Annotated in this window: 50 protein-coding genes and 1 other RNA gene (1 of these 51 running past the window's edge); 28 read left to right on the top strand and 23 right to left on the bottom strand. The window is 72.1% G+C overall.

Features of this window, described 5'->3' with window-relative positions:
- From rnpB to BLW32_RS19135, 8 genes are all read left to right on the top strand, one after another.
- Positions 1-157, top strand: an RNA gene (gene rnpB, locus BLW32_RS19170) — RNase P RNA component class A; it begins 256 nt to the left of the window's first position.
- Between the two features lie 38 nt (positions 158-195).
- Positions 196-933 carry a DUF2127 domain-containing protein gene (locus BLW32_RS19165; protein ID WP_068739259.1) on the top strand — a complete coding sequence of 246 codons (738 nt, stop codon included), beginning with the start codon at positions 196-198 and terminating at the stop codon, positions 931-933.
- 9 nt (positions 934-942) lie between these two features.
- Entirely contained in the window at positions 943-1,416 is a 474-nt protein-coding gene (locus BLW32_RS19160; RefSeq protein WP_197467063.1) for a DUF6194 family protein, read from the top strand.
- Between the two features lie 34 nt (positions 1,417-1,450).
- Positions 1,451-2,437 carry an ATP-binding cassette domain-containing protein gene (locus BLW32_RS19155; protein ID WP_068739257.1) on the top strand — a complete coding sequence of 329 codons (987 nt, stop codon included), beginning with the start codon at positions 1,451-1,453 and terminating at the stop codon, positions 2,435-2,437.
- Entirely contained in the window at positions 2,434-3,276 is an 843-nt protein-coding gene (locus tag BLW32_RS19150; protein WP_068521169.1) for an ABC transporter permease, read from the top strand. Before BLW32_RS19155 ends, BLW32_RS19150 begins: the two co-directional genes overlap by 4 nt.
- A gap of 10 nt (positions 3,277-3,286) precedes the next feature.
- Positions 3,287-4,069 carry an acyl-[acyl-carrier-protein] thioesterase gene (locus tag BLW32_RS19145; protein WP_231857277.1) on the top strand — a complete coding sequence of 261 codons (783 nt, stop codon included), beginning with the start codon at positions 3,287-3,289 and terminating at the stop codon, positions 4,067-4,069.
- 17 nt (positions 4,070-4,086) lie between these two features.
- Positions 4,087-5,493 (top strand): RNB domain-containing ribonuclease, encoded by a 1,407-nt coding sequence (locus tag BLW32_RS19140; protein WP_068739703.1) that lies wholly within the window; start codon positions 4,087-4,089, stop codon positions 5,491-5,493.
- A 4-nt stretch (positions 5,494-5,497) separates the two neighbouring features.
- Positions 5,498-6,229 carry a cutinase family protein gene (locus BLW32_RS19135; RefSeq protein ID WP_068521168.1) on the top strand — a complete coding sequence of 244 codons (732 nt, stop codon included), beginning with the start codon at positions 5,498-5,500 and terminating at the stop codon, positions 6,227-6,229.
- A gap of 21 nt (positions 6,230-6,250) precedes the next feature.
- Here the strand turns inward: BLW32_RS19135 and BLW32_RS19130 are convergent, their stop codons facing one another.
- From BLW32_RS19130 to BLW32_RS19115, 4 genes are read right to left on the bottom strand one after another with little or no spacing between them, the layout of a single operon-like run.
- A complete protein-coding gene (locus BLW32_RS19130) occupies positions 6,251-7,747 on the bottom strand; it encodes a CYTH and CHAD domain-containing protein (protein WP_068739255.1) in 1,497 nt (498 codons plus the stop codon).
- Positions 7,748-7,749: 2 nt separating this feature from the next.
- Positions 7,750-8,742 (bottom strand): prolyl aminopeptidase, encoded by a 993-nt coding sequence (gene pip / locus BLW32_RS19125; RefSeq protein ID WP_068521164.1) that lies wholly within the window; start codon positions 8,740-8,742, stop codon positions 7,750-7,752.
- Positions 8,742-9,602, bottom strand: a complete 861-nt coding sequence (panB, locus tag BLW32_RS19120; protein ID WP_068521162.1) for a 3-methyl-2-oxobutanoate hydroxymethyltransferase — start codon at positions 9,600-9,602, stop codon at positions 8,742-8,744. The genes pip and panB overlap by 1 nt, the downstream gene beginning before the upstream one ends.
- 52 nt (positions 9,603-9,654) lie before the next feature.
- Positions 9,655-11,403 (bottom strand): NAD+ synthase, encoded by a 1,749-nt coding sequence (locus BLW32_RS19115; RefSeq protein ID WP_068739253.1) that lies wholly within the window; start codon positions 11,401-11,403, stop codon positions 9,655-9,657.
- 54 nt (positions 11,404-11,457) lie between these two features.
- Here BLW32_RS19115 and BLW32_RS19110 point away from each other — a divergent pair, with 54 nt between their 5' ends.
- Positions 11,458-13,065 (top strand): alpha/beta hydrolase, encoded by a 1,608-nt coding sequence (locus BLW32_RS19110; RefSeq protein WP_074850716.1) that lies wholly within the window; start codon positions 11,458-11,460, stop codon positions 13,063-13,065.
- 1 nt (position 13,066) lies between these two features.
- On the opposite strand, the gene BLW32_RS19105 is transcribed toward BLW32_RS19110, so the two are convergent.
- The gene (locus tag BLW32_RS19105; protein WP_068739251.1) at positions 13,067-13,639 is read right to left on the bottom strand and encodes an FKBP-type peptidyl-prolyl cis-trans isomerase; all 573 of its coding nucleotides are present in this window, start codon (positions 13,637-13,639) and stop codon (positions 13,067-13,069) included.
- Between the two features lie 129 nt (positions 13,640-13,768).
- On the opposite strand from BLW32_RS19105, the gene glnA (BLW32_RS19100) reads away from it, so the two are divergent.
- The 3 genes from glnA (BLW32_RS19100) to BLW32_RS19090 are packed head-to-tail and all read left to right on the top strand — an operon-like array spanning position 13,769 to position 19,115.
- A complete protein-coding gene (gene glnA / locus BLW32_RS19100) occupies positions 13,769-15,109 on the top strand; it encodes a type I glutamate--ammonia ligase (protein ID WP_068521156.1) in 1,341 nt (446 codons plus the stop codon).
- Between the two features lie 13 nt (positions 15,110-15,122).
- Entirely contained in the window at positions 15,123-18,152 is a 3,030-nt protein-coding gene (locus BLW32_RS19095) for a bifunctional [glutamine synthetase] adenylyltransferase/[glutamine synthetase]-adenylyl-L-tyrosine phosphorylase (RefSeq protein WP_068521154.1), read from the top strand.
- 24 nt (positions 18,153-18,176) lie between these two features.
- Positions 18,177-19,115, top strand: a complete 939-nt coding sequence (locus BLW32_RS19090; RefSeq protein ID WP_068739249.1) for an endonuclease/exonuclease/phosphatase family protein — start codon at positions 18,177-18,179, stop codon at positions 19,113-19,115.
- Positions 19,116-19,137: 22 nt separating this feature from the next.
- Here BLW32_RS19090 and BLW32_RS19085 read toward each other — a convergent pair whose 3' ends face one another.
- A complete protein-coding gene (locus BLW32_RS19085) occupies positions 19,138-19,614 on the bottom strand; it encodes a nitroreductase family deazaflavin-dependent oxidoreductase (protein WP_068739248.1) in 477 nt (158 codons plus the stop codon).
- Positions 19,615-19,718: 104 nt separating this feature from the next.
- On the bottom strand, positions 19,719-20,267 hold the full coding sequence (locus tag BLW32_RS19080; protein WP_068521147.1) for an FKBP-type peptidyl-prolyl cis-trans isomerase: 549 nt from the start codon (positions 20,265-20,267) through the stop codon (positions 19,719-19,721).
- 91 nt (positions 20,268-20,358) lie between these two features.
- Here BLW32_RS19080 and BLW32_RS19075 point away from each other — a divergent pair, with 91 nt between their 5' ends.
- A complete protein-coding gene (locus BLW32_RS19075) occupies positions 20,359-21,672 on the top strand; it encodes a polysaccharide pyruvyl transferase family protein (RefSeq protein WP_231857276.1) in 1,314 nt (437 codons plus the stop codon).
- Here BLW32_RS19075 and BLW32_RS27795 read toward each other — a convergent pair.
- Positions 21,669-21,860, bottom strand: coding sequence for a hypothetical protein (locus BLW32_RS27795; RefSeq protein ID WP_170181070.1), 192 nt, complete (start codon positions 21,858-21,860; stop codon positions 21,669-21,671). The two genes, BLW32_RS19075 and BLW32_RS27795, sit on opposite strands and share 4 nt — an antisense overlap.
- 36 nt (positions 21,861-21,896) lie before the next feature.
- On the opposite strand from BLW32_RS27795, the gene BLW32_RS27790 reads away from it, so the two are divergent.
- On the top strand, positions 21,897-22,481 hold the full coding sequence (locus BLW32_RS27790; RefSeq protein ID WP_068739244.1) for a P-loop nucleotide/nucleoside kinase family protein: 585 nt from the start codon (positions 21,897-21,899) through the stop codon (positions 22,479-22,481).
- A gap of 57 nt (positions 22,482-22,538) precedes the next feature.
- Here BLW32_RS27790 and glnA (BLW32_RS19060) read toward each other — a convergent pair whose 3' ends face one another.
- Entirely contained in the window at positions 22,539-23,972 is a 1,434-nt protein-coding gene (glnA, locus tag BLW32_RS19060; protein ID WP_068521110.1) for a type I glutamate--ammonia ligase, read from the bottom strand.
- 188 nt (positions 23,973-24,160) lie between these two features.
- Between glnA (BLW32_RS19060) and BLW32_RS19055 the strand changes: the two genes are divergently transcribed.
- Positions 24,161-24,643, top strand: a complete 483-nt coding sequence (locus tag BLW32_RS19055; protein ID WP_068521106.1) for an RDD family protein — start codon at positions 24,161-24,163, stop codon at positions 24,641-24,643.
- A 103-nt stretch (positions 24,644-24,746) separates the two neighbouring features.
- Here BLW32_RS19055 and BLW32_RS19050 read toward each other — a convergent pair whose 3' ends face one another.
- Both BLW32_RS19050 and lipA read right to left on the bottom strand, forming a co-directional pair.
- Positions 24,747-25,511: a DUF4191 domain-containing protein gene (locus BLW32_RS19050; RefSeq protein WP_068521104.1), complete on the bottom strand. Its 765-nt coding sequence runs from the start codon at positions 25,509-25,511 to the stop codon at positions 24,747-24,749.
- A gap of 18 nt (positions 25,512-25,529) precedes the next feature.
- Positions 25,530-26,558 carry a lipoyl synthase gene (lipA, locus tag BLW32_RS19045; RefSeq protein ID WP_068739242.1) on the bottom strand — a complete coding sequence of 343 codons (1,029 nt, stop codon included), beginning with the start codon at positions 26,556-26,558 and terminating at the stop codon, positions 25,530-25,532.
- Positions 26,559-26,655: 97 nt separating this feature from the next.
- On the opposite strand from lipA, the gene BLW32_RS19040 reads away from it, so the two are divergent.
- Positions 26,656-27,900: an MFS transporter gene (locus tag BLW32_RS19040; protein ID WP_082791185.1), complete on the top strand. Its 1,245-nt coding sequence runs from the start codon at positions 26,656-26,658 to the stop codon at positions 27,898-27,900.
- Here the strand turns inward: BLW32_RS19040 and BLW32_RS19035 are convergent.
- Complete coding sequence (locus BLW32_RS19035; protein ID WP_231857275.1) at positions 27,857-30,907, bottom strand: MMPL family transporter; 3,051 nt, start codon at positions 30,905-30,907, stop codon at positions 27,857-27,859. The two genes, BLW32_RS19040 and BLW32_RS19035, sit on opposite strands and share 44 nt — an antisense overlap.
- A gap of 138 nt (positions 30,908-31,045) precedes the next feature.
- Between BLW32_RS19035 and BLW32_RS19030 the strand changes: the two genes are divergently transcribed.
- Together BLW32_RS19030 and BLW32_RS19025 are read left to right on the top strand one after the other, a co-directional pair.
- Complete coding sequence (locus tag BLW32_RS19030; protein ID WP_068521100.1) at positions 31,046-31,429, top strand: winged helix-turn-helix transcriptional regulator; 384 nt, start codon at positions 31,046-31,048, stop codon at positions 31,427-31,429.
- Positions 31,430-31,504: 75 nt separating this feature from the next.
- Positions 31,505-33,394, top strand: a complete 1,890-nt coding sequence (locus BLW32_RS19025) for a DUF222 domain-containing protein (protein WP_082791159.1) — start codon at positions 31,505-31,507, stop codon at positions 33,392-33,394.
- Between the two features lie 13 nt (positions 33,395-33,407).
- Here BLW32_RS19025 and lipB read toward each other — a convergent pair whose 3' ends face one another.
- The 4 genes from lipB to BLW32_RS19005 form a co-directional block, all read right to left on the bottom strand.
- Entirely contained in the window at positions 33,408-34,118 is a 711-nt protein-coding gene (gene lipB, locus BLW32_RS19020; RefSeq protein ID WP_068739236.1) for a lipoyl(octanoyl) transferase LipB, read from the bottom strand.
- 10 nt (positions 34,119-34,128) lie between these two features.
- A complete protein-coding gene (locus BLW32_RS19015; protein WP_068739234.1) occupies positions 34,129-35,037 on the bottom strand; it encodes a TIGR01777 family oxidoreductase in 909 nt (302 codons plus the stop codon).
- Between the two features lie 21 nt (positions 35,038-35,058).
- Positions 35,059-36,825 carry a 2-oxoglutarate dehydrogenase, E2 component, dihydrolipoamide succinyltransferase gene (sucB, locus tag BLW32_RS19010; protein WP_068739232.1) on the bottom strand — a complete coding sequence of 589 codons (1,767 nt, stop codon included), beginning with the start codon at positions 36,823-36,825 and terminating at the stop codon, positions 35,059-35,061.
- 155 nt (positions 36,826-36,980) lie between these two features.
- Positions 36,981-38,510: a leucyl aminopeptidase gene (locus BLW32_RS19005; RefSeq protein ID WP_068739230.1), complete on the bottom strand. Its 1,530-nt coding sequence runs from the start codon at positions 38,508-38,510 to the stop codon at positions 36,981-36,983.
- Positions 38,511-38,554: 44 nt separating this feature from the next.
- On the opposite strand from BLW32_RS19005, the gene BLW32_RS19000 reads away from it, so the two are divergent.
- The 6 genes from BLW32_RS19000 to BLW32_RS18975 all read left to right on the top strand — a co-directional run bounded on the left by BLW32_RS19000 (position 38,555) and on the right by BLW32_RS18975 (position 45,903).
- Positions 38,555-39,649, top strand: coding sequence for an AraC family transcriptional regulator (locus BLW32_RS19000; RefSeq protein WP_074850714.1), 1,095 nt, complete (start codon positions 38,555-38,557; stop codon positions 39,647-39,649).
- A gap of 30 nt (positions 39,650-39,679) precedes the next feature.
- Positions 39,680-40,996 (top strand): alanine racemase, encoded by a 1,317-nt coding sequence (locus tag BLW32_RS18995; RefSeq protein ID WP_082791183.1) that lies wholly within the window; start codon positions 39,680-39,682, stop codon positions 40,994-40,996.
- Complete coding sequence (locus BLW32_RS18990; protein ID WP_082791158.1) at positions 40,993-42,330, top strand: D-arabinono-1,4-lactone oxidase; 1,338 nt, start codon at positions 40,993-40,995, stop codon at positions 42,328-42,330. Before BLW32_RS18995 ends, BLW32_RS18990 begins: the two co-directional genes overlap by 4 nt.
- 20 nt (positions 42,331-42,350) lie before the next feature.
- Positions 42,351-43,601, top strand: coding sequence for a uracil-xanthine permease family protein (locus BLW32_RS18985; RefSeq protein ID WP_068521085.1), 1,251 nt, complete (start codon positions 42,351-42,353; stop codon positions 43,599-43,601).
- A gap of 10 nt (positions 43,602-43,611) precedes the next feature.
- A complete protein-coding gene (gene gcvT, locus BLW32_RS18980; protein WP_068739692.1) occupies positions 43,612-44,712 on the top strand; it encodes a glycine cleavage system aminomethyltransferase GcvT in 1,101 nt (366 codons plus the stop codon).
- 87 nt (positions 44,713-44,799) lie between these two features.
- The gene (locus BLW32_RS18975) at positions 44,800-45,903 is read left to right on the top strand and encodes a branched-chain amino acid aminotransferase (RefSeq protein ID WP_068739227.1); all 1,104 of its coding nucleotides are present in this window, start codon (positions 44,800-44,802) and stop codon (positions 45,901-45,903) included.
- Between the two features lie 144 nt (positions 45,904-46,047).
- Here BLW32_RS18975 and BLW32_RS18970 read toward each other — a convergent pair whose 3' ends face one another.
- The 5 genes from BLW32_RS18970 to BLW32_RS18950 form a co-directional block, all read right to left on the bottom strand.
- Positions 46,048-47,262, bottom strand: a complete 1,215-nt coding sequence (locus BLW32_RS18970; protein WP_068739225.1) for an oxygenase MpaB family protein — start codon at positions 47,260-47,262, stop codon at positions 46,048-46,050.
- A gap of 62 nt (positions 47,263-47,324) precedes the next feature.
- Positions 47,325-47,759, bottom strand: coding sequence for a DUF7832 domain-containing protein (locus tag BLW32_RS18965; RefSeq protein ID WP_068521076.1), 435 nt, complete (start codon positions 47,757-47,759; stop codon positions 47,325-47,327).
- Positions 47,760-47,834: 75 nt separating this feature from the next.
- Positions 47,835-48,590: an adenosylcobinamide-GDP ribazoletransferase gene (locus BLW32_RS18960; protein ID WP_114515767.1), complete on the bottom strand. Its 756-nt coding sequence runs from the start codon at positions 48,588-48,590 to the stop codon at positions 47,835-47,837.
- A 1-nt stretch (position 48,591) separates the two neighbouring features.
- On the bottom strand, positions 48,592-50,271 hold the full coding sequence (gene cobT, locus BLW32_RS18955; RefSeq protein WP_068739223.1) for a nicotinate-nucleotide--dimethylbenzimidazole phosphoribosyltransferase: 1,680 nt from the start codon (positions 50,269-50,271) through the stop codon (positions 48,592-48,594).
- A 3-nt stretch (positions 50,272-50,274) separates the two neighbouring features.
- On the bottom strand, positions 50,275-50,961 hold the full coding sequence (locus BLW32_RS18950) for a DUF3043 domain-containing protein (protein WP_068521072.1): 687 nt from the start codon (positions 50,959-50,961) through the stop codon (positions 50,275-50,277).
- 121 nt (positions 50,962-51,082) lie between these two features.
- Here BLW32_RS18950 and BLW32_RS18945 point away from each other — a divergent pair, with 121 nt between their 5' ends.
- From BLW32_RS18945 to trhA, 3 genes are all read left to right on the top strand, one after another.
- Positions 51,083-51,430, top strand: coding sequence for a HesB/IscA family protein (locus tag BLW32_RS18945; RefSeq protein WP_068521070.1), 348 nt, complete (start codon positions 51,083-51,085; stop codon positions 51,428-51,430).
- Positions 51,431-51,519: 89 nt separating this feature from the next.
- A complete protein-coding gene (locus BLW32_RS18940) occupies positions 51,520-52,506 on the top strand; it encodes a carbohydrate kinase family protein (RefSeq protein ID WP_068739221.1) in 987 nt (328 codons plus the stop codon).
- 46 nt (positions 52,507-52,552) lie between these two features.
- Entirely contained in the window at positions 52,553-53,209 is a 657-nt protein-coding gene (trhA, locus tag BLW32_RS18935; RefSeq protein WP_068739218.1) for a PAQR family membrane homeostasis protein TrhA, read from the top strand.
- Between the two features lie 3 nt (positions 53,210-53,212).
- On the opposite strand, the gene BLW32_RS18930 is transcribed toward trhA, so the two are convergent.
- Positions 53,213-53,812 carry a TetR/AcrR family transcriptional regulator gene (locus BLW32_RS18930; protein WP_068739688.1) on the bottom strand — a complete coding sequence of 200 codons (600 nt, stop codon included), beginning with the start codon at positions 53,810-53,812 and terminating at the stop codon, positions 53,213-53,215.
- An 88-nt stretch (positions 53,813-53,900) separates the two neighbouring features.
- On the opposite strand from BLW32_RS18930, the gene BLW32_RS18925 reads away from it, so the two are divergent.
- The gene (locus tag BLW32_RS18925; protein WP_068739216.1) at positions 53,901-54,314 is read left to right on the top strand and encodes a DUF4345 domain-containing protein; all 414 of its coding nucleotides are present in this window, start codon (positions 53,901-53,903) and stop codon (positions 54,312-54,314) included.
- Positions 54,315-54,331: 17 nt separating this feature from the next.
- On the opposite strand, the gene asnB is transcribed toward BLW32_RS18925, so the two are convergent.
- Complete coding sequence (asnB, locus tag BLW32_RS18920; RefSeq protein WP_068739212.1) at positions 54,332-56,296, bottom strand: asparagine synthase (glutamine-hydrolyzing); 1,965 nt, start codon at positions 56,294-56,296, stop codon at positions 54,332-54,334.
- Positions 56,297-56,496: the final 200 nt, after the last annotated feature.

The raw sequence follows: 56,496 nt of genomic DNA, 5'->3' as shown, positions 1-56,496 counted from the left end.
GCACGGTGGCGCTGCGCGCGTGTACGAGGGCTGCTCGCCCGAGCGCGCGGGTGGACCGCTTGAGGCACCCGGCAACGGTGTGTCCAGATGGATGGTCGCCACCCCGCCGCAGCGATGCGGCGGGGGACAGGATCCGGCTTACACGTCAGCTCGTCCGCCCCGACGTCGTGCCGCGCTGGGGCCTAACCTGGTCGGATGGACCTCTCCGTGCTGTCCTGCGGTCTCCGCGGCCACGTCACCTACGCCCCCGACGAGCCGGACCTCCGCGCCCGGGTCCGGACGGACACGCCCGAGGGCGAGGCCTGGCGCTGCCTGCGCTGCGACGACTTCGTGGTCGGCGCGCCGCACGATTCCGGCCCGGCGGCGCACGCACCGTCGGTCCCGCGCGGGCGGGCACTGCGCGACGAACTGATCATGCGTTTCCTCGCGGTCGAAAGGCTGCTGCGCGGGATCGTCTTCGCGGCCGCCGGCGTCGTCGTGTGGCAGTTCCGCGGCGATCACGAGCATCTGCGCGAGGTGTTCCAGTCGAAGCTGCCGCTGCTCAGCCAGCTGGGCTTCAATGTGGGCGACTCGAAGATCGTGCACACCGTGGACACGGCGCTCGGTCTGTCGGGCACGACACTCGCGTGGATCGCCGCCGGCCTCGTCGCGTACGCGGTGATCGAGGTCGTCGAGGCGGTGGGGCTGTGGCTGGGAAAGCGCTGGGGCGAGTACTTCGCGGTGGTAGCCACGTCCGCGTTCCTTCCGCTGGAGATCTACGAGATCACCGAGAAGGTGACCGCACTGCGCGCCGGTGCCCTGGTGATCAACGTCGCCGCCGTCGCGTGGCTCGTGTGGAGCAAGCGGCTGTTCGGCGTCAACGGCGGCGCGGCGGCCTATCGCGCCGAGCGCGAGTCGGAGAGCGTCCTGACGGTGCAGCGCGCCGGCGAGTAGCGTGCAGACGTGACCGACTCGAGCGCCCGCGACGCAGTCATCGCCCTCCTGCACACCCTGCCCGACTCCACCGTCGACACCATCGCGCCGGGCGCGATCGCCGCCGACGGGAAGACGCCCGTCCCCGAGATCGCCTGGGGCGACACCTTCGTCTACTCCACGCCGGACGGCGAGCCCGGCGTCATGCCGTACCTCACGGTCGTCACCAAGAACTACCCCGACGACGATCAGTCCGACCTGGACCGGCCCGGCGCCTTCCGGCTCAACGCCAACGTCGGGCGCGAGGCGTTCACCGAGCTGATCGGTTACCCGCCCGCGGAGCACGCCGCCCGCGCGGGCGAGTGGGACTACGCCGCCGACGGTGCCGTGATCCCGCACCCGCTGTACGCCAAGCTGGGGTGGGTCTCGGTGGTGAATCCGGCCACGGGCCCGGAGGTCGTCGCGCTCCTCGAACGGGCGCGCGCCCACGTACAAAAGCGATAGAAACTTGTCGGTCGTCCCCACTACCGTGTGATCCATGACACGCGGTGACAGCGGTGACTGGGCGATCGAAGCCATCGGCCTGGTGAAACGGTTCGGTGATTTCACGGCGGTGGACGGGGTGAGTTTCCAGGTCCCTCGGGGCTCCGTACTCGGCCTGCTTGGTCCCAACGGCGCGGGCAAGACGACCACGGTGCGCATGATGACCACGCTGTCGCCGCCCACCGAGGGCACGGCCCGCATCGCGGGGTACGACGTGCGGGAGAACCCCATCGAGGTGCGCCGCAACATGGGCCTCACCGGCCAGGCCGCCACGGTGGACGAGATCCTCACCGGCCGCGAGAACCTCGCGATGATCGGCGGCCTGTACGGCATCCCGCGCGCCGCCCTCAAGCGCCGCAGCGCGGATCTGCTCGAGCAGTTCTCGCTCACCGCGGCGGCCGACAAGCAGGTCAAGGCGTACTCGGGCGGCATGCGTCGCCGGCTCGATCTGGCCGTCAGCCTGCTCACCGCGCCGCCCGTGCTGTTCCTCGACGAGCCCACAACGGGCCTCGATCCGCGCGCCCGCTCGGAGCTGTGGGACGTCCTGCGCACGCTGGTGGCGCACGGCACCACGCTACTGCTCACCACGCAGTACCTCGAGGAGGCAGATCAACTGGCCGACGAGATCATCGTCATCGACAAGGGGCGGATCATCGCGCAGGGCACCCCGCTGCAGCTCAAGGAGCGCGCCGGCGCCGCCAGCCTGGTGCTGACGGTGTCCGACGCGGCGGATCTGCCCCGCGCCCGCGACATCCTGGCGCAACTCGGCAGCGAGGTCTTCGTCGACGAGGGCGCACGCCAGGTGAGCAGCCCGGCCAACGGGCTGGACGATCTGAACCGGGCCGGCGCGTTGTTGGGGGAGAGCGGTATCAAGGTCGACGACCTCGGCCTCTCCCGCCCCAGCCTCGACGACGTCTTCCTCTCCCTGACCGGGCACCGCACCGAAGCCGACGCCAGCACCGCCGAGGAGGCCTCCGCATGACCGCCACCACCACCGAGGCCGCCGGCGTGGGCGGCGTCGAGACGCATCAGACCAGCCTGTGGCAGCAGTCCTGGATCATGGTTCGCCGCAGCATGATCCACACCAAGCGCATGCCCGAGATGCTCTCGGACGTGACGATCCAGCCGATCATGTTCACGGTGCTGTTCGCGTTCGTCTTCGGCTCCGCGATCCCCACCGAGGGCGTCTCCTACCGCGAGTACCTGCTGCCCGGCATCCTGGGGCAGACGATGGTCTTCACCTGCTTCGTCGTGGCCGGCGGTCTCACCACCGACCTCGAGAAGGGCGTCATCGACCGCTTCCGGTCGTTGCCGATCAGCCGGGCCTCCGTGCTCATCGGCCGGAGTATCGCGAGCCTGTTGCACTCGTCGATCGGCATCGTCGTCATGTGCCTGACGGGCCTCGCGATCGGCTGGCGCATCCGGACGAACCCGGTGGACGCGGTGCTGGGCTTCGTCGTGCTACTCGTGTTCGGCTTCGCCATGATCTGGTTCGGCATCCTCGTCGGCTGCATGATGCAGTCCATCGAGGCCGTGAACGGCTTCATGTTCGCCACCATGTTCCCGATCACCTTCCTCTCCAACGCCTTCGTCCCCACCGCGGGAATGGCGCCGTGGTTGCGGGCGATCGCGGAGTGGAACCCGGTCTCGTCGCTGGTCCAGGCCATGCGCGAGCTGTGGGGCAACGACCTGCCGCTGCGCGACGGGGCGCCCTGGTCGCTGCAGCATCCCGTGCTCGCGACCGTGATCTGGTCGATCCTGCTCACGGCCGTGTTCGCCCCGCTGGCCGTGCGGGCGTTCAACAAGCGCACCGTCGACTAGGCTCGGGCGGGTGATCGGAGATCCCCTGCCCCCGCGCATCACCGAGCCCGAGCGTCGCCGCGAGCTGCTGGACAGCGGCGCCATCTACACGGCGCAGCGGTCCGTGCGGGGTGACGCCGTCAGCCCCGACCGCCGCCTCAAATTCGACGGGGTGGCCCGCTACCTCCAGGACACGGGGCAGGACCACCTGCGCCACGTCGACTACGAGGACATCCACCCGTACTGGGTGGTGCGGCGCACCGTCATCGAGATCCTCGAGGGCGGCGAGCAGCCCGACATCCTCACCGTCGAGCGCTGGGGCTCCAAGATGGGCTCGCGCTGGTGCAACGTGCGCATCGGCATCGACGGGCAGAAGGGCACCCGGGTCGAGACCGAGGCCTTCTGGATCAACTTCAACATCGACACGCTCACCCCGTCGGCGCTGAGCGAGACCTTCCTCAGCACCTTCGGCGCCGCCGCCGAGCCCGGCGTCCTCCGGTGGAAGCAGTGGCTCGATCCGAAGCCGCACCCGGACGCGGTCGAGGTGCCCTTCCTGCTGCGCGCCGCCGACCTCGACATCATCCAGCACGTCAACAACGCCGTGTACTGGACCGCGCTGGAGGAGGTGCTCTCCACGTACCCGGACCTGCGGGAGCGGCTGCCCCTGCGCGGCATCGTCGAGCACAACTCGGCGCTGCAGCTCGAGGACGCGCCGCGGCTGCTCGCGCACCGCGAGGGCGACGTCGTGTACGCCTGGCTGGTGGCGGGGGACCGCACCGCTGCGGCCATGAGCGTCGAGGCGCTGGCGGAGTAGGCGTGACCGGGATCCCGATGCGCGGCCCCGTCCCGTCGAGCGCCGTCGACTTCGGGGCCGTCCGCACCGAGTTCGAGCTCGTCGAGGACTTCCCGGCGGACGTACTGGCCGAGGCGCGGGCGAGCGCCGACCGGTGCGCGGAGGGCCGCGAGGACCGTCGCGACATCGAATTCGTGACGATCGATCCGCCGGGCGCCAAGGACCTGGACCAGGCGGTGCACATCGCCGCCGAGGGCGGCGGCTACCTCGTGCGGTACGCGATCGCCGACGTCGGCGCGCTCGTGGCCCCCGGGGGAGCGCTCGAGGCGGAGACCCGCCGTCGCGGTCAGACGATGTACCTGCCGGACGGCTCCGTGCCGCTGCACCCGCGGCCGCTCTCCGAGGGCGCCGGATCGCTGCTGCCGGAGCAGGACCGGGCGGCCGCGCTGTGGGAGATCCACCTGGACGCCGCCGGCGAGGTCACCTCCGCCTCCGTGCGTCGCGCCCTGGTCCGCTCCCGGGCCCAGCTCGACTACGCGGGAGTCCAGGCCGACTTCGACGCCGGCCGCGTGCACCCGAGCATCGCGCTCCTGCCCGAGGTCGGGGCGCTGCGGGCGGCGTGGGGCCGCGCACACGGCGCCATCGACCTGCGACTCCCGGCACAGGAGGCCGTCGAGGGGCCCGACGGCTGGACCGTCCGGATCGAACCGCGCACCGACTTCGACGCCCACAATGCGCAGATCTCCCTGCTCACGGGCGTGTGCGCGGCCGACATCATGCTGCGGGCGGGAGTCGGGCTGCTGCGCACGCTCCCCGCCGCCCCGGAGGACGCCGTCGCCGACCTGCGGCGCACCGCTGCCGCGCTCGGGCAGGACTGGCCTGCCGGGGTCACCGTCGGCGATTTCCTCGCCGGTCTCGACGTCACGACCCCGCCCGGGCTGGCCGTGATGACCGACGCCGCCCGGCTGCTGCGCGGCTCGGGCTACGCCCCCTTCGGCACGGCCGCCGCTCCGGAGCCACCCGCCGACCGCGGCCACGCCGGCGTCGGCGCGCCGTACGCCCACGTCACGGCGCCGCTGCGCCGCCTCGCCGACCGGTACGCCACCGAGGTGTGCCTCGCCGCGTGCGCGGGCTCGCCGATCCCGGACTGGGCCCGCGGCGCGCTCGACGACGTCGCCGAGACCATGATCCGCACCAACACCCTGGCGAACAAGGTCGACCGGGCCTGCATCGACCTCACCGAGGCCGTGATCCTCGCGGGTCGCGTGGGCGAGGAGTTCGCCGCCGTGACGATGCGCGCCGACCAGGTGCTCCTCGACGAGCCCGCCGTGATCGCGCCCTGCACCGGCGGGCCGCCCGAGGGCAGCCGCGTGACGGTGCGCCTCGAGACGGCGGACGTTGCGTCCCGAAAGGTGTCCTTCGCGTACGAGAAGGCGCTAGCGTGAGGCCATGAGCCGTCGCCTCGTCCTCATTCCCGCTCTCGCCGCCCTGCTCGCACCCCTCGTCCCCGCCCTCGCAGCGCCCGCCACCGCGGCCCCGGAGTGCGCCGACTACACCTTCATCGGGGCCGCCGGTTCCGGTGAGGGGCACTCCGCCGGAGGCCTCGGATCCACCGTGAACTCCGCCGCGCAGGCCTTCGCCGGGCGCGCCCGCGCCGCGGGCAAGACGGTCGCGATCCGCCCGATCTACTACCCGGCGGCCGCCGTGCCCACCCGGGTGGACCAGTTCGGCGGCTTCCTCGCCAGCATGAACACGGGCGCCGCGAACACCCAGGGCGACGTCGAGATCGTCCTCAAGGCCTGCCCGTCGACGAAGATCGTGCTCGCCGGCTACTCGCAGGGCGCGTCCGCCGTGCACCGCGCGCTGCAGCGCCTGGGGGACCGGAAGCAGCTGACCGCGGCGGCCCTCATCGCGGACCCGGACCGCACCCCGAACGACACCACCCGGTACCTCGGCTCGGCACCGCGCTCCCAGGGCATGGCGCAGGCGTCGGCGATGATCAGCGGCGCGAACCCGGCACCGCTGGCCCCGCGCATCGGCGGCCGCACCCTGAGCATCTGCACCTCGGGCGACCCGGTGTGCCACTGGACCGGCGACCTCGCGAAGACGGTCCCGAACTCGCACGACTCGTACTCGGGCGCCGACATCGGCGGCCGGCTCGCGGGCATCGCCGGGCTCTGACGGGCGGCGAGGCGGCCCGGGTCAGCGCAGGCCGCGCAGCATCCCCGGCAGGCTCGCGCGCGCCTGCGCGGCGCGCAGCTCCTCGACGGCGTCGAGCCGGCCCAGGCGGAAGGCGATCGCGGGGTCGGTCGTCTCGGCGGCCAGATCGGCCACCGCGTCGCGCGCGATCGTCGCGTCCTGGAACTCGCCGAGCCGCGTCTGCACCTTCGACAGCGACTTGACCTCGGAGCGCAGGTCGCCGCGCACCACGGGGTCGACCACGGCGGAGGCGTAGCGCAGGCGCTTCGCGTGCTTGCGGATGGCGTGCACGTCGTGGTCGGTGCACGCGGGGTCGGCGAGCAGCACCATCGACTGCCGGGCGAAGGAGCGGATCCGCTTGTCCAGCAGCGGCGCCAGGCTCTTCAGGGCGGGCCTGTCCGCCCGCTCGCGCAGCGGCGGGTCGGCGATGAAGGCGTCGATCGCGTCCAGCAGCACGAAGTACCGGTCCGAGGTCAGCGCGAGGTCCACGCGCGTCCAGCCGCGCGCCTCGGCGGCGTGCTGCCGCTGCGCGAGGGCCGCGCCGGCCCCACCCAGCTCGCCGTCCGCGTCGAAGGCCGCGAACCGCTGCGCCAGCACCTCGGCGTCGCGCACGGCGCCGAGGACGGACGCGAGGAGCTTGAGCTCCGAGCTCAGCGCGGCCCGGGCCGGCCCCTCGAAGAATCCGGAGAACTCGGTGAGCACGCTCCGCAGCTGGCGGGTCGCGATGCGCATCTGGTGCACGGAGTCGTCAGCGCGGGCTCGCACGCGCGGGTCCTCGCGGAGGAGCTTGTCGCGATACGCGGCGAGGGCCGCGGTCAGCAGTTGCCCGGCCGTCGCGTGCCCGATCTTCTTCGGCAGGTCGACGGCGCCGCGCGCGACCTCGGCGTCGATCGCGCGCGCCAACTTCGACGCCGCGTCCGGCTCGGCGCCGCCCGCCGCGCGCAGTGCCTTGTCCACGGCGACCGCGGTCTTGCGGCCCAGCGGGGTGTCCGGCACCTCGAACTCCCACTCGCGCCACTGCTTCTCGGGCCCGTCGGGCAGCAGTGACACCGAGTGCACGTGGTCGTCGACGAATTCGCCGAGGAGCTCCCCGTCGACCGCGTGGCAGTACGTCGTGTGCCGCTCGTTCTCGACGATCGCGATGGGGGCGAGGGCGCGCCCGCGCACGACGGCGCGGACGCGCTCCACCAGCTCCTCGGGCACCTCGGCCGACGCGCCCTCGGGTGCGTCCGCCTCGTCGCCCAGCGGCACCGTCACCTCGCGGCGGTCGGCACCGTCGGGCAGCTTGAGGTGCCACCCGTCGTCCTTGCCGCCCGTACGGCGGCGCAGCGTGATCCGGTTCGCGGCGAGGTCCAGGGCATCGGTGTCGTAGTACACCGCCACCAGGTGGAAGACCTCGTCGGTCGAGACGTGGTCGACGCCGGGCACGGCGGCCAGCGAGGGCGCCGCCGTCTCCGGCCCGACCTCGTACTTCGTCTCGATCTCACGCTGCTCGGCCATGCTCAGTCCTTCGCGAAGCGGTCGGTGGCCTCGATGAGGGCCGATCGGATGCCCGGCTCGAACGCCGAGTGTCCGGCGTCCGGCACGATCACCAGGTCGGCGGTGGGCCAGGCGCGGTGCAGGTCCCAGGCGCTGCGGGCGGGGCAGACCACGTCGTAGCGCCCCTGCACGATCACGCCGGGGATGCCGGCGATGCGGTCGATGTCCCGCAGCAGCTGCGCCTCGTCGAGGAAGCCGCCGTTGACGAAGTAGTGGTTCTCGATCTGCGCGAACGGGATCGCGAACCGCGGGTCGTCCGCGTCGGCCGAGCTCTCGGCGGTGTTGATGAGGTGGCTGGTGCTGCGCTCCCACTTCGACCAGGCCTTCGCCGCGGTGAGCGCCACCTCCTGATCGTCCGCGTGCAGGAGCCGGTGGTAGGCCGCGATCTTGTCGGCCGACGGTGCCCGGTCCGCCTCGTCGAGCGGGGCCAGGTAGTCCTCCCAGTTGTCCGGGTAGACGTGGGAGGCGCCCTCGTTGTAGTACCAGTCCAGCTCGCTGCGGCGCAGCAGGAAGATGCCGCGCAGCACCAGCTCCGTCACCCGCGCCGGGTGGGTCTGCGCGTAGGCCAGGCCCAGCGTGGAGCCCCACGACCCGCCGAAGACCTGCCACCGGTCGATGCCGAGGTGCTCCCGGATCCGCTCGATGTCGGCGATGAGGTGCGCGGTGGTGTTCACCGCGAGCCGGTCCGCCAGCGAATCGCCCTCGCCCGAGGGGGGATCGGCGATGTGCGGCTTGGACTGACCGCATCCGCGCTGGTCGAACACGACGATCCGGTAGGCCGCCGGGTCGAAGAACCGCCGGCAATCCGGGGAGGTGCCGCCGCCGGGTCCGCCGTGGATGAACACCACCGGCTTGCCGTCGGGGTTGCCGCTCTGTTCGACGTACAGCAGCTGCCCGTCGCCCACGTCCAGCAGTTCGGTGCTGTAGGCCTCGATCTCGGGGTAGAACTCGCGCATCAGAATCCGTGCTCCGGTCCGGGGAACTCGCCCGAGGCGACCTCCGCCACGTACTCCTGGGCGCCGCGCAGCAGCTCGTCGCCGATGTTCGCGTACTTCTTGACGAAGCGCGCCGTGCGGCCGCGGTTGAGGCCGGAGAAGTCCTGCCACACCAGTACCTGGCCGTCGCACTGGTTGCCGGCGCCGATCCCGATCGTCGGGATGGCGATCTCCTTGGTGACCTGTGCGGCCACGTCCGAGGGCACCATCTCCAGCACGACCGAGAAGGCGCCCGCGGCGTCGACGGCCTTCGCGTCGAGGCGGATCTTGTCGGCCGCCTCGTCGCCGCGGCCCTGGACGCGGTTGCCGCCCAGCGAGTTCACCGACTGCGGGGTGAAGCCGATGTGCGCCATCACCGGGATGCCGCGGCGCTGCAGGAACTCGATGGTGGGCGCCATGTGGACGCCGCCCTCGAGCTTGACCGCCTCGGCGCCGGCCTTCATCAATTTCGCGGCGCTGCGGTAGGCCTGCTCGGGGGACTCCTCGTAGCTCGCGAAGGGCATGTCCGCCACCACGAGTGCGTACTTCGTGCCGCGGCGCACCGCCGCCACCATCGCCGCCATCACGTCCAGCTCCATCGGCAGCGTGGAGTCGAACCCGTACACGGTGTTCGCTGCGCTGTCGCCGATGAGCAGGGCGGTGACGCCGGCCTCGTCGAAGATCGACGCGGTCATGTAGTCGTAGCTCGTGAGCATGGCCCACTTCTCGCCGCGCTCCTTGAGGTCGGCCAGGTGGTGGATCCGTACCTTCTTGCGCGGGGGTTTCGCGGCGGTCTCGCCGTCCGCGGCGGATCCGCTTCCGTACAACGGGGTCTCGCTCATCTCGTCACTCCATCTCAACAGTCCCAGCCGGAATCTCCGGTCCGGGCAGTCTTCAGGCCGGGTCGTGCCAGCGGTTCGTGATCGGCATCCGGCGGTCGCGGCCGAAGGCCTTGGGCGTGATCTTCGGGCCCAGCGGGTATTGGCGGCGCTTGTACTCGGCGCGGTCGACGAGGCGCGCGACCTTGCGGATCAGGTCGGGGTCGTAGCCCGCGCCGTTGTTCCCCTCCGCCGCGATCTCGGCGACGCCCTGGTCCTGCTCGACGTAGCGGCGCAGGATGTCGTCGAGGATCTCGTAGTCGGGCAGCGAATCGCTGTCCTTCTGGCCGGGGCGCAGTTCCGCCGACGGCTCCTTCGTGATCGAGTTCTCGGGGATCGGCGGCGTCTCGCCGCGCTCGACGGCGACCTTGTTGCGCCACCGCGCCAGCTCCCAGACGAGCGACTTCTCGACGTCGCGGATGGGGGCGTAGGCGCCCACCGCGTCGCCGTAGATCGTCGAATAGCCCACGGCCAGTTCGCTCTTGTTGCCCGTGGCGAGCACGAGGTGGCCGTCGAGGTTCGACAGCGACATCAGCGTCATGCCGCGGCAGCGGGCCTGGATGTTCTCCTCCGCCAGGCCGGACAGGTGCAGCTGGCCGACGAAGGCCTCCACCATGTGCTCGATCGGCTCGAACCGGAAGTAGATCCCCATGCGCTGCGCCTGATCCGCGGCGTCGTCCTTGGAGTGGTCCGAGCTGTACTTGGACGGCATGCCCACGCCGTACACGTTGTCGGCGCCCACCGCGTCGGCGGCGATCACCGCGACCAGGGCCGAGTCGATGCCGCCGGACATGCCCAGCCCGACGGTGCGCCCGCCGACCTTGTGGACGTAGTCCCGCGTCCCGGTGACCAGGGCCGCCCAGATCTGTGCGAGCTCGTCGAGATCCGTCCAACCGGTGACGATCGGCACCAGGTCGGTCGGCCGCGCGGGGAGGGCGACCTCCTCGACCTGCCACCCATCGACGGCGCGGGCCCGTTCGCGGCCCAGCGGCGCGATGTCGGCGAACTGTGTGAACTCGATGAACTGCGGCCCCGGCGTCAGCGCCCCGGCGTCGGGCCGGAAGACGAACGAGTCCCCGTCGAAGACGAGCTCGTCCTGCCCACCGACCAGGTTGACGTAGATCATCGGCGCGCCGCCCTCGGCGACGCGGGCGGCGACGACCTCGCGGCGCTGCGCGGGCTTGCCCGCCTCGAAGGGGCTGGCGTTGAGGCACAGGACCGCGTCGACGCCGAGCTCGCCCAGCCCGGCCACGGGACCGTCGGGCCACCAGACGTCCTCGCAGATCGCGAGGCCGAGGCGGACCCCGTCGACGTCGAGCACCACGAGCCGGTCGCCCGGGGTGAACCAGCGCTTCTCGTCGAAGACGCCGTAGTTGGGCAGGAAGTGCTTGTCGTACCGGGCGACGAGCTCGCCGCCGTGCAGCACGCCCGCGGCGTTGCGGGCGCCGCCGGTGGGGTTGGTGCTGGTCTCCGGGGCGTCCGGGTCGCGGTCCAGGAAACCGACCACCACGACGAGGTCGCCGCAGCCCGCCGCGTCGAGGGAACGGGCGAGCTCGTGCACGGCCTCGCGGGAGTCGACGGCGAAGGACCGGCGCAACAGCAGGTCCTCCACCGGGTAGCCCGTGAGGGCCATCTCGCCGAACACGGCGACCTGCGCGCCGCGCTGCGCGGCGTCCCGGGCTGCGGCGGTGATCCGAGCGACATTCGCGTCCAGGTCACCCACGACGGGGTTGATCTGGCACGCCGCGACACGAAGGGGCGTCATGGCTCAACCCTAGCGTCCCCGGAAGAGGGAGCGCCGCGTGGCAGGATCGGAAGGATGAAGGCAGGCAAGCCCCTCCTGACCGCGCTCGCGGTCCTCTCCGCGGCGGCGCTCGCAGGATGTTCGGTCCAGATCGGCGGGACCGCGGAACCGGCGGGCGGATCCGCCGCTCCCAGCACGGCCACCTCCACCGCGACGTCGGCGGCGGGCGTCCCCGCGCCGCTCCAGAAGTACTACGGGCAGCAGCTCGCCTGGGGCTCGTGCGCCGCGGTCGCCAAGGCCGACGACATCACCGAGTACGACAAGACGAAGCTCGAGTGCGCGCAGCTCACGGTGCCGATCGACTACGACGATCCGTCGGCGGGGGAGACGAAGCTCGCCGTCGCGCGGGTCAAGGCCACGGGGCAACGCCGGGGCTCACTCCTCATGAACCCCGGCGGCCCGGGCGGCTCCGGCGTGCAGCAGGTCGCGGGCAAGTCCATGGAGGCCGACAAGTTCGAGATCGCCCGCAGCTTCGACCTGGTGGGCTGGGACCCGCGCGGCGTGGGCGCGAGCTCGCCCGCCGTGAAGTGCTTCAGCGACAAGCAGCGCGACGAGAACCGCCTGTCCACCCTGGCCTACGACAACTCGCCCGCGGGGATCGCGAAGCAGGAGGCGTTCAACAAGTCCCAGGCCGACCTCTGCGCGCAGAAGATGGGCAAGACGTTCCTCGCGAACGTCGGGACCGCCGACACCGTCCGCGACCTGGACGTGCTGCGCGCCGTGCTCGGCGACGCGAAGCTCACCTACCTCGGCTACAGCTACGGCACGCTCATCGGCGCCGTCTACGCGGAGACCTTCCCGGACCGCGTCCGGGCCATGGTGCTCGACGGTGCCGTCGACCCCGCGCTGGACTCGATCACCTCGAGCGTGCAGCAGATGGCCGGCTTCCAGACCGTCTTCGACGACTGGGCCAAGGACTGCGCGAAGTATCCGACCTGCCCGGTCGGCACGGACCCGTCGAAGGCGACGGAACGGTACCAGCAGCTGACCAGGCCGCTCATCGACAAGACGGTCCGCGGCTCGGGCGGCCGGCAGCTGAGCTACAGCGACGCCACCACGGCCACGATCCAGGCCATGTACGCGCAACAGCTGTGGGAACCCCTGCGGCGCGGCCTCACCGGACTCCAGCGGGGCGACGGTTCCCTGCTGCAGCGCATCGCCGACCTGTACCTCAACCGCGACGAGCTGGGCCGTTACTCGCCGATGATGGACGCCAACACCGCCATCAACTGCGTCGACGGCCCCGCCGTGACCGACCCCGCCGACCTGTCCCGCCTCGACACCGAGATCCGCAAGGCCGCGCCCTTCCTCGACGACGGTCGCGGTACCGGACGCTCGGCGAAGGGGACGTGCGCCTTCTGGGCCGCGGCGCCCACGCTCAAACCGCACGAGGCGAGCGCCGTCGGCGCCCCGAAGCTGGTCGTCGTCTCCACCACGCACGATCCGGCGACGCCGTACGAGAACGGGGTGAATCTCGCGCGACAGCTCGATGCCTCCCTGATCAGCTTCGAGGGCAGCCAGCACACCGTGTCCCTGGAGGGCAACGCCTGCGTCGACGACGCGGTGACGGCCTACCTGCGCGACCTCAAGACCCCGGCCGAGGGCCTGCGCTGCACGGCGTGACCTAGTTCGCCGCCAGGACGCGGATCGCGAAGATCAGGGTGTCGCCCGGGTCGACGCCCGCCCGCGGCTCGCCCTTGGGGTACCCGTCGGCCGCGGTGACGGCCGTGACCACCGTCGCGCCGGACCGCTGCCCGACGAGCGCGGTCCGGAAGCCCGTCACCACGTCGGGCAGGGCGATCTCGGCCGAGGTCGAGCGGGCGAAGGCGTCGTCGAAGACCGCGCCCGTCCGGCCGTTCACGCTCTGGTAGCAGACGGTGACCACGGACTTCTCGGTCAGCAGCGCGCCCGAACCCGCCTCGGCGACGACCGTCTGGGACCGGTCCACCCGGTAGGGCGCGTCGACGGTGATGCGCGGCGCCGCGTGTGCGGTCGGCGGCACGACGAGGGCACGGCCCGCGACGCCGTTCAGCGTGATCGCCTTCGCGTCCGCGGCAGGCGCCGCGGCGGGGCAGGCGTCGATGGTGCCGCTCGCGCTGGACGTGGCGGGCGCCTCCGTCGATGCGCCGCACCCGGCGAGGGGGACGGCGCAGGCCGCGGCGGCGGCGACGGTGAGGCGCGCGAACGGTGCATCCACGCCCGGCACGCTACTCGGTATCGCCTTCGCAGGTGCGAATCGGCCGGAACCCGGGGGAGGCGTTCACCGGCCCACGACCTTCGCGGGTTGTAACACGCCGTTAACACCTCCTCGCTTAGGGTCGATCCCATGGACCGGCAGCAGGAGTTCGTGCTTCGCACCATCGAGGAACGGGACATCCGCTTCGTGCGGCTGTGGTTCACCGACGTCCTCGGCTTCCTCAAGTCCGTGGCGATCGCCCCCGCGGAGCTGGAGGGCGCGTTCACCGAGGGGATCGGCTTCGACGGCAGCTCGATCGAGGGCTTCTCCCGCGTCTCGGAGGCGGACACCGTCGCCAAGCCCGACCCGTCGACCTTCCAGGTGCTGCCCTGGACCAGCGGCGACGGGGAGATGCACTCCGTCCGCATGTTCTGCGACATCGCGATGCCCGACGGGACGCCGTCCTGGGGCGACAGCCGGCACGTGCTGCGGCGCCAGCTCAACCGCGCCGCCGATCTCGGCTTCTCCTGCTACGTGCACCCGGAGATCGAGTTCTACCTCCTGAAGAAGGAGTCCGGGCCGCACGGCATGCCGATCCCCGCCGACAACGGCGGCTACTTCGACCAGGCCGTGCACGAGTCGGCGCCGAACTTCCGGCGCAAGGCGATCGAGGCCCTCGAGGCGATGGGGATCTCCGTCGAGTTCAGCCACCACGAGGCGGGCCCCGGCCAGCAGGAGATCGACCTGCGGTACGCGGACGCGCTCTCCATGGCGGATAACGTGATGACCTTCCGCTACCTGGTCAAGGAAGTCGCGATGACCGAGGGCGTGAAGGCCTCCTTCATGCCGAAGCCCTTCTCGGCCCACCCGGGCTCGGGCATGCACACCCACATGAGCCTGTTCGAGGGCGACTCCAACGCCTTCCACGACCCCGACGACGAGTTGCAGCTCTCGTCCACCGGCAAGGCCTTCATCGCGGGCATCCTGCACCACGCGCCCGAGATCTCCGCCGTCACCAATCAGTGGGTGAACTCCTACAAGCGCCTGGTGACCGGCGACGAGGCGCCCACGGCCGCCACGTGGGGCGCCGCGAACCGCTCCGCCATGGTCCGCGTGCCGCTGTACACCCCGAACAAGGCGAGCAGCCGCCGCATCGAGGTGCGCTCGCCCGATTCGGCGTGCAACCCGTACCTGGCGTTCGCGGTCCTCTGCGCCGCCGGGCTCGAGGGCATCAAGGGCGGCTACGAGCTGCCCGAGGCCGCCGAGGACGACGTGCGGCAGATGACCGCCCGCGAGCGCCGTTCCATGGGCTTCAAGGACCTGCCCGCCAGCCTCGACGACGCCCTCGTGCTCATGGAGAAGAGCGAATTGGTCGCGGAGACGCTGGGGGAGCACGTCTTCGAGTACTTCCTACGCAACAAGTGGTCCGAGTGGAACGACTACCGCGCGGTGGTCACCCCGTTCGAGCTCGACCGCTTCCTCTCGCTGTAGGACGGGGCCGACGGTGCCGCCCACGAACCGCGAGGTCCGCCGCCCGAGCGCGGGCCGGTTGGGCCTCCTGGACTCCAACGCCGAACAGAACCTCGAATCCCTGGGATGGGCGAACGCCGAGTGCGCTGACGTCCTCTGGGCGCTCTCCCGCGCCGCCGACCCGGACTGGACGCTGCGCGCCCTCGTGCGCCTGCGGGAATCCGCGGGCGACGACTGGCCGGAGATCGCCGAACTGATCCGTGGCGACAAGACCTTCCGCGGCCGGCTCTTCGGTCTCCTCGGCGCCTCCGATGCGCTCGGCGACCACCTCATCAGCCATCCCGCCTCGTGGCGGCTGCTGCGGGACACCGCGCCGCTGCGCTCGCGTGACGACCTGATCACCGCGATGCTCGCCACGGTCGACGCCGTGAAGGTGCCGGGGCGCCGCGACGACGACCTGCTCTACCGCGCGGCGATCACCGGCGGCGCAGCGATCGCGGCGCTGCGGGACGGCTACCGCGACCTGGTGATGGTGCTCGCCGCCCGCGACCTCGCCGAGCTGGTGGAGAACGAGCCCACGCTGCCCTTCTCCCTCGTGGGCGCCCACCTCGCCGACCTCGCCGACGCGGCGCTCACCGCCGCTCTGTCGGTCGCGGTCGCCACCGTGCATCCCGACTCCGACCCGCAGGGCCGGCTCGCCGTGGTCGCCATGGGCAAGTGCGGCGCCCGGGAGCTGAACTACGTCTCCGATGTGGACGTGATCTTCGTGGCCGAGCCCGCCGACGGCGCCTCGGCCCGACTCGCGGGCGAGATGATGCGGATCGGCTCCGCCGCCTTCTTCGACGTCGACGCCGCGCTGCGGCCGGAGGGCAAGGCCGGCAGCCTCACCCGCACGTTGGAATCGCATGTGGCGTACTACAAGCGGTGGGCGAAGACCTGGGAGTTCCAGGCGCTGCTCAAGGCCCGGCCGCAGACCGGCGACCTGGAGCTGGGCCACGAGTACCTCGGCGCCCTGAGCCCGATGGTGTGGGAGGCCGCCGAGCGCGAGGACTTCGTGCAGGACGTGCAGGAGATGCGCCGCCGGGTCGAGGAGAACATCGCCCCCGACCTCCGCGAGCGCGAGCTCAAGCTGGGGCGCGGCGGCCTGCGCGACGTCGAGTTCGCCGTCCAGCTCCTGCAACTCGTGCACGGCCGCACCGACGAGACGCTGCGCGAGCGGAGCACCGTCGACGCGCTGGAGGCGCTCACCGTCGGCGGCTACGTCGGCCGCGACGACGGCGCGAACTTCACCGCGTCGTACGAGTTCCTCCGCACGCTGGAGCACCGGCTGCAGCTGCGCCGCATGGAACGCACCCACCTGCTGCCGCCGTCCGACCACGAAGAGGCGTGGCGCTGGCTCGCGCGTGCCGCCCACATCCGGCCCGACGGAGACCGCGACGCCGCCGGCGTGCTGCGGGCCGAGCTCAAGCGGCAATCCGCGCGGGTGCGCCGGCTGCACACCAAGCTCTTCTACCGGCCGCTGCTGGACTCGATCGCGAACCTCGACGCGGACGCGGTGAGCCTGAGCGACGACGCGATCGTCGCGCGACTCGCCGCCCTCGGCTTCCTCCAGCCGCAGCACGCGCTGGCGCACCTCAAGGCGATGGCCGACTCGTCGCGGCGCGGCCGGATCCAGACGATCCTGCTGCCGACCCTGCTCGAATGGCTCAGTGAGACCCCGAATCCCGATGCGGGCCTGCTGAACTACCGCAAGCTCTCCGAGGACCTGCGCGATGTGGAGTGGTACCTGCGGGTCCTGCGCGACGAGTCGGTCGTCGCGCAGCGGCTCATGACGGTGCTCGGCTCCTCGACCTTCGTGGCCGAGCTGCTGGCCCGCTCGCCCGAGGTGATCCGCCTCTACTCGGACGGCGCCACCGGCCCCAAGCTCATCGAGCCCTCGCCGCGCGAGGTGTACAACGGGATGCTCGCCGCGGTCAGCCGGGCTCACCACCGGGACCGCGCGATCGCCGTGGCGCGGGCCATGCGGCGCAGCGAGATCGCCCGCGTCGCCTCGGCCGACATCCTCGGCATGATGACGGTGCCCGAGGTCTGCGCGGCCCTGTCGTCGGTGTGGGGCGCGGCCCTCGACGCCGCGCTGGTATCCGAGGTCGCGACGTCGGTGGTCGAGCGCGAGTCCAGCCGCAGCGCCTATCCGGCCGGCGCGCCTGCGCGGATCGCCGTGATCGGCATGGGCCGGCTCGGCGGCCACGAGATCGGTTACGGCTCCGACGCCGACGTGCTGTTCGTCTGCGCGCCGAACGAGGGCTACGAGGACTCCGACGCCGTGCGCTGGGCCAACCAGGTGGCCGACGCCGTGCGGACGCGGCTCGGCGCACCGTCGGTGGACCCCGGCCTGGAGGTCGACACGGGCCTGCGCCCCGAGGGCCGCAACGGCCCCGTCGTTCGGACGCTGGCCGCCTACCGCGCCTACTACCAGCAGTGGGCGCAGCCGTGGGAGGTGCAGGCGCTCCTGCGCGCCACGCACGTGGCCGGCGACGAGGACATCGCCCGCGAGTTCCTGCACCTGGTCGACGAGACGCGGTACCCCGAGGGCGGCGTCTCGCCCACGACGGTCAACGAGCTGCGTCGCATCAAGGCCCGCGTCGATTCGGAACGGCTGCCCCGAGGCGCGGACCCGGCGACGCACACCAAGCTCGGCCGCGGCGGCCTCTCCGACGTGGAGTGGACGGTGCAGCTCGAGCAGCTGCGGCACGCCAGCGCGGTGCCCGCGCTGCGCAACACCTCCACCCTCGAGTCGCTCGACGCCATCGAGGAGAACGAGCTGCTCCCGGCGGCCGACGTCGAGCTGCTGCGGGCGGCCTGGCTCACCGCCACCCGCGCCCGTAATGCCCTGTTCCTGGTGCGCGGCAAGCCCGTCGACCAGCTGCCGGGGCCGGGCGCGGTGCTCTCCAACGTGGCCTACGTGGCCGGCTGGCGCGGCACCTCGCTGGACTTCCTCGACGACTACCTGCGCACGACCCGCCGCGGGCGCGCCGTGGTCGACCGGGTCTTCTGGGGCGAATAGCGCCGCAGCGGGCAGGATGTCCGCATGAGGTTCTTCTTCCGGACGGCGGCGAGCATCGTCGGCACCGCGGCCCTGCTGGGCGCGATCCTGGCTCTCGTCCTGCACTTCTGGCCCGGCACCGACCGCATCACGGTCGCGGCCGCCGCGGTCTCGCCGGTGCTGTTGGTGGCGTGCATCGCTCTCGCCGTGGTGTGCCTGCTGTACGTCCGCGCACTGCTGCGCCTGGTGCTGGCAGTGGCGGTGGCCGCGGCGGGGATCTGGGTGCAGGCGCCCCTGTGGCGCGGCGAGCCGGCGCCCACTGGCCAGGCGCTGACCGTGCTGACCGCGAACATCCAAGTGGGTGCGGGCGATACGGATGCGCTCGCGAAGCTGGTGCGCGACAACCGCGTCGACGTGCTCGCCGTCCTCGAGGTGACGGACGAGGCGGCCCAGCGGATCGGAGCGTCGAGCATCGCCACCGACCTGCCGCACTCGTTCGTGCGGTCGGCGGCCCTCGCCGACGGCACGGCGCTCTACAGCCGCCACCCCCTCACGAGCACCGGCGTCGTCCCCGGCTTCGTCATGAACGCGCTGACCGCCGTCGCCACCGTCCCCGGCCGGGGCGACGTGCAGCTCTTCGCGCTCCATCCCGTGCCGCCCCTGGACGCCGGTACCTGGGACTCCGAACTGCGCCGGATCGGGGCCCTCCTGCAGGGCGTGCCCGAGGGGAGGCCCGTCGTCGCCCTGGGCGACTACAACGCCACCTACGATCACGTGCGCTTCCGCAGCCTGCTCACGGGCGGCTACCGCGACGCGGGACAGCTCGCGGGCGCCGGGTGGCTGCCGACCTACCCGACGGACAAGGCCTACCCGCCGGTGGTCGGCATCGACCACGTCCTGCTGCGCGGGCTCGGCGCCGCCTCCGTGTCCGGGCACGAGGTGCCGGGCGCGGACCATCGCGCGGTGCTCGCCCGCGTGGGCTGAGCGCGGCGTCGTCCGGGCCGGCTCAGGCCACGCGGAGCTCCAGGCAGTTCTCGACGTTGAACAGTCGCAGCGTGCGCTGCGCGCCGACCGGGATCTCACCCAGCACCGCGGCGGTCGCGACCACGCGGGGCTCCGACGCCGTCATCGTCGCACCCCGGCGCAGGAGGTCGACGGTGCCCGCCGCGCGGATGTTGCGGACCCAGTCCGTGTCGGGCCCGTACGGCAGGGCGATGAGCAGGGTGCCGCGGTCGGTGTCGAAGGCGTCCACGGGGGTCTCGTAGGACTTGCCGCTGCGGCGGCCCACGTGCCGCACGACGGTGCGGGTGGAGTCGGGGGACTCGGCGTCACCCATCGACCGGGGATTGGTGAAGTCCCGGTTGATGCGGCGGACGAGGTCGAGGATCGGGCGGATCCGGAACCGGATGCCCGCGAGGATCACGGCGACCGCCGCGAGGGGGAGGAGCACGACGGCTCCGACGACGACGGACAGTACGCGCATGACGCCTCCTGGGGATCGGGTGATCCCAGTCTTGCGGCGCGGTCGTCGCAGCGCATCAGGGCGATCCCTGAATCCGCGGCGGCGCGGCCTCGCGGGCCTGGCGGCTACGAGGCGGAGAGGATCTTGATCGCGAAGATCAGCGTGTCTCCGGCCTGGATGCCGGCGGAGGGCTGGCCGGTGACGTAGCCGTCCATCGGCGCGATGGCCACGCCCACCGAGGTGCCGACCTTCTGCCCGGCGATGGCCTTCTTGAAGCCGGGGATCACGCCGTCCAGGGAGAAGGAGGCGGGCTTGCCGCGGTCGTAGGTGCTGTCGAAGCGCTCGCCGGTCCGGCCGTTCACGCCCAGGTAGCAGACGGAGACCGTCGCCGCCTCGCCCACCACGGCGCCGTCGCCGGGCGGGTTGAAGGCCTGGACGTGGGTCTGCGCCACGGAGAAGGGCTTCTCGACGGTGATCTGCGGCGACGCGGTGTCGGTCGGCCCGGTGACCACGATCGACCCCGTCTGGCCCTGGTAGGTCCAGTCGGGCGAGTTCGCCGTGCTGGGCGCGCCCGTCGGGCAGGCCGCGGAGGCCTCCGGCGTGCTGCAGGCGGTGAGCGCCCCCGCCGCGAGGACGGCGGCGACGACGGCGAGGGTCGGGCGGGAGGCACGCATGGACTCGAACCTACCGCGTCGCCGGAGGTTCACAGTGAGGTCCCAGGCTCGGCAGAGCGAATGCCGGACGCGCGTTGGGTAGCGTGTGGCCGTGGGAACGCGTGGGACGGTGGCGGAGCTGGCGCGGATCGCCCGCCTCGACGGTGCCGCGCGACGCGCCGTGGGGGCCGCGGAGCGGCTGCTCGGCGGGCTCGGGCGCGGCGAGATCGTCTACCTCATCGGCGTCGCCGGACACCCCAACCTGGGCGACGAACTGGTGCTGCGGATCTGGCTCCGGCACCTGGCGCGGGTCCGGCCCACCGCCACCGTCGTGGTCGACGTCGCGCACGTGGGAGAGGCGGCGTTGCTCTTCGCCGGCGACCACCCGCGCGCCGTGTTCGTGGACACGCTGTGGCGGCTCGCCCGCGCCGCCGACGAGAACCCCGATCTGCGGTCGGGGACGGCCGCCCAGGACTGGGTCGCGGGCGCCGCGACCGATATGCGGATCGCGCCGGGGCTGGCGGAGGGCGTCGACCACCTGCTGCGCGCCGCCAGTATCCACGTCATCGGCGGCGGCTACGTGAACCGGCAATGGCCCCAGTGGTTCCCGGTGATCTCGGCGGTGGCCGCCGTCGCCCGGCGCACCGGCACGCCCGCGTACGCATCCGGACTCGGGCTCCTCCCGCTGCCCGAGGCCGCCGACCTCGAGCGGTTCCTCGGCGACGCGGCGGCCTTCGCGGTCTTCGACGTGCGGGACCGCCCGTCCTTCGAAGCGCTGCGGGGCGTGCCCGGCGCTTCGTTCACGGGCGACGACGTGTGGCTCGGGCTCGACACCGCGGCCGGCCGGCCGGGAATCGGGCGCGGTTTCGGCCGGGCGCCCGCGGTCCCCGCGCTGCCCGGCGAGGTGGTGCTGTGCATGCAGGAGGACCTGTCCGAGGGCTTCGTCCGCGGCGGCCTGTCCGGCGCGCCCGCGCTGGCCGCCCTCGCCCGCGACGTGCTCGACGCGTGGGACGTGCCCGGCGACCGGGTGACCGTCGTCGAGGGCATACCGGGCCACGACTACACCGTCCCGAAGCTGTTGGGGGACAGGATCGACGGTGCGCGGATCATCCCGTTCCTCGACGTCTGGCGCACGGGCCTGCCCGTCGGCGAGGGGCGCACGTGGATCAGCTCGCGGTTCCACCCGCACCTCCTCGCCGCCGCCGCGGGCGACAGCGGCGTCGCGGTGGTGCCCAAGCGGGAGTACTACGACATCAAGCACGGCTCGCTCATCGACGCCGGGTCGCGGTGGACCGTCGTGGACGACGCCGCACCGCTCCCCGCCCGGCCCGATGCCGGAGGATTCCCGGAGGCGGACCGTCGGGCCAACGTCGCGCGGAAGGCCGCGCTCGCCGAGACGCTGTACCCGAGGGGTGGGCGAGGCTAGGAGGAATCCGGGCGGGCGGAACTGCGGCCGAGATTCTTGGCGTCGTGCTGCCTGGACATGTCCGCAGTGGGGATGACGAGCACCTCGCCGTCGGGCAGCGTGGTGCTCACCCGCGGGCGCGCCGGGCCGGAACCGGCGCCGGAACGGTCGACCACGTCGTTCCCCTTGAGTTCGGTCTCGAACATCATCGCCTCCCGTTCTCCACCGAGGTTACGCTCGGCGGGGTGCATTCGACTCGGCTGATTCTGATCAACGGCGCTCCCGGCTCGGGCAAGTCGTCGATCGCCGCTGCGCTTGCCGACGAGGACCCGGCGATGGTCATGATCGACGTCGACCGGCTCAAGCACGCCCTACCCGACTGGGACAGGGCCCCGATCGAGTCGGGGATCCGCGCCCGGGAGCAGGCCCTCGACGCCGCTGAGGTGCACTTGCGAGCGGGCCTCGATGTGGTGCTGGGGCAGTACCTCGCACGGACGCCGTTCATCGAGGCACTGGAACGACTCGCGGACCGATGCGGTGCACGCTTCGCCGAGATCGTCCTCGACCTGGACGCCGCGGAACTCGCGGCCAGACTGGAGGCGCGGGCGGCGGCCCCCGACCGCCCCGAGCACGCGGTCAACAATCGTCTGGTCGGCGCGGCGGACGCCGATGCGTTGGTGGCATCGCTGGAGCCGCTGCGCGCGTTGCGGCCGACCGCCGTCCGGATCGATGCATCGGGTTCGCTGCCCGTCACGGTCGCACGCGTGCGCGACGCCCTGCCCGACCGGGGACCTGACGGGGGAGCGCACCGTCGGGCCAGGAGGACGTGAAACGGCCCCGCACCCGGGAAGCAGGTGCGGGGCCGAATCAGATCGCGGCGCTACGGATCACACGTCGTAGTAGAGCTCGAACTCGTACGGGTGCGGGCGGAGGTTCACCGGGGCGATCTCCTTCTCGCGCTTGTAGGAGATCCACTCCTCGATGAGGTCCTCGGTGAACACGCCACCGGCGGTGAGGTACTCGTGGTCCTCCTCGAGGCGGTCGATCACGTCCGAGAGCTGGGTGGGGGCCTGCGGGATGCCCTTGGCCTCCTCGGGCGGCAGCTCGTAGAGGTCCTTGTCGACGGGGGCGTGCGGCTCGATCTTGTTCTTCACGCCGTCCAGGCCGGCCATCATCATGGCGGCGAAGGCCAGGTACGGGTTGCCCGAGGAGTCGGGGCAGCGGAACTCGATGCGCTTGGCCTTCGGGTTGTTGCCCGTGATCGGGATGCGCACACACGCCGAGCGGTTGCGCTGGCTGTACACCAGGTTGATCGGGGCCTCGTAGCCCGGCACGAGGCGCTTGTACGAGTTGATCGTCGGGTTCGTGAAGGCGAGCAGCGACGGGGCGTGGTGCAGGATGCCGCCGATGTACCAGCGCGCGATGTCCGACAGACCGCCGTAGCCGGCCTCGTCGTAGAACAGCGGCTTGCCGTCCTTCCACAGCGACTGGTGGGCGTGCATGCCCGAGCCGTTGTCACCGAACAGCGGCTTCGGCATGAACGTGACGGTCTTGCCCTCCTGCCACGCGGTGTTCTTGACGATGTACTTGAACAGCTGGACGTCGTCGGCCGCGTGGAGCAGCGTGTCGAACTTGTAGTTGATCTCGGCCTGGCCGCCGGTGCCGACCTCGTGGTGGCCGCGCTCGAGCGTGAAGCCGGCGTTCTTGAGGTTGGTGGAGATCTTGTCGCGCAGGTCCACGTAGTGGTCGTACGGCGCGACGGGGAAGTAGCCGCCCTTGTTGCGGACCTTGTAGCCGCGGTTGGGGGAGCCGTCCTCCTCGATCGGGCGGCCGGTGTTCCAGGAGCCGGAGACCGAGTCGACCTCGTAGAACGAGCCGTTGATGGTCGAGTCGTAGGACACCGAGTCGAAGATGTAGAACTCGGCCTCGGCACCGAAGAAGCAGGTGTCGGCGATGCCGGTGCTGAGCAGGTACTCCTCGGCCTTGCGCGCGATGTTGCGCGGGTCGCGGGTGTACGCCTCACGGGTGAACGGGTCGTGGACGAAGAACGAGATGTTCATGGTCTTCGCGGCACGGAAGGGATCGATGCGCGCCGTGGTGACGTCGGGCAGCAGCATCATGTCGGACTCGTCGATCGACTGGAAGCCGCGGATCGACGAACCGTCGAACGCCAGGCCGTCCTCGAAGACGCTCTCGTCGAACGCCTCGGCGGGGATGCTGAAGTGCTGCATCGTGCCGGGCAGATCGCAGAAGCGGATGTCGACGTACTCGACGTTCTCCTTCTTCAGGTAGTCGAGAAGTTCCTCTTTGGTAGTGAACACCTGTTACTGGCTCCTTCGTCGTCCGGCGGTGACGGTCGCGGTCGTACCGTTCGCACCACCACCGAGGTTACGAGAATGAACGTTATGGACGAGGTGTTGCCCGAGAACTAACGCAATGTTTCAACGGTGTTACACATCGAGGGTGGTCCGGGAGGCCGCCGAATCGGACCCCACGTACCCTGGGAGCCATGCGTCGAGAAACGGGATCATGGCTGTCCGGAGCCTCCGCGGCCCTGCCGGAGGGCTCCCACGGGGAGTACCGCGGGCAGGCGCTGGGGCTGCCGCGCGACGGTGCCGGGTCCGCCGCCGGCTCGGGCCGCCGCGTGCTGGGGCTGTTCCTCGACTGGGTGCCGTCCGCGCTGATCGCGGTGGCGATCGTGGGCCCGAGCCGCGTCTTCGCGGGGGAGCCGACCGCCTTCGACACGCTCGCGCTGGGCATCTGGTTCGCCGTGGGCGTGCTGTCGGTGACCCTGTTCGGCTTCACGCCGGGCCAGTACTTCGCCGGCCTGCGCGTCGCCCGGATCGAGAACGCGCAGATGCGCGTCGGTCTCGTCCGCGCGCTCGCGCGCAACCTGCTCATCGTGTTCATCGTGCCGCCGCTGATCCAGGACGTGGACGGCCGCGGCATGCACGATCGCGCCACCGGAACGATCCTCGTCAAGGCCCGCTGAGAACGAGCTCGACGTCCCGCCGAGACGACTCAGGGCCCGCCGAGACGACTCAGGGCCCGCCGAGACGACTCAGGGCCCGCCGTAGCGGGCCCCGAGGGCGGGATCAGTTGGAGCCGGTCTTGCGCCGGACGGTGCGCTGCACGCTGCGCATCTTGGCACCCTGCGGCAGCGGGCCGCGCGGCATCTGCGCGCCGCCGCTCCGGTTGGACAGGGCGGCGAGCCGGCCCTCCAGCTCGTCGATCTTCTTGCCGTTGATGTTCGACGGGAGCTTGTTCAGCGAGCGCTGCAGCTTCCGCAGCGGGACCTGCCCCTCCTCGTTGCCCACGGTGAACTCGTAGATCGGCGTCTGGCCCACGACGCGCGCCGTCTTCTTCTTCTCCTGCGCGAGCAGGCCCTTGATGCGGCCCTCGTTGCCCTCGGCCACGAGGATCACGCCGGGCTTGCCGATCACGCGGTGCACGGCGTCGGCGTGGGTGGTGCGGGCGACGGCCTGCGTCACGCGCCACGAACCGCGCATGTTGTCGAGCGCCCAGCCGGCGGCGCCGACCTGTCCCTCGTTCTTCGTGTACACGCTGCGCTCGAGGCGGCGCGTGAACACGATGAACGCGCCGAGCGCGCCGAGCAGCACGCCGAGGATGAGGAACATCCACCACGGCTGGCCGATGAGGACGCCGAGACCGATCGACAGCGCGACCGCGACGACGAAGACGCCGACCATGATCGGCACCAGCGCCTTGTCTTCCTTGCGCTGCATCTGGAACGCCTGCCACATCTGCTTGCGGCGTTCCTTCGAAGCGGCCCGCCGTGCCCGCTTCGCCTCGGCCTTCTGTGCCTTGAGCTTGTCGGCCGCTGCCTTGTCCTGTGCCATGTCTCCCAGCTTAATGTTCTACTTCGCGGCGGCGGCCATGCGGCTCAACACCGACGTGGCCTCCTGCGCGGCGTCGCCCTCCGCGGTGAGGTGCGCCATGTTGGCCGGGATCGGCCGACCGTGGTGCGCCATCGCCTTCGCGTAGAGCTTGCCCGCGCGGTACGACGAGCGCACCAGCGGACCGGCCATGACGCCCGCGAAGCCCATCTCCTCGGCGGCCTGCGTGTGCTCGACGAACTCCTCGGGCTTGACCCACCGCTCCACGGGGTGGTGCCGCGGCGACGGGCGCAGGTACTGGGTGATGGTGATGATGTCGCAGCCCGCGTCGTGCAGGTCGCGCATCGCCTCCGTCACCTCTTCGGGGGTCTCGCCCATGCCGAGGATGAGGTTCGACTTGGTGACGAGGCCGAAGTCGCGGGCCTGGCGGATCACGTCGAGCGACCGGTCGTAGCGGAACGCCGGGCGGATGCGCTTGAAGATGCGCGGCACCGTCTCCAGGTTGTGGGCCAGCACCTCGGGGCGCGACTCGAAGACCTCCGCGAGCAGCTCCGGCTTGGCGTGGAAGTCGGGGATCAGGTTCTCGACGCCCGTGTTCGGGTTCAGCTTGTGGATCTGGCGCACGGTCTCGGCGTACAGCCAGACGCCCTCGTCGGGCAGGTCGTCGCGCGCGACGCCCGTGATGGTGGAGTAGCGCAGGCCCATCGCCTGCACCGACTCGGCCACGCGGCGCGGCTCGTCGCGGTCCAGTTCCGCCGGTTTGCCCGTGTCGATCTGGCAGAAGTCACAGCGGCGGGTGCACTGCTCGCCGCCGATGAGGAAGGTGGCCTCGCGGTCCTCCCAGCACTCGTAGATGTTGGGGCAGCCCGCCTCCTCGCACACCGTGTGGAGGCCCTCACGCTTGACGAGGCCCTTGAGCTCGGTGAATTCAGGGCCCATCTTCGCGCGCGTGCGGATCCAGTTCGGCTTGCGCTCGATCGGGGTCTGTGCGTTACGGACCTCGAGGCGGAGTAGCTTGCGGGGGTTCTCCGGGGTACTCACCCGGTCCATGCTACGCCCGGTCCCGCGGCCCGCCGGTGGCGCGGGTCACGCCCGATCGACCGCGATCCTTCGATCATCTAATCTGGCTCGGACGGAAGGTGTGGCGATGGTGCAGGGGAGGACCCCGTGGGGCACGTTCGGCGTGCTCTACCTGGTGTTCTTCCTCATGGGCGCCGAGATGAATCTCGTCGCTCCGCTGCTGCCGGACATCGCGCGGTCGTTCGGTGCGTCGACCGGCGCCGCGGGCAACGTCGTCACCGCGTACGTCCTCTGCTACGCCGTCACCGGGCCGCTGTTCGGCCGGCTCTCGGACCGCCTCGCGCGCCGGCACGCGATCGCCGTCGGGATGGCGGTCTTCGCCGTGGCGGACGTCCTGAGCTACGTCGCGCCGTCGCTGGGGCTCCTCGTCGCGGCGCGGGCGCTGTCGGGGCTCGGCGCGGCCCTCGGCGCACCGTCGATCTGGGCCTACCTCGCCGAGTACGCCGCGCCCGCACAGCGCGGACGGGCCGTCTCGCTGGGCGCGGCCGCCTACGCGGGCGGGCAGGTCCTCGGCGTCCCGCTGGGAGCGCTCCTCGCGCACGGACTCGGCTGGCGCGCGCCGTACCTGCTGATCGGCGTGCCGATGCTGGTGGTAGCCGCGGTGACCGCGCTGCGGCTGCCGTCCGCCGGGCCGACCGCGCCGGGCCCGGACCGGGGCGGCCTGTTCGCGCCGTGGCGGGACCGCCGGATCGCGCTGGCGTTCACGTCGTCGCTCCTGCTCCAGGCCGGCCGGCTCGGCGCGTACACCTATGTGGGCGTGCTCCTGTCGCAGCGGTTCGGCTACGGCCTCACCGCGCTGGGCCTGATCGGGCTCGTCGTGGGCATCGGCTCGATGACGGGCTCCGTGGCGACGGGGGCGCTCGTCGACCGCCTGGCCCGGCCCGGTGTGCACCCGGCGTGGGTGCCGGCGGGCGCGGCACTGGTGGTCGCCGCGGGGGTGGCGGTCGCCACGACGGCGACGGTCCCGGCGGTCGCCATCGCGGCGATCGCGGTGTGGTGCGCGGGCGGCGGCGCCTTCTTCTCGGCCCAGCAGACCTACCTCTCCTCCGTCGATCCCGACAACCGCGCCGCGGTGCTCGGCTGGAACAACGCGTGCACCAACGCCGGTATCGCCGCGGGCACCTCGGTGCTGGGCGCGGTCGCCGTGGGCGGCCCGGTGTTCGCCGCCGCGGCCACCGGGTTCGCCGTGGCCGCGTCGCTCCTGTCCTTCGCCTCCGTCCGCCTCGGCGCCGCGCCGTCCCGGGCCCAGCGGACCCGGGACGCGGCCGTCACGGCTTCGACGGCCACCACACGCGGTCGCCGAGCGCGGTGATCGCCGCCGGCACGAAGACGGTCCGCACCACGACGATGTCGATCAGCAGGCCGATGCCGATGGTCGAGCCGATCTGCAGCAGGTTGATCACGCTGCCGCTCATCAGCGCGAACATCGTGATGGCGAAGACCAGTCCGGCGGTGGTGATCACGCTGCCGGTGGTGCCGAACGCGCGGAGCACGCCGCGCACCGTCGAATCCCCGGCGGCCTCCTCGCGGATCCGGTCCGCGAACAGCATGCTGTAGTCCGCGCCCACCGCGACCAGCGCCATGAAGGCGATCGGCAGCACCGACCAGTCGACGGGGATCCCCAGGCCGTGCTGCCAGAGCAGCACCGACGCACCCGCGGCGGCGGCGAAGGACAGCACCACCGTGGCGACCATGAGCGCCGCCGCGATCACCGCCCGGAGCAGCACCAGCAGCACCAGGAAGACGCCGATCACCGCGACCAGCCCGAAGAGCAGGAAGTCCCGCAGCACCTGCTCGCGCATCTGCGCCGAGATCGAGGCCAGGCCGAAGCCGTCCATCGTCGCGGACTCGAGCACGGTGCCGTGCGCCGCCGCCCGCGCGGCGTCGGGGATCGACGCGGCCGTGTTGAGCGCCTCGTCCGAGTACGGGTTGATGCCCCACACCACGAGCATGCGGGCGGACCGGCCGTCGGGCGACATGAGCACCCGCGAGCCGTCGACGAAGCGATCCGACTGCAGTCCCTGGGCGGGCAGGTAGAAGCCGCGGCCCGGGCCGTCGGTCGTGCCGGCGCTGAGCCCGGTGAGGTAGTCCGTGGCGGTGCCGAGGCCCTCCTGGAGGCGGCCCGTCATCTCGACCACCTGATCGGTGCCCGTCTTGACCTGCCCGAGGCCCGCGCTGAGCTGGGACAGGCCCGTGGAGAGCTGGGAGACGCCCGCGTTCAACTCCGCGAGCTGCGCCTTGACCTGCTCGGGGCTGAGGCCCCCGAGGCCCTTGAGGAGCCCCTGCAGCCGGGCCAGCGCGTCGTCGGCCTGGGAGAGCGCGGTCGCCGCGCGGTCCGTCGTCCCCGCGGGCAGCACGACGGTGGCCGCGCGGACCGCCGTCGAGGCCCGCCCGGACGTGGCGCGGTCGAGCTCGGCGAAGGCCCGGCGCGCGGCGGTGCAGTTCGCGTCGGCGGCACAGGCGGGGGAGGCGGGGCCGACCAGGGGGCCGAACACCTCGCCGATCCCGGCGTTCTGCCGCTGCGCGGTCCGGACGGCGTCGGCGGCGGTGGTCAGGGTGGCGACGGCGCTGCGCAGCAGGGCGGTCGCGGCGTTCACGTCGACGGTGCCGCCGCTCGCGGTGGCGAGCGCCTGCTGGGCGGAGGTCAGGGCGTCGAGCACGCCGGACGCCAGCCCGGTGACGCGCTGGGTGCCCGCGACGAGCTCCGGTACCCGGCGGGACGCCTCGCCCGCGCCGGTATTGAGCTGGTCCACGCCGGAAGCGAGCGCCTTGAGCTGCGGCGAGGCGTCCTTGAGCTGGCGGTTCGCGTCGCCCAGGCCGTTCGCGACCTGCTGCGTCTGGTAGCCGACGGCCGACTCGGGGATCGGCTTCCCGTCGGGCCGGGTGATCGACCGGACGTAGGCCACCTGCGGCAGGTTCGACACCCCGATCGCGATGGATTCGAGCGCGGCGAGGTCGTGGGTGTTGCGCATGTCGTGGTCGGCGCGGATGAGCAGGAACTCGGGCACCGCCTCGTTGACGCCCCAGTGCTCCATGACCGTCTCGTAGCCGTTGCGGGAGTCGGTGGCCCGCAGCTGCATCCGGTTCTCGTCGAAGCCGATCACCATGCTCGGCAGCACCGCCGCGGCGGCGAGGAGGACCACGAGCGCGGCCGCCGAGAGCGGCACCGCGCGGCGCATCACCTTCGCGCCGGTGCGGCGCCAGCGCTTCTCGGTGCCCGGGCGGGGCTCCACCCAGCCCCGCGCGCCGAGGTAGCGCAGCAGGGCCGGCGGCAGCGTGAGGGCGATGAGGCAGGTCACGATGATCGAGATCGTGGTCGGCAGGCCGGCGGTGACGAAGATGCCGACCTTGCAGAAGATCATCGCGCCGCTCGCCACGGCGATGGTGAGGGCCGAGGCGACGATGATGCGCCCGACGCGCGTCGACGCGGCGACCGCGGCCTCGTCGGACGGGATCCCCGCGCGCCGCGCCTCGTGGTACCCCGCGACGGCGAAGATCGCGTAGTCGGTGGCCGCGCCCAGCACCATCGCGGTCATGATCGCGATGGAGAAGTTGGACACGGGGATCACCTCGTGTTCGCCGAGCAACGAGACGATGGGCCGCGCGACGGCGAGCGAGAGGCCGATGGTCAGCAGCGGGACCATCGCCGCGCCGATCGACCGGTAGGTGACGAGCAGCAGCGCCATGATGAGCACCACGGAGACCGCGGTGATGACGAGCAGCGACGCGTCGATCGCGGTGAACAGGTCCGACAGCGTCGGTGCCGTGCCCGTGAACTCGACGGTGGTGCCCGCCGGCGCCGGGATCGAACGGATGGTCTCCCGGATCGCCTCGGTGCTCGATTGCGCCCGCGTGGAACCGATGTCGCCGACCTCGGCGACGAGCAGGTTGATCGCCCTACCGTCGGGGCTCAGGCCCACCTCGCGGGCGGCCGGCTTACCGAAGGTGTCGATGACGTAGGCGACGTGCTCCTTGTCGGCCTCGAGCGCGCTGGTGAGAGCGCGGTAGTACTGCTCCTGCTCGGGGCCGATCCTCCCCTCGGCGGCGACGATGACGTTGCCCTGCGCCGTGGACGACGGGGTGCCGAACTCCTCGGCCATGGCGCGCAGCCCGTCGACGCCGGGCAGGTCGCCCGGGATGAACGGTGCCGAGTGCTTGTGGACCGTGACCTCGAGTTGCGGCACCGCGACGTTGAGGATGCCGGCCACGCCGACCCAGAACAGCAGGATCCAGGCCGCGTAGCGCACGCAGAGTCGGCCGAGCCGCGCGAAGAAGGGCTGCTTCGCTGCGGAATTACTATGGGCGTCGATCACGGTCACCTTCCGGTCCGCCGGAGGAGATCCGGCCGTGGTCCAAAAATCGAACTGGACTGATAGGTGTGAACCGTATCTCTATCGGCGAGGCGCGCCTAGTGCGTCGCGGTGTGGGTTCCGCCGCAGAGCGGCAGGGGGAGTGACATGCGTCACAACGAGGGCGAGGTCGACCGCCCGCTACCCGGGCGACCGGTCCGCGGTTCGGACTCCGGGCGGCCGATGATGGCCGCGCTCGACCTCTTCGGCCGGCGGTGGGCGCTGCGAATCGTGTGGGAGCTGCGCTTCGGTAAGTCGCGGTTCTCCGACCTGCGCAACGAGATCGAGGGCATCTCGTCGAGCACGCTCTCGCAGCGGCTCTCCGAGCTCTCGGCGGCGCACATCGTGGCGCAGACGTCCGATGGCGCCTACCGCCTCAGCTACCAGGGCAAGGCCCTCCTGATCGCCCTGGGGCCGCTGGAACTGTGGGCCAAGGCGTGGGCGAAAGCGGTCCGGGACGGCGCGCCGGAGGATCCCGCCGATCGGGCGTGATCGGTCGCTCCGGCGTGCCCCGATCTCGTTGTTCGATCTGACGCGATGGGCTTCGAACAGGTGTAGCATGAAGGCATGGACCTGCCGGGCGTGATTCGCGATCTACCTGGGGAGATGATTCCCGAGGGGCTGGCGGCTGTGCACGGCTATCGGGATCGGCTGTCGAAGCTGGCATTCGAACAGCGCTGTGCGGAGAACGCGGCGTACTGCCGTCGCGTCGCGGCGTTGTACTGCCTGTATCGCACGATGTACGCGGACGCTGAGGCGGAACTGCTGGGGTTGCCCGCGGATGCGGAGATCTCCGATCTGCGGGCCCGTCAGCGGGATCTGCGGTTGCGGGAGACGGAGCTCCAGGCGCAGGTGTCAGTGGTGCTGAGGGTCGGGGCGTCGGCGGCGGACCGCGCGGTGGAGGAAGCGGTGGGGTTCGTCGAGCGCCTGCCGCGGGTGTTCGGGTTGATCGCCGCAGGGGTCCTCTCCGTGCCGGGCGGGCGCGAGGCGCTCGCCCGGTCGCGGGCACTCGGCCGCGCGCAGGTCCGCGAGTTCGACGGTGCCCTCGCCGACCGCTTGGAGGCCGATGCGCGGGAGCTGCTGGCGATCCCGGCGTTGCGGGAGTTCGCGGATCTGCTGGTGGCGCGGATCGATCCGGAGGCGGCGATCAGGCGGCGAGAACGGTCCCGGGATGATCGGACGGTGATCTTCCGGCCGGAGGAGGACGGGTTGGCGTCGGCGTTCGCCCTGCTGCCGGCGGAGGATGTCGCGGAGTTCGAGCGGCGGGTCGATGACATCATCGGCACGGTGTGTGATCAGGATTCGCGGGCGGTGTCGCAGCGTCGCGCGGATGGGCTGATGATGCTGCTGCGCGGGTACGTGACGTTGGGCTGTGACTGCGGGGTGTGCGAGAAGACCGAGCCGCGGGCGGTGGAGGAGGGTGTCGAGGACGGAGTGATCGTCCGGTACCGCGCCCTGGTGCACGTGGTTGTCAACGAACGCACCCTCGCCGATCCGGAGAACGACGAATCGGGGTACCTGAGCGGCTACGGGCCGATCACCGCCGCGCACGCCCGCGATCTCGCCGGACGGGAGGACGCGGTGGTCCGCGAGTTCGGCGAGCGGATCGATACCGCGGGCACCAGCGCGTCCGAGTCGGACGTCACCGCCGATTCCGGCACAGCCGATAGCGCCGATGCTGCCGATCGTGGCGACGACCTCGCTGCAGATCCGGACGCTTCAGATGTCGATGACCCGGATACTGCTGAGATCGCGGGTGATGCGCTCGTCAGGGCTCGAGGTAGCGCGGACTACCGGTTGACCGCGGACCTCGTCCGCTACCTCACGATCCTCCACCCGCGGTGCGTGTTCCCGCTGTGCACCCGCCCGGCGCGGCGTTGCGAGATCGATCATTCCCGCGAGTACGACCACGTCGACCCCGCCCGCGGCGGGCGGACCGCCGCGAACAATCTGCAGCCGCTGTGCAAGAAGCATCACCAGCTCAAGACGGCGGGAGGGTGGATCGACGCACGCCTACCGGATGGTCGGATCCTGTGGATCAACCCGGACGGCGAGCACATCATCGTCGATCCGGCCGGCGTCGTCCTGGCGCTGTTCCCGGACCTGAAGCGGGTGTCGTGGACAGCGCCGGACCTGCCCGATCCGAGGTATCGGGTTCGGAACGGGCCGACCAAGTTGCAGCGCGAACATCGACGCCGCGAACAGATCCGCCAACGCCACCGCGACGCCGCGCAGCGCCTGCGGAACCCGCGTCCTCCGGAGCCTCCGCCGGGCAGGTCGCCGTCGGGTGCAGGCATCAGCATCATCGAGGAACGCCTGCGGTGTGTGCTGCGCGCGCACCGTGCGCAGGTCCGCGCCGAGATCCGCGCCGAACGCGCCGCCGTGCTTCCCGAGGGGCCGACGCACCGTCGACCACCTGAACGGGCCCACTCCGACGACGAGCCGCCCCCGTACTGAGCCCGGTGCGGCCTCAGCGTGCGGTCGGCGCCGACGTCTGGTGCAGTGTCTCGTCCGTGACGGGGAGGTCGCCGTCGAGCGCGCGCTGGACGGCGTCGACGACGGCGTCGCGCACCTCGCCGACGGTGACGTCGCGGCCCAGCTCGGAGCTCAGCGTGGTCACGCCCGCGTCGGGGATGCCGCAGGGGATGATCGCGTCGAAGCCGCCGAGCGTGTTGTCGCAGTTGAGGGCGAAGCCGTGCAGGGTCACGCCGCGCGCCACGCGGATGCCGATGGCGGCCACCTTGCGCTCGGGTCGCGCACCGTCGGCGGGGAACCAGACGCCCGAGCGGCCCTCGACCCGGCCGACCGGGAGCCCGAGGCCCCGGCAGACCTCGATGAGCGCCTGCTCGATCCGGCGGACGTAGTCGACGACGTCCATCGCGGAGCCCAGCTTGATGATCGGGTAGCCGACCAGCTGGCCCGGGCCGTGCCACGTGATCTTGCCGCCGCGGTCGACGTCGATGACGGTGCTGCCGTCCGTCGGCAGGTCCTGCGGCTCGGTGCGCTTGCCCGCGGTGAACGTGGGCGGGTGCTCGAGGAGGAGCAGCCGGTCGCCGATGGCACCGTCGGCGCGCTGGTTCGCGAGGTCGTGCTGGAGGTCGAAGGCCTCCTGGTAACCGATGGTGCCGAGGTCCTCGACCAGGATCGGGTCGGAATCGGCGCGGGCGGAGCGTGCGGGCATGCCCTCGACGCTACGCCCCGTCCGCCATCGCCGCGGCGAGGGCGGCGGGAAGAGTGGTGTGCGCGAACCGGAACCCCGTCTCGTGCAGGACCCGCGGCACGACGCGCTGCGACGAGAGGAGGCCCTCGTCGGCGATCTCGCCGACCACGGCGCGCAGGGCGAACCGCGGCACCACCCACCGCGCCGGACGGCTCACCGTACGGCCCAGAGCCTCGCTGAAGGCCTGCTGCCGCACCGGCGCCGGCGCGACGACGTTGACGGGACCCACGATCGTGCGGGCGAGGGCACCGTCGAGCACGTGCAGGACGGCCCGGGCGGCGTCGTCGCGCGAGATCCACGACATCCACTGGTGCCCGCTGCCGAGCCGGCCGCCCAAACCCAGCCGGTAGACCCGGCGGAGCACCGGGAGCAGCCCGCCGGCGGCGGAGAGGACGTGCCCGAAGCGCAGGTGCGCCACCGTCACGCCCCCGGCGCGGGCCGGAGCGGCGGCGGCCTCCCACTCGACGCAGAGGCTCGCGAGGAAGCCGGATCCCGGCGGCGTGCCGCCGGTTCCGTCGAGGCACTCGGTCTCGCCCGCGTCGCCGTAGACGCCGATGGCGCTCGCGCCCAGGAACACCGGCACGCCGTCGCGCGCGGCCGCCTCGGCGAGCGCCGCGGTGGACTCGATGCGGGAGTCGCGCAACTCCTGCTTGACCGCGCCCGTCCAGCGGTGGCCGGCGAGCGGGGAACCGTTGAGCACGATCACCGCGTCGAAGCCGGCGAGGTCGGGGACCTCGCCACGCGCCGGATCCCAGGGGAGGCCGCGCGCGGAATCACCCCGAACGAGCGGAACGACGGTGTCGCCCCGCCGCGTCAGCGCTCGTGACACCGCAGTGCCGATGAGCCCCGACGATCCGGCGAGGGCGACCCGTCGTTCCATGAGATCGGGTGGTTCCGGTGTTTACAGGCCCAGATCCGCCTCGAACGCGCCCTCCTCGAGACGGTGCTTGACCGTCGTGAGGAAGCGGCCCGCGTCGGCACCGTCGATGAGGCGGTGATCGTAGGTGAGCGGGAGGAAGGCCATCGGGTGGATGCCGATGGACTCGGTGCCCGCGGCGTCCTTGACCACGACCGGACGCTTGACGATCGCGCCGGTACCCAGCATCGCCGCCTGCGGCGGGACCAGGATCGGGGTGTCGAAGAGCGCGCCCTCGCTACCGATGTTGGTGATGGTGAAGGTGCCACCGGAGAGCTCGTCGGGCTTGAGGCCGCTGTTGCGGGTGCGCTCCGCGAGGTCCACGATCGCGCGGGCCAGGCCGGCCAGCGACAGGTCGTCGGCGTTCTTGATCACCGGCGAGAGCAGGCCCTGCGGGGTGTCGACGGCGATGCCCAGGTTCACCACGCCGTGGTAGGTGATCTCCTTGAAATCGTCGCTGATCGACGCGTTGACGTTCGGGTGCACCTTGAGCGCCTCGATGACCGCCTTCGCGATGAAGGGCAGGTACGTGAGGTTCACGCCCTCGTTCGCCTTGAACGCGGCCTTCGCCTGCGCGCGCAGCGCCACGATCTTGCTGAAATCGACCTCGAAGACCTGGGTGAGCTGCGCGGAACCCTGCAGCGACTCCCGGGTCACCTTCGCAGTGATCTGGCGGATGCGGTTGGTCTTCTGCGAGGTGCCGCGGAGGGCCGCCAGCTCGGGGCGGGCACCCTTCGGGGCCGACGGTGCCGCCGGCGCGGCGGCCGCGGGGGCGGCGGCAGCGGCCGGAGCAGCGGGGGCCTTGGCGGCCTCGGCCGCGGCGAGGACGTCCTGCTTGCGGATGCGGCCACCGACGCCGGTGCCCTTGACCGCGTTCAGGTCCACGTTGTTCTCCGCAGCCAGCTTGCGCACCAGCGGGGTGACGTACGGCGTCGAATCCGACGCCGACGCGGCCGGGGCGGGCGCCGCGGGGGCGGCCGGAGCAGCCGGGGCCGCAGGAGCGGCCGCGGCGGGAGCGGGGGTCGGCGCGGGAGCCGGGGCCGCGGGGGCGGCCGGAGCGGGCTCGGGTGCCGGAGCGGGCTCGGGGGCCGGTGCCGGGGCGGCGGGCGCGGCCGGTGCCGCGGGGGCGCCGGAGCCGACGACCGCGAGCACGCCGCCGACGGCGATGACGTCGTCCTCGTTCGCCTTGATCTCCAGCAGCGTGCCGGCGACGGGCGACGGGATCTCCGTGTCGACCTTGTCGGTGGACACCTCGAGCAGCGGCTCGTCGACGGCGATCTCGTCGCCGACGCTCTTGAGCCAGCGCGTGACGGTGCCCTCGGTGACGGACTCGCCCAGCTCGGGCATCTTCACCTCGGTCCCCGACGCGGGCGCGGCCGGAGCCGCAGGCGCCGCGGGCGCTGCCGGAGCCGCGGGGGCGGCCGGTGCGGCGGGCTCGGCCGGAGCGGCGGCAGCGGGGGCCGGCTCGGGCTCGGCGGCGGGCGCAGGCGCGGACTCCGCGGGGGCGGACTCGCCCGCCTCGCCGATGGTGGCGAGATCGCCACCGACCTCGACGACGTCGTCCTCCTGCGCCAGGATCTTCAGCAGCACACCCGAAGCCGGGGCCGGGATCTCGGTGTCGACCTTGTCGGTCGAGACCTCGAGCAGGGGCTCGTCGACGGTGATCGTGTCGCCCTCCTGCTTGAGCCACCGGGTGACGGTGCCTTCGGTGACGCTCTCGCCGAGTGCCGGCATCTGGACGGAGAAGGCCATTTCCTCTGACTCCTCAGGTTCGGTTATCTGCTGTGATACGAGCTGAACGCGGGTTTCGGCTGGTGGCCTCCACCGACACCTGACCCTACCCTCAGGGGTCGGGTCCGCGCGGCGGTTGGGGGCTTACTCGCCGGTAACTCCCAGGGGGCGGGACGTCAGCCGCGCTGCGCGATGTCGCGGAGCACCGCGAGCATCGTGCGGACCGGGACGCCCGTACCACCCTTGGTGATGTAGCCGAAGGGGCCGCCGGTGTTGAACGCCGGACCGGCGACGTCGATGTGCGCCCACTGCACCCCGTCGGCCACGAACTCCTTGAGGTACACGCCCGCGGTGAGCATGCCGCCCCACCGGTTCGGGCTCACGTTCGCCAGATCCGCGACGCGCGAGTTGATGTCGGCGCGCAGCTCCTCGGGGAAGGGCATCGCCCAGCCGTTCTCGCCGACGGAGCGGGAGAGCTCCGCCACGCGGTCCCGGAAGTCGTCGGTGCCCATCACGCCCGGGGTGCGGGTGCCGAGCGCCACCATCTGCGCGCCCGTGAGGGTCGCGGTGTCGATGAGGTAGTCGGGCTCGTCCTCGCAGGCGCGGACCATCGCGTCGGCCAGGATGAGACGGCCCTCGGCGTCGGTGTTGATGACCTCGACGGTGATGCCGCCCTTGCCGGCGCCGGGGTACTGGGTGAGCACGTCGCCGGGGCGCTGCGCGGTGTGCGAGGGCATGTTCTCGGCCATCGGCACCGTCGCGGTCACGTCCACCGGCAGGCCCAGCTGCGCGGCCAGGATCACGGTGGCGATGACGGCCGCGGCGCCGCCCATGTCCGAGGTCATCTGCTCCATGCCCGCGGCCGGCTTGATGGAGATGCCGCCGGTGTCGAAGGTTATGCCCTTGCCGACCAGCGCGACGTGCTTGGCACCGTCGACCCCCGAGACGTGGCGCAGCCGCACGAGGCGCGGCGGGCGGGAGCTGCCCTTGCCGACCCCGACGATGCCGCCGTAGCCGTTCGCGTCGAGGTACTCCTCGTCGAAGACCTCCACTTCGAGGCCGGCGTCGGTGCCCAGGCGCTGCGCGCGGTCGGCGAACTCGCCGGGGGAGAGGACGTTCGGCGGGGTGTTGACGAAGTCGCGCGCCAGCGCCACCGCGCCGGCCGTCAGGCGGGCCTGCTCGACGGTGCCGCGCACCTCCTCCGCGAGCGCCTCGGACGCGGGTGCCGAGAGCAGCGCGAGCGCGCCGAGCGTCGCCTTCTTCGGCGCCGAGGTGGTGCGGAACTCGGCGAACCGGTACGCGCCGAGGATCGCGCCCTCGACGGCGGCCGCCAGATCGATCGAGGAGAGGGTGGTGGCCGCCGCGGCGACGCCCTCGAGCGCGCGGGCCGCGACGCCGGCCGCGCGCCGCACGGCCTCCGGGGTCACCGACTCCTCGGCGCCCAGGCCCACGCCCAGCACCGTCGTCGCGCCCAGGCCGGACCCGGCCGGGGTGGCGATCCGGACGGCCTCGCCGGCCTTGCCCTCGGCGCCGAGGAGCGCCAGCGCCTCGGCGACCGGGCCGCGCGCCGCCTCCGGCACGCCGCCGTCGAGCGTGATCGACGCCCCGTCGCCCGCTGCGGAGTACACGCCCACGACGAGCGCGTCGGTGGCCGCCGCGAGGTCGTCGGTCAGCGTGATGGCGGGTCCGGTGAACGGCGTGCTCAAGGGGTTTCCTCTCGTCGGGGCGGCGGGTGTGCTTGCCTGTACGGATGTTACGCCTGGGACTGTGGGGCGCGCCGCCGCCCGGGGCCGCGGACTACGCGGCCCCGATGCCCGCGCCCGTGGTCGCCCACCTGCTCGAGGCGCTGGGCCGGGAGGGGCATCCGGTGGCCGTCTGGGCGGACCGCGCGGGCATCCGCCGCATCGACGCCTCCGCCGACCTGGAACTGGCGTTCCCGCAGGCGATGCGATTCCTCGCCGAGGCGGTCCGCGCGCTGCCCGACCGCCCGCTCGGGCTCCGGGCCGGTGCCCGGCCGCTGCTGCAGTCGTTCGGGATGCTCGGCGTCGCGGTGCAGACCGCGGACGACGTCGAGGGCGCCGTCGCCGCCGGCCTGCAGTACCACCAGGCCGCGGGCAGCCTCGTCGACTTCGCGGTGGACGCCGACGGCGACGCCGTCCGCCTCACCGTGGTGCCGCGCTCGGCGGACCCGGACGTGCTGCCCTTCCTCTGCGAGGAGACGCTGCTCAGCGTCGTCACGCTGCTGCGCTCGGCCCTCGGTGACGAGCAGTGGTCGCCGACCGCCGTCGAGCTGCCCTTCGCCGCCCCCGCGTACGCCGACGAGTACTCCGACCACTTCGGGTGCGCCGTCCGCTTCGGCGCCCCCGCCGGGGTGCTGACGGTACCGCGGAGCCTGCTCGGCAGGCCGCTGCCCCGGCGGGAGCCCGCCGTGCACGCGGCGGCGCTCGCGGCGTGCCGCGCGATCGCCGGGGCGAGCGGGGAAGCGCGCGACCTCGACCACGTGTGGGCCGTCGAACAACTGCTCCGGGCCGACCTGCGTCGCCCGTACACGATGGCCGCGTTGGCCCGGCAGCTGAACACCAGCGAACGGACCCTGCGCCGGCACCTCGCGGACGCCGGCGAGTCCTTCCGCTCGATCCACGCGCGGGTCCGGCGCGAGCGTGCCGAGACGCTGCTGCGCACGACCGGCATGCCCGTGCGCTCGGTGGCGGCGGCGGTCGGCTTCGCCGACGCCCGCGACTTCCGGCGCGCCTTCGCGCAGTGGACCGGGAGCACTCCCGCCCAGGTCCGGGCGTCCGGGGAGATCCGGACGGACGAGGGGGGATCTGCGGTCACGCCGCGCTGAGGTGCCCCTGCGCACGTACCATCGGTGCTCATGACGGGGAACGGCACGGGCGAGACCACGACCGGAGCGGGCGCACTGGACCTGGCGGCGGCACCGTCGTCCCTCGACCGGCAGTGGGAGATCGACCCCGCCTCCTACTGGGCGACGATCGACGCCGCGACCCACGGGCTGGACGCCCCCATCCTCGCCGCGGACCTGGACGCCCTGCGCTTCAACGTCGCCGACATGCTGCGCCGCGCGGCGGGCAAGCCGATCCGTGTGGCCTCCAAGTCGATCCGTTCCCGGCCCGTGCTCGACGCACTGCTGCGCGTGCCCGGCTACGCGGGTGTCCTCGCCTACGACGTCGCGGAGGCCACCTGGCTCGCGGTCGACGGCGTCGACCACGACGGCGCCGCCCGCCCCGGCTGCACCGACGTCCTCGTCGCCTACCCGAGCGCCGATCTCGGGGCGATCGCCGCGCTGGCCGCGGACCCGGCCGCCGCGATGCGCGTGACCCTGATGATCGATGACGCCGAGCAGCTCGACCTCATCGACGCCGCGGTCCCGCCGAGCCGGCGCCCCGAACTGCGGGTCTGCATCGACGTCGACGCCTCGTACCACGCCCCCGCCCTGGGGGCCATCGGCGCGCGCCGGTCCCCGGTCCGCACCCGCGGCGAGGCCTCGGTCCTGGCGGCGACGGTGGCGGGGCGCAAGGGTTTCCGGCTGGTCGGCGTGATGACCTACGACGCGCAGATCGCCGGCGTCGGCGATCTGAGCATCCGCCGGCCCGGAGCCGGTGCGCTGCTGCGCACCATGCAGCGGACCTCCTGGGACGAGCTGGTCACGCGCCGCCGGGAGATCCTCACCGACCTGCGCCGCATCGCCGACCTCGAGTTCGTCAACGGCGGCGGCACCGGCTCCCTCGAGCGCAACGCGGAGGACCCGAACATCACCGACATCGCCGCCGGCAGCGGCCTCTACGGACCGCACCTCTTCGACGGCTACTCCCACTTCCGCCCGGCGCCCGCGATGGGCTTCGGCCTGGCCGTGGTGCGCCGCCCCGCGCCGGACACCGTGACCTGCCACGGCGGCGGCTGGATCGCCTCCGGCGCCGCGGGCTCCGATCGCCTGCCGCGGCCCGTCTGGCCCGAGGGACTGAAGCTGACCGGCCGCGAGGGCGCCGGCGAGGTGCAGACGCCGCTCACCGGCGAGCGGGCCGAGCGCATCTCGCTCGGCGATCGGGTCTGGTTCCGGCACACCAAGGCCGGGGAACCCGCCGAGCACGCCGACGACCTGGTGATCGTGTCCGACGGTGCCGTGCACGCCACGGTCCCGACCTACCGCGGTGAGGGGAAGTGCTTCCTGTGAACAAGTGGATCCCGGGCCTGGACCAATTGACCGGCACCGTGGGCGAGTGGCGGAACTGGGGGCGCACCGCGTCCGCGTTCCCGTCCTACGTCTCGCGGCCCGCGAAGATCGAGGACGTGGTGCGCACCGTCGAGCGGGCGCGCGAGCGCGGCGGCACCGTCAAGGCCCTCGGCGCGGGGCACTCGTTCACGGCGATCTCCGCGCCGCGCGACGTGGCGCTCGCGCCCGACCACCAGGGCGGGCTCGTGACCGTCGACGTGGACGCGAAGCGGGTGACGCTGCGCGCCGGCACCCGGCTCTACGACGTGCCCGCGCTGCTCGAGCCCTACGGGCTCGCCATGGCGAACCTCGGCGACATCGACCGGCAGACCGTCGCCGGGGCGATCTCGACCGGCACGCACGGCACCGGCCTGGGCTTCGGCGGCATCGCCACCCAGGTGGTCGGGGCGACCCTGGTCTCCGGGACGGGGGAGGTGGTCACCGTCGGCGAGGACGACCCCCGGCTGCAGGCCGTGGCCCTCGGGCTCGGCGCGCTGGGAATCCTCGTCGAGGTCACGCTGCAGTGCGTGGACCGCTTCGTGCTCGAGGCCACCGAGGCGCCGATGTCGCTGGCGGAGACGGTCGACGGCTTCGTCGAGCGGGTACGCGGCGTCGACCACTTCGAGTTCTTCTGGTTCCCGGGGACCGACGGCACGCTCACCAAGTCGCAGATCCGCCGCCCCGGCGATCACAAGCGCAAGCCGATCGGCGGGGTGCGGCGGTTCGTCGACGACAAGGTCGTCGGGACCGGCGCGCTGATGGCCGTGTGCGAGGTGGGCCGCGCGGTCCCGTCGCTCACCCCGCGGCTGGTCTCGCTCGCCACGTCGATGCTCTCCGAGCACACCGAGATCGACTACTCCACGAACGTGCTCACCACCGACCGTTCCGTGCGCTTCCGCGAGACGGAATGGGCCGTGCCCCTGGAGAACACGATGCCGGCGTTCGCCGCGCTCAAGGCCGCGACCGAGAAGCACGACTGGAATCTCACCTTCCCGATCGAGGTCCGCGTCGCCGCCGCCGACGACCTCATGCTGTCGACGGCCTCGGGACGGCAGTCCGGCTACATCGCCGCGCACCGCTACGTCCGCGACAGGCCCAGCGACTACTTCGCCGAGGTCGAGCGGATCATGATCGAGCACGGCGGCCGACCGCACTGGGGCAAGATGCACACCCGCACCGCCGAGTTCTTCCGCGGCGCGTACCCCCGGTTCGACGAGTTCCTGGCCGTGCGCGACGAGCTCGACCCGGACCGCGTCTTCGCCAACGACCACCTGGACGCTGTGCTCGGCCGCTGACTCGTGCATGATTTCCCGCCATGAAGACATTCGGCTGGACGCCGACCACTGACGGCGCCGGCGTGGTGGGGCCCGGCGAGCGGCTGAGCTGGCCCAAGACGTTCGGCATCGGCGTGCAGCACGTCGTGGCGATGTTCGGTTCCACGTTCCTGGTGCCGGTGCTCACGGGGTTCCCGCCGGCGACGACGCTCCTCTTCTCGGGCGTGGGCACCCTGCTGTTCCTGCTCATCACCGGCAACCGGCTGCCCAGCTACCTCGGGTCGAGCTTCGCGGTGATCTCGCCGATCACCGCGGCGACCGCCTCGCAGGGGATGGGAAGCGCACTGGGCGGCATCGTCGCCGTGGGCGCGCTGCTGATCCTGGTGGGCGGCGTGGTGCACCTCGTCGGCACCGCGTGGATCGAGAAGCTGATGCCGCCGGTGGTCACGGGTGCGATCGTCGCGCTGATCGGCCTCAACCTGGCGCCCGCGGCGAAGGCGAACTACGAGAAGGCCGCCGTGACGGCCACGATCACGCTGGTCTGCCTGATCCTCTCCCTCGCCCTGTTCAAGGGCATGCTCGGACGCCTCGCGATCTTCACCTCGGTGCTCATCGGGTACGTGGTCGCGTGGATCCGCGGCGAGGTCGATTTCTCGAAGGTCTCCGCGGCGTCGTGGGTCGGCTTCCCGGAGTTCCACGCCCCGTCGTTCTCCTGGGCGGTGCTGCCGATGTTCCTGCCCGTGGTCCTCGTGCTCGTGGCGGAGAACGTCGGGCACGTGCGGTCCGTCGCGCAGATGACGGGCGAGGACTACGACCCCGTGATGGGGCGCGCCCTCGCCTCGGACGGCCTCGCGACGGTGCTCGCGGGCGCGGGCGGAGGCTCCGCCACCACGACCTACGCGGAGAACATCGGCGTGATGGCCGCGACCCGCGTGTACTCGACGGCCGCGTACTGGGTGGCCGGCGTCGCCGCGATCCTGCTGGGCATGTCGCCGAAGGTCGGCGCGGTGATCGCGTCGATCCCGCCCGGCGTGCTCGGCGGCATCACGACGGCGCTCTACGGCCTCGTCGGCATCCTCGGCGTGCGGATCTGGGTGGAGGCGCGCGTGGACTTCAGCAAGCCCATCAACCAGCTGACCGCCGCGGTGCCGCTCATCATCGGCATCGCCGACTTCACGTGGTCCGTCGGCGACGTCACCTTCACCGGCATCGCGCTCGGCTCCGTCGCCGCGATCGTGATCTACCAGGGGATGCGGCTGTTGGGCCGATCCGGCAGCGCGGCCCTGGACTAGAGTGCCGGGCATGAGTGAGACGCTGATCGAAGGCCCCCTGAACGCCGTGCACACCGAGCTGGGGGCGGCGTTCGCGCCGTTCGGTGGCTGGTCGATGCCCGTCAAGTACGCGGGCACCGTCGGCGAGCACACCGCCGTCCGCGAGGCCGTGGGCATCTTCGACGTCAGCCACCTCGGCAAGGCCACCGTCGCCGGGCCGGGCGCCAAGGACTTCGTCAACCGCGTGCTCACCGCCGACCTCGGCAAGATCCACCCCGGCAAGGCCCAGTACACCCTGTGCACCAACGAATCCGGCGGCGTGATCGACGACCTCATCGTCTACTACGTCTCCGACGACGAGCTCTTCCTCGTGCCCAACGCCGCGAACACCGCCGCCGTGGTCGCGCACCTGTGCGAGCGCGCGCCGGAGGGCATCACCGTGACCGACCAGCACCGCGACTACGCCGTGCTCGCCGTGCAGGGTCCGAAGTCGGCGGAGGTGCTGCAGGCCGTCGGGCTGCCCACCGACATGGAGTACATGGCGTACGAGGACGCCTCCCTGAACGGCACCCCCGTACGCGTCTGCCGCACCGGGTACACCGGCGAGCACGGCTACGAGCTGATCCCCGCGTGGGGCGACGCCGAGACCGTCTTCCGCGCGTTGCTGCCCGAGATCACCTCCCGCGACGGCCAGCCCGCCGGCCTCGGCGCCCGCGACACCCTGCGCACCGAGATGGGCTACCCGCTGCACGGGCACGAGCTCACCGTCGACATCACCCCGGTCCAGGCGCGCGCCGGCTGGGCCGTCGGCTGGAAGAAGCCCGAGTTCGTCGGCCGCGACGCCCTCGTGGCGGAGAAGGAGGCCGGTCCGGCCCGCAGGCTCTGGGGCCTCCGCGCGACCGGCAAGGGCGTGCTGCGCGCCGACCTCACGGTGCTCTCCGCCGACGGTGCGCCGATCGGCACCACCACGTCGGGCACCTTCAGCCCGAGCCTCAAGGCCGGAATCGCCCTGGCGCTCATCGATTCCGCGGCGGGTGTCGAGAAGGGGACGCCGGTGAGCGTGGACGTGCGCGGCCGCGCGATCGAGTGCGAGGTGACCCTCCCGCCCTTCGTCGAGGCGAACACCAAGTAGCTCCGAGAGGTCCCCGGAAAAATACTCGGGGTTCCTACTGATTGGTACGGCCCGCGCCTGCGCGCGCGGGTCGTAGAATCTTGTCCCATGACAACTGGCACGGCCTTCGCCCTCACCCGCAACGACCACCCCCGCTCTGCGGCTGAGCGCTCCGAGATCCTGGCGAACCCGGGATTCGGCAGGTACTTCACCGACCACATGATCTCGCTCCGCTGGAACGAGGAGAAGGGCTGGCACGCGCCCGAGGTGCTGCCCTACGGCCCCATCCCGATGGAGCCGTCGGCGTCGGTGCTGCACTACGCGCAGGAGATCTTCGAGGGTCTGAAGGCGTACCGCCAGCCCGACGGTTCCGTCGCCACCTTCCGGCCCGAGGCCAACGCCGCGCGCTTCCAGCGCTCCGCCGAGCGGCTCGCGATCCCGCCGCTGCCCGAGGACGTCTTCGTCGCCTCGCTCAAGGAACTCGTGGCCGTGGACGGCGAATGGGTGCCCGCGGCCGGCGGCGAGGAGGCCCTGTACTTCCGGCCGTTCATCTTCGCCGACGAGGAGACCCTCGGCGTCAAGCCGTCGAACAGCTACCGCTTCCTGGTGATCGCCTCGCCCGCCGGCGCCTACTTCGCGGGCGGCGTGAAGCCCGTCTCGGTGTGGCTCTCGCGCGAGTACGTGCGCGCCGCCCCCGGCGGCACCGGCTTCGCCAAGTGCGGCGGCAACTACGCCGCCTCGCTCGTCGCGCAGGCCCAGGCCGCGCAGCAGGGCTGCGACCAGGTCGTGTGGCTCGACGCCATCGAGCACGAGGCGATCGAGGAGATGGGCGGCATGAACCTCTTCTTCGTCCTCGGTTCCGGCTCTTCGGCCCGGATCGTCACCCCGGAGCTGTCCGGTTCACTGCTGCCCGGCGTGACTCGGAGTTCGTTGCTGCAGCTCGCCCGCGACGCCGGCTTCGAGACCGAGGAGCGGCGGATCACCGTCGACGAGCTCAAGGAGGGCGTCGCCTCCGGCACGATCACCGAGGTCTTCGCGTGCGGCACCGCGGCCGTCATCACGCCCGTCGGTCGCGTCAAGGGCTCCGAGGAGGACTTCACCATCGGCGACGGACAGCCCGGCGAGATCACCATGGCCCTGCGCGAGACCCTCACCGGTATCCAGCGCGGCACCGTCCCGGACACCCACGGCTGGATGACCACGCTGAGCTGACGCCTCGCGCACACGCAGCCGCGGCCCGCACCGGATTCGGTGCGGGCCGCGGTGCGTCGCAGGAGCACTCCGCCGGAACATCTTTCGAAGCGTTCTGCGATGGAATCGGTGGTGGACGTCGCAGAACGCTTCGAAAGATGTCGGCTAGGTGGTGACGTGGTGCGCCGAGTGGCCGACGGCGGCCTCGACGTTGAGGGTGCGCATGAACTTGGCCTGGCTCACATCGCCGCGGCGGGCGGCCCGCTCGCGGCCGCCGGGGAGCTGGTTGATCGCGGACTCGACCAGGTGGAACGGGATCCGTAGGGCCGGGTACCAGGGGAGGGTCGACGGGACGCCGAGTTCCTTCATCGCAGCAGTGCCCAGGTAGGCGGTGGCGATGGACAGGTGTTGCGAGCGGGCGATCCGGCGCCGCAACCCGGTGAGCGGCCCGAACTCCCAGAGCATGGGGTCGTCGGCCATCGGCTGTGCGAGGGCCCTGCTCGTCTCGTCGGGCGTGGACAGCGCCCGCGACGTCTGGAACAGGATCCGCAGGCTGTCGCGGAAGCTGTGCGGCAGGAAGTCGTCGTGCACGCCCATGAGCCGGCCGACGTACCGCGTGAGGTGCGCGGCCGCCTCGTACTCGCGGGGATTCGCCACCAGGCCGATGCCGACGCCGGTCGCGACGGGCGCGATGAGTGCCCCCACCAGAGTCGCCGCCATGTCGGTCTGGTTGATCGGCAGGCCGTAGGTCTCGAAGTCCCAGTCGGGGAGCGCCAGGACGTGCCGGCGCACCATCGAGTGGATGAACCGCACGTGCAGCGTGGACCGGTAGCCCGGCCCGCCCGGGCGCAGGCCCTCGGGGACGATCACGTCGAGCGCCCACTGCGAGGTCTCCGCGAACCGCTTGTTCGAGCCCTTCTCGAGCGCGCCCGTCCGCAGCAGGGTCTGGTTGAAGCCGGAGAAGAGGTAGCCGCCCATGAGCGCGACGTCGCGCGCGATCGAGAAGCCGTCCGCGCCGCCGCTGCGCATGAGCTGGCCGCCGAGCAGGATCTTGTCCCAATCGACCCAGTCCGGGGCGGTCTCCATGTCCTCGAAGAACTCCCGGAGCTCCGCCGGCGCCTCGGGCACCGATGCGATGCCCTCGTTCAGGGCACGGTCGAACATCGGCTTGCGCGTCTCGCGGTCCTGGTAGATCCACTCGACCAGCTCGTCCATCACCGCGTCGCCGACCGTGAGCAACTCACCGAACCGCCGGAACTCGGCGTCCGTGGGCTCCGGGAGGCGCAGGGCCGCGCTCACCATCCGGATCCCCGGCGGTACGCGCCGGGGGCGTTCGGGGTGGCGGGCGGGGATGGGCCTCGGGGTGTCCAGGGTCGTCACAACTCCGTGTCTACTCCTGACAACGCTAGTTGTCGAGCCCCTCGCCGCAGAGGGAGTGGTGTTCAGCGCCGATCCCGCCACGCCGCGTACAGCTCGTCGAGCACCGGCTCCACCGCGTTGTAGAGCAGCCAGGTGTCGGGCGCGGCGTACATGTTCTCGCCCGAGGTGACCGCGGGGATCCGTTCGTAGGCCTCGAGGTAGGCGTCGTATTCCGCCTCGACGAACGCGCAGCCCTCAGCGGTGAAGAAGCTCGGGTCGAGCTGGCCGTCGAGGTACTCGTCCAGGTACGCGCCGGGGGTGAGGGTGCGCTCGTCGAGCAGAGGAAGGGACTCGTCGGGCACCTCGCCGTCGACGCCGTGCTCCAGGTGCGTGCCGCTCGCCAGCCCGCGGGCGCGGGCCCACGCGTAGAACATGCCGATGTGCGTGGCCGCCGCCTCCTCGGGCAGGCCCAGCTCGGCGATGGTGTCGGAATGCCATCCGGCGTCGTCGTACGTCATGTCGTGAGCCTGGCTCACCGTCCTTGGCGGAGGCTTGCGGCCCGGTTGCCATCGCACAGGACGTCGTTCAGGGGATCAGGCCGCGCAGAGGCCGATCAGCGCGACCACGGCGGCCAGTTCGATGCCGAAACCCAGGACGTCGCCGCTCATCCCGCCGAACCGGCGCACGCAGTGCCGCATCGCGAGGGCCGCGACGAGCAGCCCCACCGCGACGGCGAGCGGGCCCTGCCACGGGCGTCCGGGCACCGCCGGGACGGCTGCGGCCAGCGCGGCCACGGCCCAGAATCCCTGCGTCGCAAGGCCTTGGGTGCCAGCCGTCAGGGCCCCGAAACCGTCGGGGTTCGACGGTGACCACCCGCGCCGGCAACCGAGCACCGCGGCCACCCGGGCGGCGCCGACGGCGACGCCGATCGCGAGCCAGGCCTCGCGGTCCGCGAGGGCGCCCATAGCGGCGGACTCCGCGATCAGCAACAGGGCGAGCGCGGCGGCGCCGAACGGGCCGACGGTGCCCTGGCGCATGATCTCCCGCGCACGCTCGGGCGGGCCGTAGCTGCCCAGGCCGTCCACGCAATCCGCGAACCCGTCGAGGTGCATGCCGCGCGTCAGCAGCGCGGCAGCGGCGGCGGCCAGGGCGCCGACGAGCACCGTCGGAAGGGCTGCGGCGTGCGCCGCCCACGCGACGGCGACCACGACCGCACCGACGATCGCGCCCGCGAGCGGCACGCGGGCGATGATGCGGGCACCGTCGGCCCGCGTGACCGGGCTCGGCTGCAGGGAGCCGGGCACGGGCAGCACCGTCATCCAGGCGACGGTGGCGGCGAGGTGCCGCACGTCAGTCGGCGGCCTTCCCGGAGACGCCGGCGGCGTCGAAGGTCGCCATCTCGCCGAGGACCGCCACGGCCGAGCGGATCAGCGGCAGTGCGAGTGCGGCGCCGCTGCCCTCGCCGAGGCGCAGGCCCAGGTCCAGGAGGGGCTCGAGATCGAGGCGGCGCAGCGCGAGGGCGTGCGCGGGCTCGGGGCTCCTGTGCCCGGCGACCCACCAGCTCACGGCGCCGGGGGCGAGGTCGTTCGCGACCAGGGCCGCAGCGGTCACCACGACCCCGTCGAGGATCACCGGGGTGCGGCGCACGGCGGCCTGCGCGAGGAACCCGGCCATTGCGGCGAGGTCGGCCCCGGCGACGCTGCGCAGCAGCGCCTTCGGGTTGCCGGTATGCGGGCGGGCGCGGTACATGCCGTCGCGGATCGCGGCGGCCTTGCGCATCCAGGCGTTGTCGTCGATGCCGGTGCCGCGGCCCACGACGAGGACGGGCTCCGTCTCGGTGAGCGCGCCGACCAGCACCGCGGCGGGGGTCGTGTTGCCGATGCCCATGTCGCCGGCGATGAGCAGGTCCGCTCCGGAGTCGACCTCCTCGTCGGCGATGCGGCGGCCCGCCGCGATCGCGGCGATCGTCTCCTCGTCGGTCATCGCGTCGGTGACCGCGATGTCGCCCGACGAGCGGCGGATCTTGTTGCGGCTCAGGTCCTCGCGGGTGTCGCCGGCGACGGCGATGTCCTCGATGCGGACCGTCGCGCCGGCCTGCGCGGCCAGCACGTTGATCGCGGCGCCGTCCGCGGCGAAGTTCGCCACCATCTGCGCCGTGACCTCCGGCGGGTATGCCGAGACGCCGCCCGCGGCCACCCCGTGATCGCCGGCGAAGACCACGATGCGCGCGCGCTCGAACTGCTGCGGCGGGCACACGCCCTGGCACGCGGCGATCCACTCGCCGAGCTGCTCCAGCCGGCCCAGCGACCCGGCGGGCTTGGTGAGCTCCAGCTGGCGGTCGCGGGCCTCGCGCCCCACGAACGGATCCGGAGGGGAGAGCTGCGGGAACGCCAGGGGGTCGGCACCCGGCTCGAACGGCGGGAGCACGATCGGCGGGGCCGCGGGAACCTCTGGCACGGGCTTGACCAGGCTCGCGGCAGGCGCACCGTCGGACACGGTGCCGGTGGCCGCCGCGCCGGAGAGGGCGACGGGGATGCCGGCGACGACGAGCTCGGCCCGATCGGCGATCGCCGCGAGCCGGCCGTTGAGCGTGCCCAGTAGGTCCTGGAAAACCCGGCCCGCGTGGGTCTCGGGGACGAGCGACAGGCCCACCTCGGGGCTGACGATGACCAGTTCGCCCGCGTACGCCGCTGCGGCGGCCACGAGGCCGTCGAGGTCGGGCTGCACGTTCTCGGGGGTCTCCCACCCGGCCGCGTCGAGCCGGGCGGCGAGCCAGCCGCCGAGGTCGTCGATCAGCGTGGGCACCGAGCCCTCGGCCAGCACCGCGCGCAGGTCCTGCGTCTCCACGGTGGACCACGACGCCGGGCGCCGGTCGCGGTGCGCGGCGACGCGCGCGGCGAGGTCGGGGTCACCGTCGGGCCGCGGCGCCGTGGCGACGTACCGGACGAGGGCGCCGGATCCGGCGATCAGCTGCTCGGCGCGGGCGGACTTGCCGGAGCGGACCCCGCCGAGAACGAGGGTGAGCGCCACGGGCTAGACCGCGTCGCCCGGCTTGACCTGCGGCCGCGGGATGCGCATGCGCCGCAGCTGCGTGGAACGCATGAAGGCGTACCAGCCGAGGCGGAAGCCCGTCTCTGTCGTGTCCGGCCAGCGCTCGCGGACCCGGTTGTTGACGCGGCGGCCGGTGAGGATGCCCTCGATCGCCATGACGGCGACCATGACCAGCAGGATCAGCATCGGGATGCCCGCGAGTTCCGGCCGGTTGACCGTGACGAACATGAACACCATCACGGCGACGGCGAACGGGATGAACATGGTGGAGATGTGGCGCTTCGCGTCGACCAGGTCGCGCACGTAGGCCTTGACGGGGCCCTTGTCGCGGGCCGGCAGGTAGCGCTCGTCGCCCTCCATCATGAGCTCGCGGCGCTCGTTGGCCTGCGTGCGGCGCTGGGCGGCCGCGGCCTTGCGCTCCTCCTTGCTCATGGAGTTGCGCAGCTCCTTCTTCCGCGCGCGGGCCTCGGCCCGCGTCATCGGAGCGGGAGCGACGGGGCCGCGCTTGCGGCCCTGGGCCTCGCGGCGGCTGGGCGTGGGGCGGCCCTTGCCCGCCGTCTGCGCGGGCTTGGCGGTCGGGTCCGCGGCGGTCTCGTCGACGGTGTCGGCGGCCGCGGACTCCGCCGCCTCGGAGGTCGAATCGTCGGCCTTCTGCCAGGGGAGTTTCACGCCGTCCAGGGTATTCGATCCCGCCGGGTGCACGACGACGCGGGTGACGGTGACTCCCGGGAATGCGGGGCGGGGGAGTACCGTTGAACCAGACACCGACGTGCGTCTGTGAGGAGAACCTATGACTACTGCTGAGAGCGAAACCACCGGTGTGGTGCTGACCGAGGCCGCCGCCTCGAAGGCGAAGGCGCTGCTGGACCAGGAGGGTCGTGATGACCTGGCCCTGCGCATCGAGGTGCAGCCGGGTGGTTGCGCGGGCCTCCGGTACCAGCTGTACTTCGACGACCGGTCGCTCGACGGTGACGTGATGTCCGAGTTCGGCGGCGTCAAGCTGTCCGTCGACCGGATGAGCGTGCCGTTCCTGATCGGCGCGAAGATCGACTTCGTCGACTCGATCGAGAAGCAGGGTTTCACCATCGACAACCCGAACGCCACCGGCTCGTGCGCCTGCGGCGACTCGTTCAACTGACGCACGACTGACGCCCGCGAAGCGTCCGGAGCCCTCTCGCGGTTAGGCTGACTGGATTCGTCCGTCGCCGACCACGGGAGGGTTTCGTCGTGTCGATCGCCGTTTCCGGTTCCATCGCCACCGATCATCTGATGCGTTTCGAGGGGAAGTTCTCCGAGCAGTTGCTCGCCGAACACCTCGCTCACGTCTCCCTGAGCTTCCTGGTGGAGGAGCTCGTGCTGCAGCGCGGCGGGGTCGGAGCGAACATCAGCTTCGGCATGGCCCGGCTCGGTCGGCGGCCCGTTCTCGTCGGCGCGGTCGGCGCCGACTTCGACGAGGGCTACCGCGCGTGGCTCGAGGACGCGGGCGTCGACACCCGCGCGGTCCGGGTCTCGCAGACCGCGCACACCGCGCGCTTCCAGTGCACCACCGATTCCGAGATGGCGCAGATCGCGTCCTTCTACTCGGGCGCCATGGCCGAGTCGCGCGAGATCGCGATCGCCGACGTCGCCGCCACCGTCGGTGGCCTCGATCTCGTCGTGATCGGCGCGAACGATCCCGCCGCGATGACGCTGCACAGCGCGCAGTGCCGCGAGGCCGGCATCCCCTTCGCGGCGGACCCGTCGCAGCAGCTCGCGCGCCTGAACGGCGAGGAGGCTCGCGCGCTGGTGGAGGGCGCGAAGTTCCTGTTCACGAACGAATACGAGTGGAACCTGCTCCAGCAGAAGACCGGCGTGAGCGCCGAGCGGCTCACCGAGATGGTCGAGGTCCGCGTGACCACCCTCGCCGAGAAGGGCGCGGAGATCGTCGTCAACGGCGCCGAGGGCGTCGCCCAGCGGATCCACGTCGACGTGGTGCCCGACCGCGGCCGCGTCGACCCGACGGGCGTCGGCGACGCCTTCCGCGCCGGCTTCCTCGTCGGGCTCGACGCGGGCCTGTCCTACGAGCGCTCCGGGCAGCTCGGCTCGTACGTCGCCGTGAAGGTGCTCGAGACCGTCGGGCCGCAGGCCTGGGACTACGACGTCGAGGACGCCCGCGAGCGGCTCACCGAGGCGTACGGCGCCGAGACGGCGGCCGAGATCCTCGCTGCGCTGTAGGTCACATATCTGATTACCGGCGAGTAACCTACGGTATCGTAGGTTCATGACGATCGCCGGTGTCCCCGAGGCCAAGCCGCGCCTGCGGGGCGTGATCCACCAGTTCGGAGCGCTCGGCGCCGTGCTGTTGGGCATCCCGCTCGTGGTGGCGGGCTTCCTGCAGTCGGCGGCCGCCGGGTTCGCCCTGCTGGTGTACGCGATCACCGTGTTCGGGGTGTTCGGCGTGAGCGCCGCGTACCACCGCGGGGCGTGGACCGAAGCGCAGCGCATCTGGATGAAGCGCGCCGACCACTGCATGATCTTCGTCTTCATCGCGGGCAGCTACACGCCCATCGCGGTCCTGGCGCTGCCCTCGTCCGTCGCGCGGTGGGTGCTCGCGGTGGTCTGGGGCGGAGCCCTGGCCGGGGTGGCGCTCAAGCTGCTGTGGCCGCACGCGCCGCGCTGGGTCGGTGTGCCGCTGTACATCGCGCTCGGCTGGGTGGTCGTCGCCGTCGCGGGAGACCTGGTGCGCGGCGCGGGCTGGACCGCGTCGATCCTGCTCGCCGTCGGCGGCGTGCTCTACAGCGGGGGAGCGGTGCTCTACGCGACCCGCTGGCCGAACCCTTGGCCCGGCGTCTTCGGGCACCACGAGTTCTTCCACGTCGCCACCGTCGTCGCGGCGCTCTGCCACTACGCGGCGATGTGGATCGCGCTGCTGCGCTGACTCTCAGTGCCGCGCCGGGGCGCTGAGGTCGGCGTGGCGGCCGACGGTGGCGTCGAGGGCGGCCAGGCACAGCGCGACGTTCTCCTCCGGCTCGATGCGTCCGTCCAGGAACGTGGCGAGCGAGGTCTCGCGCACGAAGGCGATCCAGCCGGCGAAGGCGACCTCGGCGGCCGCGCGCTGCGCGCCGCCGGCGCCCGCGGCATCGAGCAGGGCGCGACTGATCGCGGCGAAGGAATCGTCGACGGGGCCGCGCACCGCCGGATCGCTCGCGACGGAACTGCGATTCGCGATGATCACCAGCGATAGGTGCGCGGCGTAGAAGTCGAGGTAGTCGCGGAGCAGGCGCTCGGCCCAGGCGCGGACCGTCGGCGCCGCGGATGGCGGGCTCGTACGCACCCGCTCGTGTGCGCGCGACCAGATGCCCCCGAACAGCTCGGCCTTCGTGCGGAAGTAGTGGTAGAGCAGTGCGCGGGTCACGCCCGCGTGCTCGGCGATGTCCTGCATCGAGACGTCGTCGACGCCGCGCTCGCGGAAGAGTTCCTCGCCGGCGTCGAGCAGCGCGTCCCGGCGCTGGTCGGGAGTCAGGCGTCGGCGGGTGGGCACGGAGGCCACTGTAGGCGCGCGATCGCCCTTGATGGTGTGCGGATCGCGGCGTAGCGTCTTATTCGACACATGTAAAATAGGAGGCGGAATGCAGCGGATCTTCCGTGCGTGGCTCGTGGTCTTCGGCGTCGTCGTGATCGGGATCGCCCTCGCGCACTTCCTGTTCGGTCAGGTCACCTACATCGGTGGCGGCGAGGTGAACGCGACGATGGACTCCGACCTGCGGGTCTTCAACGTGCTCTTCGCGGCGTACGGCGCGGCCTTCGTCTGGGCCTCGCGCGACGTGCTCGGCCGGGCCCGGGAGATCAACCTCCTGGGCCTGCTGTTCTTCGTCGGCGCGATCGGCCGGGTGCTCGCGTGGATCACGTCCGGCGCGCCCACGCCCTTCTACATCGCCATGCTCGTCGTCGAATTCGTCGTCCCGGTCGTGCACGTCGCCGTGCTCCGGGCGCTCGCCGACGGCGCACCGTCGGACCGTACGGGCGCGACGGCGGCCGCCTGAGGCGACGTGGCGGCGGCCTAGAGGCGGACCGGGTAGACCGGCTCCTCGATGGCGGGATGGATGCGGTCCTCGACGAAGATGCCGTGCCAGACCATGAACACCAGCACGGTCCAGAGCCGCCGGGAGTGGTCGGTGCCGCCCGGCCAGCCCTCGGGGGCCTTCGCCTTGTGCTCGTCGAGCATGGCCAGGACCGCGCGCCGGTCGATCCACTCGTCGGTCTGCGACTCCTCGATGACGTTCCGCGCCCAGTCGTAGAGCTCCGGGCCGGCCAGCCAGTGCCGCAGCGGCACCGGGAAGCCGAGCTTCTTCCGGTGCAGCACGTGCGGCGGGATGATCTCCTCGAGCGCGCGACGCAGCGCGTACTTCGACGTGCCGCCGGCCAGCTTGAGATCAGCGGGCAGCGTCTCCGCGACGCGGAAGACCTCCTTGTCCAGGAACGGCACGCGCAGCTCCAGCGAGTTGGCCATCGTCATCTTGTCGGCCTTGACCAGGATGTCGCCGCGCAGCCAGGTGAACTGGTCCAGGTGCTGCATCCGCTCGACGGGGCCCCAGCCGCGGGTCTTGGCGTAGATCGGGGCGGTCACGTCGGTGTGCGTCCACTCCGGCCGGAAGTCGCGCAGTACGTAGTCGAGCTGGGCGTCGTTGAACGACCGGGCGTTGCCGTAGTACCGCTCCTCGAGTGGCAGCGAGCCGCGCTGCAGCAGCGACTTACCGCGCTTGCCCTCGGGCATGCGATCGCCGATCCTCCCGGCCGTGCGTCGCGCCCACGCGGGCAGCTTGTCGAACGGCGCGAGCGAGAGCGGCTCCTTGTAGATGGTGTAGCCGCCGAACAGCTCGTCGGCGCCCTCGCCCGACAGCACGACCTTGACGTGCTTGCGGGCCTCGCGCGCGAGGTAGTAGAGGGGCACGAGCGACGGGTCGGCCACCGGATCGTCGAGGTACCAGACGATAGCGGGGATCGCGTCGCGGAACTCCTCGGGCGAGACCGTCTTCACCACGTGCCGGGCGCCGATCGCCTCGGCGGACTCGGCGGCCACGTCGACCTCGCTGTAGCCCTCGCGCTGGAAACCTGTGGTGATCGTGATCAGGTCGGGGTTGTGCTGGATCGCCAGCGCCGCGACGGCCGTCGAGTCGATGCCGCCGGAGAGGAACGATCCGACGGTCACGTCGGCGCGCATGTGCATCTTCACCGAGTCGCGCAGTGCGTCGGCGATGTCGCGGTAGACGGCCTTCGCCTCGGCCGACTCGAGGCCGCCGGTGACGGGCTTCACGGGGAAGCGCGGCTCGAAGTAGCGCCGGCCGACGACCTCGCCGCCGGGGGAGAGGGTGGCGTAGCAGCCCGACTCGAGGCGGCGGATGCCCAGGTGCAGCGACTCGGGCTCGGGCACGTACTGCAGGACCGTGTAGTGCTGCACGGCGCGAGCGTCGAGGCCCGGCTTCAGCCCCGCCTCGTCCGCCAGGGCGAGCACCGACTTCTTCTCGGACGAGAAGACGGTGCCCTTCGAGCCCGTCGCGACGTAGAGGGGCTTGATGCCGAACTGGTCGCGCGCGAGCGTCAGCTCCCGCTTCTCGGTGTCCCAGATCGCGAAGGCGAACATGCCGCGCAGCTGCCCCAGCACCCCGTCGATGCCCCAGTGGTGGAACCCGGCGACGATCGACTCGCCGTCGCCCTCGGTGCGGAACTCGGCGCCGAACTCGTCGGTCAGGCGCTGCCGCAGCTCGAGGTAGTTGTAGATCTCGCCGTTGAACGTCAGTGCGTACCGGTCCGGGCTCTCCGGCGGGCCCCAGCGCAGCGGCTGATGGGCGTGCTCGATGTCGATGAAGGCGAGCCGGTTGAAGCTCAGCGCCAGGTCGTCGTCGTGCCACGACCCGCCGAACTCGTCCGGGCCGCGGTGCCGCATGCACCGGCCGGCGGCGGTCACCGCGTCGACGACGTCGCCCGCGTGCTGATCGGCGGACAGGAATCCCAGGAGGCCACACACGGTTGACCAGTATGCCGGAACGGGCCCCTTCCGCCGGAACGCCGCAGGCCCGTAACCCGGGCACGCGAAACGACGCGCCATTTGCCGACCCCGCAACGTGTACCCCGTCCCGTTGGTCTACGCTGCGTAGTACAAGGGGAACGTGCAGCCCCGGCCGTGAGTTCCCGGACGGGGAGACGGTCCGGATCGGGCCCCGTAGC

Origin of the sequence: Tsukamurella tyrosinosolvens, from assembly GCF_900104775.1 — a bacterium.
Classification (GTDB): domain Bacteria; phylum Actinomycetota; class Actinomycetes; order Mycobacteriales; family Mycobacteriaceae; genus Tsukamurella; species Tsukamurella tyrosinosolvens.
This window is presented reverse-complemented; position numbering and strand designations above follow the sequence as displayed.

What these genes read in the sequence shown, in the direction of transcription:
- BLW32_RS18995 (WP_082791183.1), top strand. Translation starts at nt 39,680, where the DNA reads ATGACGGGGAACGGCACGGGCGAGACCACGACCGGAGCGGGCGCACTG.
- BLW32_RS19080 (WP_068521147.1), bottom strand. Translation starts at nt 20,267, where the DNA reads ATGCGTGCCTCCCGCCCGACCCTCGCCGTCGTCGCCGCCGTCCTCGCG.
- gcvT (WP_068739692.1), top strand. Translation starts at nt 43,612, where the DNA reads ATGAGTGAGACGCTGATCGAAGGCCCCCTGAACGCCGTGCACACCGAG.
- sucB (WP_068739232.1), bottom strand. Translation starts at nt 36,825, where the DNA reads ATGGCCTTCTCCGTCCAGATGCCGGCACTCGGCGAGAGCGTCACCGAA.
- BLW32_RS19140 (WP_068739703.1), top strand. Translation starts at nt 4,087, where the DNA reads ATGCGCGGCCCCGTCCCGTCGAGCGCCGTCGACTTCGGGGCCGTCCGC.
- BLW32_RS18925 (WP_068739216.1), top strand. Translation starts at nt 53,901, where the DNA reads ATGCAGCGGATCTTCCGTGCGTGGCTCGTGGTCTTCGGCGTCGTCGTG.
- BLW32_RS19050 (WP_068521104.1), bottom strand. Translation starts at nt 25,511, where the DNA reads ATGGCACAGGACAAGGCAGCGGCCGACAAGCTCAAGGCACAGAAGGCC.
- BLW32_RS19150 (WP_068521169.1), top strand. Translation starts at nt 2,434, where the DNA reads ATGACCGCCACCACCACCGAGGCCGCCGGCGTGGGCGGCGTCGAGACG.
- BLW32_RS19165 (WP_068739259.1), top strand. Translation starts at nt 196, where the DNA reads ATGGACCTCTCCGTGCTGTCCTGCGGTCTCCGCGGCCACGTCACCTAC.
- BLW32_RS18945 (WP_068521070.1), top strand. Translation starts at nt 51,083, where the DNA reads ATGACTACTGCTGAGAGCGAAACCACCGGTGTGGTGCTGACCGAGGCC.
- BLW32_RS19040 (WP_082791185.1), top strand. Translation starts at nt 26,656, where the DNA reads ATGGTGCAGGGGAGGACCCCGTGGGGCACGTTCGGCGTGCTCTACCTG.
- BLW32_RS19110 (WP_074850716.1), top strand. Translation starts at nt 11,458, where the DNA reads ATGAAGGCAGGCAAGCCCCTCCTGACCGCGCTCGCGGTCCTCTCCGCG.
- BLW32_RS19015 (WP_068739234.1), bottom strand. Translation starts at nt 35,037, where the DNA reads ATGGAACGACGGGTCGCCCTCGCCGGATCGTCGGGGCTCATCGGCACT.
- BLW32_RS18985 (WP_068521085.1), top strand. Translation starts at nt 42,351, where the DNA reads ATGAAGACATTCGGCTGGACGCCGACCACTGACGGCGCCGGCGTGGTG.
- BLW32_RS18965 (WP_068521076.1), bottom strand. Translation starts at nt 47,759, where the DNA reads ATGACGTACGACGACGCCGGATGGCATTCCGACACCATCGCCGAGCTG.
- lipB (WP_068739236.1), bottom strand. Translation starts at nt 34,118, where the DNA reads ATGCCCGCACGCTCCGCCCGCGCCGATTCCGACCCGATCCTGGTCGAG.
- BLW32_RS19025 (WP_082791159.1), top strand. Translation starts at nt 31,505, where the DNA reads ATGGACCTGCCGGGCGTGATTCGCGATCTACCTGGGGAGATGATTCCC.
- BLW32_RS19085 (WP_068739248.1), bottom strand. Translation starts at nt 19,614, where the DNA reads ATGCGCGTACTGTCCGTCGTCGTCGGAGCCGTCGTGCTCCTCCCCCTC.
- trhA (WP_068739218.1), top strand. Translation starts at nt 52,553, where the DNA reads ATGACGATCGCCGGTGTCCCCGAGGCCAAGCCGCGCCTGCGGGGCGTG.
- BLW32_RS19090 (WP_068739249.1), top strand. Translation starts at nt 18,177, where the DNA reads ATGAGGTTCTTCTTCCGGACGGCGGCGAGCATCGTCGGCACCGCGGCC.
- BLW32_RS19055 (WP_068521106.1), top strand. Translation starts at nt 24,161, where the DNA reads ATGCGTCGAGAAACGGGATCATGGCTGTCCGGAGCCTCCGCGGCCCTG.
- BLW32_RS19155 (WP_068739257.1), top strand. Translation starts at nt 1,451, where the DNA reads ATGACACGCGGTGACAGCGGTGACTGGGCGATCGAAGCCATCGGCCTG.
- BLW32_RS19030 (WP_068521100.1), top strand. Translation starts at nt 31,046, where the DNA reads ATGCGTCACAACGAGGGCGAGGTCGACCGCCCGCTACCCGGGCGACCG.
- BLW32_RS19000 (WP_074850714.1), top strand. Translation starts at nt 38,555, where the DNA reads ATGTTACGCCTGGGACTGTGGGGCGCGCCGCCGCCCGGGGCCGCGGAC.
- BLW32_RS18975 (WP_068739227.1), top strand. Translation starts at nt 44,800, where the DNA reads ATGACAACTGGCACGGCCTTCGCCCTCACCCGCAACGACCACCCCCGC.
- BLW32_RS27795 (WP_170181070.1), bottom strand. Translation starts at nt 21,860, where the DNA reads ATGATGTTCGAGACCGAACTCAAGGGGAACGACGTGGTCGACCGTTCC.
- BLW32_RS19135 (WP_068521168.1), top strand. Translation starts at nt 5,498, where the DNA reads ATGAGCCGTCGCCTCGTCCTCATTCCCGCTCTCGCCGCCCTGCTCGCA.
- BLW32_RS19115 (WP_068739253.1), bottom strand. Translation starts at nt 11,403, where the DNA reads ATGACGCCCCTTCGTGTCGCGGCGTGCCAGATCAACCCCGTCGTGGGT.
- BLW32_RS19130 (WP_068739255.1), bottom strand. Translation starts at nt 7,747, where the DNA reads ATGGCCGAGCAGCGTGAGATCGAGACGAAGTACGAGGTCGGGCCGGAG.
- pip (WP_068521164.1), bottom strand. Translation starts at nt 8,742, where the DNA reads ATGCGCGAGTTCTACCCCGAGATCGAGGCCTACAGCACCGAACTGCTG.
- panB (WP_068521162.1), bottom strand. Translation starts at nt 9,602, where the DNA reads ATGAGCGAGACCCCGTTGTACGGAAGCGGATCCGCCGCGGACGGCGAG.
- glnA (WP_068521156.1), top strand. Translation starts at nt 13,769, where the DNA reads ATGGACCGGCAGCAGGAGTTCGTGCTTCGCACCATCGAGGAACGGGAC.
- lipA (WP_068739242.1), bottom strand. Translation starts at nt 26,558, where the DNA reads ATGGACCGGGTGAGTACCCCGGAGAACCCCCGCAAGCTACTCCGCCTC.